Raw genomic sequence first — 41,061 nt, forward strand, 5'->3', positions numbered from 1 at the left:
ACAAGTGCTTCTGACCTAAAGTCAATTTCAAAACTCAATGAAGAAATAAGCGCCAAATCGAAATCTATTTCTGAACTTGAAGCAAAAAATAAAGAATTAGAAAATAATATGAAAGAAATTTTTGCCACAAACCGTGAACAGGCATCGAAAATTTCATCGCTTCAGAATGAAGTTAAGGGAAAAAGTAAAACTATTGGGGAAATGGAAATTAACAATTATGAATTGAGCCAAAATATAAAAACACGCGAAATAAATGAAAGGAATTTAAAGGATACAATAGAATTGCTGGCCGCTGCAAATGACAACTTCAAAGTTCTCCTAGAAAAATACCGTTTTCTGGTTGAAAACAATATAACATTAAAGAAACGCACATTATCCACAAAAAAATCAACTAAAGCAAAGAAAAGTGAACCATAGGCTGATATTGAGAAATTATAAAAATAATCTATCTAATTATTATTATTTACTTATTTATAATTATTTAACAAGTCTTATTGTTTTTGCCCATGGAAGAGATAGTTTAAGCTCGCCATTTGCATTTGAAAGCACAGTAACATTATTAACTATAATATTTACATCTGTGCCTGGATACATTCCCAGATCTGCTAGCTGTTTAAGTATTCCACTATTTTCGTATACAATTCTATTGATCCTATATTTTCCCGGTGTTGCTACCCTCGCATTTACATCTTTTACCTCTCCATTCAAGTAAATCATATTCCCATGCGGGCATTTAACTGGATTGCCAAGGTTTCTAGCAAATGTTTCAAAATATTTATCATCTATTGTATGTTCGATATCCATCACTGCCGAATGTGAGTATTCCCATGGCACTTCAAGCATCTTAACTGCAAAAACTTCAGAAATTCTGTGTTTTTTTATAATTGGAATGGCCATGATATAGCCCTGTGGTGTCAGGCAGATATTTCTGTTATTCCTGGTTATTATATTTCTCTTTTCCAGTTTAGAAAGGTATTCAGAAGCAGTGGCCATTGATACATTTAAGTCCTTGCTTATTTGATTTTCATTAGCTGAAGAGAACGCCTCGCATAATGAGTAAATTGTTTTAACATAATCTTCTTCATTATTTTTGAAATTCATAGATATAAATTCCATATAACTAATTAAATTTTCTGTCAATTATCTATATTGTGTGGCTATAATTTTATTAAAAAGAAGGCAGCATTCAAATGAAGTTATGCATAATATTATGATAAAATGCCATGGTAATTTCACAGTTACTGCATTATTTAATTTTAAATAGCCTTTTCCTGATATATGAAATTATTGGCTGCATTATGTTTTTATTTATACCTTGCTTAAAAGGATTAAATTAATATAAGATATAATTATCCAATATTGATAAAAATGTTACAGATAGGAGATTTAGCACCTGAATTTGAAACGGATACATACTTTCCGGAAAAGAAAGAAATAAAAAAGATTAAGCTGTCAGATTATAAAGGAAAATGGGTTATATTGACATTTTATCCAGGGGATTTTACCTTCGTCTGCGCAACAGATATTGAGGCATTAATGGGTTCCTATGATAAATTCCTCAAGGAAGGCGCTCAGATTTTTGGAGTCAGTGAGGATTCTGTATTCTCACATAAGGCATGGTGTGATACATCCCCAAGAGTAAGCAAGAGCAAGATACCTCTGGTAGATGATTATACAAAGGAAATAGCAAAGAACTATGGATTCCTGGATTCAAAGGGATATCAGGCACAGAGAGGCGTTGTTATAATAGACCCTGAAGGAAAAATCCAGTATGAAGCAATGTTTAACAATGGACTTGGAAAGGATGTCAGGCATATCTATGGCGCATTTATGGGATTAAAAGTACTTCATGACACACCAGAAGGGGCAGGTCATATGTGTGCAATTCCGGCAGATTGGACTCCCGGAGAAAAACCACTGGATATAAACATAGTAAGAGATATAGGAAAATTATAATTTTTTATTTTACAATATAAATATTTATTTATGTTATTACAATAATCATATATGAATGGTGACGAATTATTTGATAAACTGTCTAAATTTGGGCTTTCTCCATATGAGATTAAAGTCTATAAAACGCTACTGTTAAACGGTCCTCAGACCTCTACATCAATAGTATCGACTGCCGGCGTGCCACAACCTAGAGTTTACGACCTTTTCAATAATCTTTTAAAAAAAGGATTAATAGAAATAAGCCCTGGAAAGAAGAAAATTTATAGAGCCGTACCTCCTGATATTGGGCTTAACAGAATAATAAATGAGATGGCATCATATAAAGATAATTTAACAGAATTTGTTAAAACATCTGAGCCTGAGAATACAAAATATAATCCATATCTCTGGTACATGGATAATGTAAACCTGATCAGGGAGCAGATGAAAAATATAATTATCAATGCAGAAACAGAAATTATTGTATCACTCAGATTGCCTCTTTTGAAATATCTTGATAAGTATATAATTGAAGCAGCAGAACGCGGAGTTTCAGTCATATTAACGGTATTTCCGGATTCGGACGGGTATGATATTACAGACATGGTAAATACAGCAGTCATCAAGAGAAGACCAGGCATATCTCCAGAAATAATAATTAAAGACAGGGCCGAGGCAATAGTTTACGTAGATAATATAAGCACTAAAACAAAATACGCCATAGATTTTCAGGAAGAGGAAATGATACACATCATTAATTATTATTATTACAACATTATATGGAAACCATCTATTTATATTTCAAAGTTTCAGATTAAAGATAACTGGGAATTTAAGACATCATGGATATCCTGCGAGGCAATAAATGTTTTTATGAATAATGGGTATAAATTAACAGGCCGAGTTACTGGGGAAACTCAGAACGGTGAAATTGATATAAATGGTGCGGTAAAGGGCACGGATGTAATACCAGGTTACAAAAATTCGTTTTTGATTGAAACCGATGAAAGAGTCTTCACCGTTGGCGGCAGGTTGACAAGAATCGAGGACATAAGGCTGGAAACATTCCAGTTAAAAGCAGAAAAAGTACAGAATAAATAAAACTTAATTTTAATTAAGATGTTGTAAAATACAAATATTTTAAATTAAATAACTTATTACAGTTAATATGCAGTATAATGCTTCTGTTGTTATTCCGGCACTAAATGAGAAAAATAATCTTAGCAGACTTATTCCAGCTCTGGAGAAAAATAATATTGCGTCAATATACATTATTGATGATAAATCCACGGATGGCACATCTGAACTGGTACAAAACTTTAATAACGCTCATTTTCTTCTCAGAAATGGAAGGCTTGGGCTTATCAGTGCTGAAATAGACGGCATGAGATTGAGCGGCACGGATTATGTTGTTGTAATGGATGCTGACTTTTCTCACAATCCTGACGATGTCCCAGGAATGATCAGGCAGGCAATAGACACTTCTTCTGATCTTGTTATAGGATCTCGCTATACAGACAACGGAATAACAAATGATGAATTTATCCGTAAAATAATAAGCAGAATTGCAAATATAATTTTCAGACTTTCTTTTGATATTGACCTTTATGACTGCACCTCCGGGTTTCGGGTATACAGCCGAAAGGCCTGTGATTTTATAGGCAAGCAGGTTGATATTGAAAACGGATATGTTGGCCAGGTCGACATCGTGAACCGTCTTGCACATAATGGATTCAAAATCACTGAGTATCCGGTTGTTTTTGTTAAAAGAACAGAGGGAAAATCAAAATTGAAAATGCGTGAAATTGTAAATTTCTTTCTTTTTGTTATTTATAACAAAAAAATATTCAGGCCCATAATAAGCATGTCCGCACTTGTTATACTAATAATAGTCATCTCATTTTTTATTATCCGTTTTGTCTAATCCAATGCTTGCAGACACTATTATCGGATCCCAAACAGGCCCATATTCCGGTTCATATCCCAGGTCATCATACATTAAATCATACAATTTCATATGCGCCGATATTGCAGTGGCAATTACATTAAGCCTCCACGCGGCATTGTCCTTTCCTATAATCTGCCCTCCTATAATTTCTTCTGTTTCTTTTCTATAAATTAGTTTCAAGAATATATCAGAACCATGCAGATAGTTGGATTTGCTCTTTGCTTTTATAAAGATGCTTCCATAATCAATTCTTGATTTGATTGCATCAGCTTCATTTACACCGGTGTACCCAACCTGATATTCAAGTACATTAATTATAGTTGTCCCAAGGGCACCTGGAAAAATTCTTTTGTTTCCAAAAAGGTTAATTCCAATTGTCCTTCCCATCTTATTGGCAATCTGGGCAAGTGGAAAATATCCATAATTTCCGGTAACAATATTTTTAGTTGCCACATTATCCCCTGCTGCATAAATGTCCGGGTCTGAAGTTTGCAGATAATCATTTACTTTTATCAGTTTATCTGCAGTAAGACCTATTCCTGCCTTTTCAGCCAGTTCTACTGATGGCATGATTCCAGCCGCAAAAATTATAGCTTCCGTATTAAACGTTCCTTTCCCTGTTGTTACAGAATAATTTCCATAATTTCCTGATATTGAAAGTGGCACAGAATTATATTCTATATCCTTTTGATTATCACTTAATATTGTAGTCAAAACATTTCCCATATCCTTATCCAGATGCGGTAATACATATTCGTGTTTTGAAATCAGTTTTACACTGTATTTATTTCCGAGCAATGAAAATAGTTCAGTTCCAAGTACTCCTGCACCTGCTATTGTTATATTTTTTAAATCAGAAATTCTCTGTTTAATTATTCTTACGTCATCCATGTTTCTCAACGTAAGGACATGACCTTTCAATATTTCAGGGACACGCGGGCTCGCACCTGTAGTAATTACAAGTTTATCGTAATAATATGTTTTATCACCTGCCACCACATATTTTTTATTTCGGTCTATTAATGTAACACTGGTTCTGGTAATAACATTAATATTCCTATTTTCTGTGAATTCACTTAAAGGATAATGAAGCAGATCTTCCATATTATCAAAATAGCCTGAAAGATAATATGGCATTCCACATTCGGCATATGAAACAAATTCCGTTTTTTCAAATACTGTTATGCTGGCATTTTTATCCATTCTTCTTGCCTTTGATGCTGCAGACATGCCGGCAGCGCCACCTCCAATAACTATTATGTTCATATCTAACAATATTAATTGTTTATTTAAAATTAATCAAAATATCCATTAATTATAAAAATTGATAATAATGCAATTAAATTTCAAAAGCAGATACTTTCATGCATTATTATTCATCGTCTTCATCATCATCATCATCGTCGTCTTCTTCATCATCCATTATAAAATTAGCCATTGAAGCACCTCCAGAAACTAAATAAATATAACAGTTAATAAACCTTTTGTTTTGTTACATTCGCATTTCTATACATAAAAATTGTTACGCGAAAATATATATAAGCCAGAAAACATAAACTATTATGTACAATATTGTAGAGGATAAGATTAAGGCACAATCCCTTCATGGGAATCCACTTGGCGATGCATGGGAACGAGAAATAATAAGAATAGAAAATAATGTTGATTCCAATACTCCGGTATTTATTGGCCTACCAGGATTTTTTGGGTCTGGAAACAGTTTCATGAATAAAAGTTACACATCCTTTGATTTCAGGGATGTACTCGAAAAGCTCGGTCAGGAATATGAATATATAATTATTTTACCAGACACAATGACAAAGTTTGGCGGAAATCAGTTTGTTGATTCAACTGCTATAGGCAATTATAAAACCTATATAGCTGAAGATATTGTAAATTTTATACATAAATTATACGGTAAGAGGGACATTTACCTTTTTGGCAAATCATCTGGAGGTTTTGGCTCAATATCCCTTACTATGGATTATCCTGATTTGTTCAAAGGCTTTATTGATATTTCCGGCGACTCATATTTTCAGTATTCTTATATGCAGGATTTTCCAACTGCATACAAAACGATTAAGGCAAGCACTCTAAAAGATTTTATCGAAACATACAGAAAATCATTTACGCATAGTCAGGACGAACTTACTGCGTACAATGTAATTGCAATGGCAGCTTCATATTCACCAGATGGCCTTAATATAAATTTACCATTCTCACTTGATACTGGAGAAATTATTAATGAAATCTGGGAAAAATGGTTGGAATTTGATCCGGTTAACAGATTAAAAACGGAAATTAATAAACTCAGGAATAAAATCATAGTGCTCCAGACCGGAAATAAAGATGAATTTAGAATAGATATAGGGATGAATATGATCCATAAAATATTGGAAGAAAATAAAATAAAGCATTATTACAGGGAATATGCTGCCGGACATTTCAACATTAATTATTTCTATCTGGACTCATTCCCAGAAATTCTAAAAATTTATAAATAAAAAATTATATTATATCTTTATCCTTTCCATATTCCGACACCAAGGCCAACAAGGAAAAGAACAAGAACAAGCGTAACTGAACCTACATGCCCAAGGCTTAATAATCCCGGAGCTTTGCTTATATTCGCATAAAAGAATTTAGATGCGTCGCTAAATGCTGTGCTTGCAGAAATATGTGGTATGAACGATAGTCCCGCATATGTAGCCAGAACAAAGGCAATAATAAGCAATATGGCCGATGTAATTCCTTTTTTAATCGCAAGTCCAAACAATAAACCATCAATCAAAGCGATAATAAGTATAACGTAACCAGATATATCCATAATACTTAAAACGAATTTCCATATATAAATGTTTGGATATTAAATTTCGTACCTGTTTTTCCGGTACTGTAACAAAAATATAATATTAATGTAAATATAAACCTTTTAATGAATAAATGGCTTAAGATTACACGTCCAGTAAACGGGTTTATGGGATTCTTTTCTATATATATAGTTGGATTCATAGCCGTAAATATACATATTTCTAAATTTATAGTGCCACTCACTCTGGGAGCCATAAGTGTATTTCTCGTAACTGCCGGTGGGAATATAATAAATGATATCAGTGATATTGAAACAGATAAATATAATCATCCTGACAGGCCATTACCATCAGGAAAAATAACAAAAAACTCTGCAAGAGAGCTTGCAATAGGTTTTTTTGCTGCAGCGTTCATAATATCTATTTTTATATCAATATTGATCAGCCTTGTTGTTATAATGGCAGAGGCACTTCTTGTCAGTTATGAATTTAAAACCAAAAAAATTGGGCTTCCAGGGAATTTAACAATTAGCCTTCTGATAGGCATGATATTTCTTTACGGAGGTTTTATAACTAGCACTATTCCTGAAATGATTCTCCTGTTCCTGCTGGCATTTTTCTCAAATATGTCCAGAGAAATAATGAAGGATATTGAAGACATCAAGGGTGATTTTGATAGAGTTACGTTTCCCAAAAAATATGGAATCAAAAATGCGAAAATTGTATCAGCAGTATTTATACTCATAACAATATCCATCTCATTTCTACCATATTATTTTCACATACTATCTATATATTATCTATATGCAGTATTAATTGATGACTTCCTTTTTACCATTACATTGCTGTATTTGAATAAAAATATATCAAAAGGCGAAAAAATTTCTAAAATTGCAATGATATCGGGCATGTTTTGCTTTCTGCTCGGTGGAATTTAATTTATCATTTATATTATAAAATTTGGGAAAATAGAAAAAATATAAATTATAACGCGGGGAATGGGATTTGAACCCATGCTCTCATTTCGAGAAACAGCTTAGCAGGCTGCCGCCGTACCACTGGGCCATCCCCGCATCTTATGCTGGATACCTGTCCTGCAGATCATTGGCAATTTCTTCCAATATCTCTTCAAAGTTTTCATTTTCCATACTAACAACCTCACCACTTGGCAGGGTCATACGAACATAGTAAATTTCACCATCTTTTGATATTTCTATATCAGCAAGGCTTTCTCCCATATACCTGTAATTATTAAGCATATATTATGTTTTTTAATATAATCTTTCTATTATAATATTTGAAATTATACATATATAGTTTTTGCGTTAGTGCCATTGAATCTATCCTACAATATCCTGAACAATTAAAATATTTTTAATATTGAATTAATTTAGCCTAAATCATGTATTATTAAAGCAGATGCCCCATCTTTTCTTTTTTAGTATCAAGATAGAATTTATCAAACTCAGTCGGTGCGATTATAACCGGTATTCTTTTGCTGATTTTTATACCATTTTCTGTTAAATAGTTTATTTTTTCTGGATTATTTGTCATCAAATCGACTGATTTAATATTGAAATATTTTATTACATCAACGGCAAAATTATAATGCCTGTTATCTGCTGGCAACCCCTGTTCTATATTTGCCTCAACAGTGTCCTTGCCATTATCTTCAAGGTTGTATGCCCTTATTTTGTTTAGTAGGCCTATTCCACGCCCCTCCTGCCGTAAATATATCAATATTCCATTTTCCTGGCTTGCTATATACTTCATGGATGTGAGCAACTGATCTCTGCAATCACATCTCATTGAACCAAAAACATCACCGGTAAGGCATTCAGAATGTATTCTTACCGGAACATTTTCTTTTTCTTCTACATCTCCATGTACGAGTACTGCATGATCCTTATTATCATCATTTTTGAAAACGTATATTTGAAATGAGCCAAATCGTGTAGGCAATTTAGCTTTAGCATAGAACTCTATCATAGTAATCAAAAGAAATTACTAAATTCTATAAAAAGATATTTAAAAAATTTTTTATACAAATTTGATTGAATTTATTTAATTTATCGTAAAATCTTAACTTATTTCTTCTGACAGAATATATGTATTTCCTGCCTTAAATACATATATATTTTTTACACCGGTTAATTCTTTTTCAAATAAATTTTTGTATCGATACGTTTCATCTGGTGCCATAGAATATCTAAAAAATATTTTACCTGCATTAATCCTTTGCAGTAATGGCAAAAAATCAAGATTAGATGAAATGCCAAGTACTGCATACTGCTTGCCAGGAAATAACTTTTCGTATGAATTACCAGAAAATATAACCCTCCTCTGATCTATATATATAGCTACCCATTCTGGTTTAATTACCATGTGAAGAAGTTTTGCATATAATAAAGTGATATCAGGAACATATATGAAATTGCCAACTTGTGGATTATTTGATATTTCATATCTGATTTCTTCAGGCTCACCACTTACTATTATATTTTCAGGAAGTATAACGGCAGTATTTTTATTTTCAGAAATTGTATGCGAATATAATGTTAATCTGTTTAATACACCTTTATAAGAAATATATTCTTTTTCTCCCTTTAATGGTATATTGCTCCACTCAATATGTGGGGGAAGGTCTATAGCATAACCTAAAATTTCAGGCCTGTGGATAATTATATTATACGGGTCAGGTGAAAGTTGAGAAAAAGTTTTTTCTTGTGAATTAGCAGGCCTTAAAGGATCTGAAAATAGAATGGCTCCAGAAAAATCGGCATTTAATGCATAAAAATCACTGTTAATAAAATTTGCCTGGGAATTATATGGAATTCTGTTCAGGCATGCCATGAGATAGCGGGTTTTATCCACTTCTACGCCAGTTACTTTACTGTACTGGGAAAACATTATATCCTGCATCCCTGCACCACTTCCAGCATCTATAATATTATTCCCTGCAAGTTTTTTAGATCTGTATTTTCCTATTATCTCTGGTGTAGAATACATGGCAGAATAATGGTCCATGAAAAGATGATTGGCCTGTGAAAATTTTTCAGAAATTTTTATTCTTGTTTTTGCAAATTCAAATAAAAATTCAAAATCCATTTTATGGAATTTTTTTATGTAATCTTTTGAATAGCCATGGTGGATTAAATCAACAATTTCATTAATTTCACTATCCACTCTTTCATAGTATCTTACCGAATCATTGAGCCTTTTCAAAAAGTTGTAAAGGTTCATTTAGTTTCAAATTGATTTATTGCATCCAGGAGGCTATTCATTTCCATCAATGCCTGTGAGCCATACATCAGGACAGTTACATAACCAACTTCCATGAGTTCCTTTCTTGTTGCCCCGGCTTTTATCGCACTGTTAACGTGGTAAGAAATGCACCATTCACATCTGGCCGCTATGCCAAGAGCAAGTGCAATTAACTCCTTGGTTTTTGCATCAAGTGCCCCTGGCTTCATTGTTTCCCCCATAAATCTCATGAAAGCGTCTGCAAAATCATTGTTATCCTTTCCAGCCTCTTTCATTATCCTGTTCACTTCTTCAAGCTTTTTATTGGCATCCATTTTTATCTTTTAATTATTGCTGATTTGTATTTTAATATTGCTTTAAATCATTATGTGTTAAATTATTTCTTACTGAAATATTTCTTTTATCCTTCGTGCGGGAGGATCAATTTAAATGATATTGTAGAAAGGAAAGAATAATAACACATTCTGTTACTTCATAAATGATGTTAAGAACATTAAGCTCAAGCTTTTCTATGAATCCCTTATCCTGAGGGAGATACAGTTCAGGGAAGTATGCTGGTTCGCCATGGAACAGGATTTTACGGAAAACACAATTAACAAATTCAAACTGAATAAAACAAAATACAGGCAAATAAGAAAATGGCTCCTGATGTTGCTATCTACACCGATTCTAGCAACAGGAGATCAGGATAGGAATTACCGAACTGAACAAAGCCAAAAAAATACATAGGAAATCTATAACTGTAAGATATAACAGGAGAACGTTCAAATTTTATTCTGATTCACGTATAGTATCTCTTACCACAGCTGCAGGGAGTATTGCCTTCTCTTTAGCGTATTCTCCGCTTATTGATAAATGCAGGGAAAAATACATAAATGCACTGCTTACCGTAGATTAGAAATATCAAAAACATTCAGGATGGTTCAGGCTAAATTGTGAGGTCAGGAAGTAAAAAATAAGGCCGAATCAGAACAGCAGGAATAGACAGAGGAATAAATAACATAGCCGGCTCTTTAACAATTTGTTCTTCAATTTTAAAGAAATCTTAAAAATAAGAAAAAGATTCTAACATAACAATGCAAGGCTACAGCACGCAAGCACTCATTTCACTCACAAAAAACTGAGAGAATTAAGTGAAAGAGAGATGGGTCGAGCTAAACACAAATCATGCAATATCAAAATCGATGGAGACTCTTTCCTTCAATATCATCACACTTGAAGAATTGGAATCAGCAGAGATAAGAAAGAAATCAAAGGGAAAAGCATTTAACAGGAGGCCTGGTTCATGGCTACCATATCAGTTGGCGTAGTTTATGGAATACAGGATACAGAAAATTAGTAAGTTCGTTATATATTTTGAATCAAATATAATTCCAATAAATGTTCAAAGTGTGTCTATATCAACAAGAACAAGAGGAAAGTATCAGTATTTCATTGCCTTAACTGCAATTTTGAACTCAACACCAATTTGTATACATCAAGAAACATCGAAGTACTCGGTAAGTCTCCGTATTTCAGCCCATTGTCAATCACCTAATAGTTGCGTTCCAATGAGGCTTCTCCTATAGCTATGGCATGGAACAGTAACAGGACCCTATACATCAGAGTTTGGTAGTTGACCTTGACCTGAACCTGTTAGCATCGTTAACCATAAGAAAATAATTCATCAATATATTCCAGAATTAAAATGATCGTTATAAAATGTTATCAAATTTTAATATTTATTTCTGGCTCTTCCACCTTCCTATTTGGCTTTAAAAGAATATAAAGAATAAAGCACAATATTATTTAATATTATATACAATGAACTTTTTTCATCGAAATCGATATATTGATTTAATGCTATATATTACATAACTATGACAAGAATTTCAGCACTGGTAACATCGGCACCAGCAGGAGGGATATCTTATAAAAATATAGATTTGCAAGTAAACAATGAGGCAAAGGCTAAACTAAAACCTGTTTACACAGGCCTGTGTGGTACTGATCGAATGATGATTTCTGGCAATCTTCCATTCACATATAATCCAAAAGGGCAGGATTACATTGTAATAGGCCATGAAGCAGTATGCCAGGTACTGGACATTGAAGATAACAAATTTAATATAAAATCAGGAGACTACGTTGTTCCAGTGGTTCGCCGTCCGGGTTCATGCGTAAATTGCAGAATTGGGAGGCCCGATAACTGTTCGGATGCAGATCATGATGTCATTGAAGCGGGGGTTCGAGGGCTTAATGGGTTTAATTCAGAATATTTTTATGATTTTCCTCAAAACTTATTGAAAATCAACGATAAAACAAATATTCTTATCAACGTTCTAACAGAACCGACAAAGAACGTTATGAAGGCATTTGAAATTTTTGACAAAGTATCAGAAAGATCAATTTTTACTGGTTCTGATTCTACATACATGCAAAAAAATTGCGTCATAATCGGTACTGGGAGTGAAGCATTTTTATACGCATTTATGGCAAAAGAATATACTATGAATGTTTTCATGACCAACAGGCATTCAATGCCTGAGGATAAGATGAAAATTATCGATGGGATTAACGCATCATTTTTTAATTATAAAAACGAAACTATGCCAGATTACATTGATCTCCTTATTGATACAAGCGGCGATCCCGAAACAATCATGCGTTTTATCAGAAAGTTAAATTATAATGGCGTTTGCATACTGTTTGGAACCAATGGAGCTGCACCTGGAACAGATTATACAGGAATTGATATAAGTTATATTGTTGAACATAATATTGTGATTGCAGGGTCCGTTGATGGTTCAAAAAAACATTATCTTGATGCTATAAAATATCTGAATAAATGGAAATATATGCCTGGCAGTGCAGTAAAATACCTTATAACCGGAATATTTAGCCCTGATGAAACAGAAATATTCATGAAAAAACCAATAGAAGAAATTAAATCTGTAATAAAGTGGTAAAAATGATACTTGATGGTAAAATAATAGCAAATGAAAAAATGGAAAAATTAAGAGAAGAATTTGACAATATATCAGATAAATATAAAATCACGCCAGAATTAAAATTAGTACAGGTTGGAAACGATCCTGCAAGCACTATATACGCTAATTCCAAAATCAAAAGAGGCATAAAGTTGGGTATTACCGTTACACTGGAAAAATTTGTTGATATAACCCAGAATAAATTGATAAATTATATTATAGGGTATAATAATAAAAAAGAAATCAATGGCATTATGATTGAATCGCCATTGCCTACTGGCTTTAATTTTCAGGATGCAGTAAATAATATAAGTTTTTACAAGGATTCAGATGGAATGACATCATATAATCAGGGAAATTTATACACAAAAAATGAAATGATAGCGCCTGCTACAGCAAGAGCAGTTGTTGACATATTAGAATATTATAAAATTCCAGAAGGCAATGCATGTATTATAAACCGATCTGCAGTTGTAGGGCGTCCACTTGCCATGCTTCTCCTGAATCGTGATTATACTGTAACATTATGCCATAGTAAGACTGTTTGCATTAAGAAAATTGCCAGGGAAAATGATATCCTGATTGCTGCCGTTGGAAAAGCAAATTTTATTGATAGCAGCTATGTAACTGGGAAATCAACAGTAATAGATGTTGGAATAAACTATTCAGGTATTAAAATATACGGCGACGTAAATTTTGATTCTGTCTATAGAGTCGCAAAAAATATCAGTCCTGTACCAGGCGGAGTTGGAATAGTAACTGCAACAGACATATTTGAAAATTTTCTGAACGGACTTAAATATCAGTTAAATCACCATCTTACATAGTTTCATTTTATATAGAAACATTTATAGATGACCATATATTACTATTTTAATGTTTGATATTGAGATTTATCTGGATAAATATATTTATTCCAGATTTAAAAATAGCAATATTAAAACATTTGTATTGAATGGGTTTTATGACATTTCAGTAAATGATAATTTATATTTTAGCGTAAATATGCTATCCATAGAGGATAACAATTTGCATATATACAGAATGAGCACACGCATTTTTTCTATAGAATTACAAGAAATCACTCATTTCCTAATTAATTATCATTATAGAAAATTAAATTTCAAGATTATTCCACACTTTTAATGCCTGTTTCCTCTAAAAGTTTTGTATCTCTCATTTATATTTCTGCCGGTAGAGCTTTTAAAATTTTTATGGCTAATTATTTGCATTCCGGGTCTGATTTCTAAAAGCAATTTTCCTGCTATATCTGAGGCTATTGCCACACTTTCCAATACTGGAAACAGTGACCATTCATTTTCTCCATGTGCCAGTAGATTTCTTACATTTAATGAAAGCCTTAATGCAAGCCCAGTTGGCCTATCAACAAATTTTGTGGCCCAGGTCAGCAGAGAATTTTCAGATCCGGGAAATGGCTCTCCGTTGACATTTATGTCTGTTCTGCCAAGTCTATTTAACCTTATATATAGTTTTAGCTTTCTATAGTCATATCCTGTCAAAACAATATCCTTCATTCCGATCTTTGATATTGCTATTCTGTTTCCAAGCCATTTTGAATATGCACACCTCATTGCCATTTCAAGGAGAAGATAAAGGTCAAGCGTTGCGACCTCATTGAATTTTTCAAGTTTTATAAGTTCCTCTGTATCCAATCTTAATTTTTTCAGTTTCTGAGGTAATTCATACTTTTTATTATCCAGAGTGCTAAACATTAACGGTATATTAGCAAGGAAAAATCCAAGGGCATTTTCCTTATTGCATACAAAATCAGTTTTAAGTTCCATTCCATTAAAAATAATCTTTTTCCCGGAACAATCAAGTTTTTGCAATGCTGTATCGATCATCGTTTTATCATAATATTCAGGATATTGAAAAAAGTCAAAAACTTGATCTGATATGTATTGCAAATATTCATTATTCATAATTCTTTATGCTTTATTCTTATAAAAATAATATGAAAATATTCATTTTAAAGATATTATAAGGAGTTTAAAGGATACAGTAAAACTCTAATTTCCCTAAATAGATTTTCCCGGCATCTACCAATAAAACTCCCAGATCTTGTTTTATTGTAAATATCATCCTTTTAAGATCTGTAATTTAGATTTATATTTTAAATAAAAATTAAAGGAAAGCCAAATTTGGCAATGAATATCAAATGATTTTCTTTTATAAAGATTTGAGTACATATAACAGTTAAGAATTAATACCATGCAGAACCAGAATAATCTTATTCCAGCAAATGTGAAGAATACAGGAAGTGAACTGGTTAAATCTATATACCTGTATTATTTATACACAGTATATCACTGTGAAAAATATATTATTCTTGAACCCTCAAAATCAAAATCAAAGTTTATTTCACGGAGCCCCAGGTTTTTAAGTTTATCCTTATTTTCTTTGTCTATGATAAAAATCAAAAAGCCACCTCCACCGGCACCGATAAGATTACCGCCATATGCACCGTTGCTAAGGGCTTTGGAATAATAATCATCAATATTTTTATTAGAAATATTTTCATAAAGTGCTTTTTTGCAATTCCAGTTATTGTTCAGAAGCTCGCCGAGTCTCTTAATATCCATGTCATATAATGCATGATAAAAATCCAATGTATATTCTTTCATATTTGCATAATCATCCAGGTGCATGGATATTTCCTTTCTGATATTACCGTGCAGTTCTCCGGAATTATGGCCTATACCGGTATATAGCAATGCCATATTATCTTTTAAGGTCTCCAGTTTTTCATAATTAAGTGTTACTGGATTAACATATACAGAATCATTTTCATTGAATTTAAGCATATTTATGCCACCAAACGATGCCATATACTGGTCCTGGTATCCTCCCGGCTCCCTCAATATATTCCGTTCTATTTTTATTGCTTCTCTGGCCAATTGCTCTCTGCTTGCAAATTCCGATTTATATGCATGTAAAGCATTGAGAAGGCCTACAAGGAATGTCGAGCTTGATCCAAGTCCAGTACCGCCCGACGGTATATCTGAAACGCTAAGAATTTCTATACCTCCATCTATATTTAAAAGTTTCATAGCCTCTCTGACAGTAGGATGTTTTATCTGGTCTACTGTATCTACTATTTCTGTTGTGGAATATGAAACCCTTATTTTATAGTCAAATTTTTTATTCACAATAATGTAAATATATTTATTAATAGCAGCAGAAAGCAGTAAACCACCATAATTTCTAAAATATTCCGGGGTATCTGTACTTCCGCCAACAAGGCCGATTCTTAAAGGTGTTTTAGTTATAATCATAAAGGTTCAGTGATAATATTTATAAAAAATTATCTAAATATCAGTAATTATCCTCTATTTCGGCGCATATCATATGTATTGCAGTTATATGCATCTCCTGAATTATTGATGTTAAATTGCTGTCAGCTTTAAATAATTCTTTACATATGCCTGCCATGTTACCACCTGTTTTTCCGGTAAAGCCAAGCGTATAAGCACCTATTAAGTTTGCTTCCCCTATTGCCTTTATAACATTTTTTGAATTTCCTGATGTGCTAATTCCAACTACATAGTCTTCTTTTTTGCAGAGAGCCTGTATCTGCCTTGAAAATACATCCTCATATGAATAATCATTTCCAATTGCTGTCAGGGCCGATGTATTTGTTGTAAGTGCCAGTGCAGGAAGGGCAATTCTTTCTTTCATAAAATGGCCAGTGAGTTCTGCAACAAAATGCTGGGCATCGGCTGCGGATCCGCCATTTCCAAAAACAATTAATTTTCCACTATTTTTAAATGACTTTACTATCTGTTTAGCTATATTTTTAATTTGCAAAACATCAATATTTTTCCGTGCAGCTATTCCCTGATTTTTATAATCTTCCAGATCCATGATCAAGAAATTACAGAGCATAAATAAACATATTGGTTATAGAAAATAATGCTAAAATAAATTATGCCAGCCCAATCTACAATTTCGGCCTTTGAACAAATTTTTGGATATACACACTATTTTCTGTAGAAAAAACTTAATTGTATGAAGCAATAACTATTGTAATGTCTTATATAATGTTCCCAAAAAACATTCAGATTAAGGATCATAACGTATATATAGACAGAGAGACAGTAAGGAATGAAGAATCGTTTGCACTTCTGGTACCAGAAAATAAATCGGATATGATAATACACTATTTGAAAAGTCACAGGGGTTTCTCGAATGCAAATCCAAGTTTTGACCACGGTGAAGATTACGGCATTTCTAAAATCATAAAGCCACCATGGGAGCTTCATATTCGACTATATGTCGATTCATACTTTTATGGATATTCTAAAATGCTGGCACATATTGAAATCGCAAGAAAATATCTGCAGCATTTAAATTTTAAATATGTACAGCCAGTCATATACGAACCATTCAGATATTATAAATCTGTATTTGATGAATTTATGCTTGCATACAGCTCCAGATTCATGGTTGAAAGTATAGTCGATAATTACTGGTTTCGCCTTATAAACCCGGAATCATTAATTCCATGGTCTCCTGTAGCGCTTGCCAAAACATCAATTAATATTATTTCGGACAAACTTAAAAAATATTTTGGAAATTCGGAAGACCAATCTGAATAATTTATATAATTTTCACGGCAGTGTTAAATCTTGTTCTGAATTAACAAATATATTTATGGCTCAAATTCTTATCATAGATAATCAGGAATAATAATGAAACCAATCAATTAAAAAATATCTGAATCCAGCATAAAACACATTTTAATTTACCTCAAATTATACTGCTGGTAAAATTTAGCACACGTTTATATATACATATTTTATATGGAATATCAATATGCCTGATTATGCCTGCCATTCCGCTCCCAAAACCTTTTTATTCAAATTAAAGCAACAAATATGGAGGCTGAAACTTGAATCTTAAATTATCATCACTTCCATATTTCCAGCGCTGGTTTATTGTAGGTTCTCTGATTGGCGTTGTTGCAGGCATGGGATCACTTGCATTTTATTTTGCCATCAGGCTCTTTGAAACTATTTTCTTTACTTATATTGTTGGAATGACTATACCACACCCTCTGGGTGAAGGGGGATCCCTTGTTTATCATTTTTATGCAATGCGTTATTATCTAATTCCTGTTGTGGTCGCCACTGGTGGCTTGATTACCGGTTTAATAGTTTATACATTTGATCCATCATCTGAAGGGCATGGAACCGATGCTGCTATAAGGTCTTTTCATTATAATCATGGGAAAATAAAAAGAAGAACGCCTTTAGTAAAAACTATTGCCTCAGCAATTACTATAGGTTCCGGGGGCAGTGCAGGCAGAGAAGGCCCAACCGCTTTAATAGCTGCGGGAATTGGATCATTTCTTGCCGATATTCTTGGGTTAAGCCCTAAAGACAGAAGAATTGCTGTGGCGGTTGGAATAGGGGCAGGAATAGGAACAATATTTAAAGCACCAATTGGGGGTTCTGTACTTGGAGCCGAAATACTGTACAGAAGAGATTTTGAATCTGAAGTTATCTTTCCATCACTTGTTGCGTCTTCAATAGGTTATTCAATTTTTGCATCTGTTGTTGGTTTTGAGCCCATATTCGGTTATTATCTAGCATCGTTCAATGTATTTAGACTACCATTTTACGCTGTACTTGGTCTTGTCGCAGGATTATTTTCAATACTGTATGTACGGACATTTTATGGCATCAGAGCCATGTTTACAAAATTTCACATACCAAAGCATTTCAAACCTATGATTGGTGGAGCCGTTGTAGGCATCATTGCACTTCTATTTCCAGAAATACTCGGAACCGGTTATGGCTGGGTCGAACTGCTGGAATATGGGAAATTCAATGAGCTCATAACCTTTGGAATACCGGTACTTATTATTCTTCTTCTCCTTCCATTTGTAAAAATAATCGCCACATCATTTACAGTTTCATCCGGCGGAAGCGGTGGTGTATTTGCACCAGGCATATTCATAGGGGCATCATTAGGTGCTCTTTTCGGCGTTCTATTTCATATGATATCTCCTTCCATAGTTCCTGTGGTAGCTCCTTTTGTGATAATAGGCATGTTATCGTTTTTTGGTGCAGCGGGGAAGGTCCCTCTGGCCGTTATACTTATGGTGGTTGAAATGACAGGCAGCCTGCAGCTGCTTCCTGGAGCCATGCTGGCTGTATCAATTGCATATATAACATCAGGAACAAAATATTCTATATACGAATTCCAGGTTGAGCAGCGGCGCGATTCACCGGCAAATATGGGAGAATACCATACTCCTATGTTGATGGAAATGAAAGTATCATCGCTGAAATTAATCACTGACGTAAATGCCGACCTTTATTATACAATATACCGTGCAGATAACATAATGAAGGATAATGATCTGCTATCGCTGCCTGTAGTTTACCATGAAAAACTTATGGGTGCTATTTATCTTTATGATATTGTTAATAGGCCTTATGGCTATGTTAAGGATTATTATAAGCCAGGCATTTCTTACATTAAACCTGATAATAGTGCAGAGAATGCATGGGAATTGATGATGAAAAATAGAACAAAATGGTGTGCTGTTGTTGACAATGGGAAGTTTCTTGGCATAATTACACTTGAATCAATTCTTGATAAATATGAAGATAATGTTAAAACAATGAATTTAGAGGATCAAAATTAAAAAACAATTATCAAGCAGTTTCAAATAAAATATAAATAATATGATTGAGATAACGAATATATGACTTTAAAAATGCCAAAGCTCAGAAGAATATTTCTCATATCATTTCTAGTAGAACTTATAGGCTTTGCTGTAATATCCTCATTGCCGATACATGACCTGGCGCTTTATAGGTCTTTTAAATCCACTGACAGTGCCATAGTTTCACAGCCATTCTTCCCCATGTGGCTTAGCATATTTCCGCACAATCTCGAAATTGCATCAATAGAATTCATACCTGTAGTAGGAATTTTAATGTTTGGTTTTTCAATAGGGGCAACTGCCAGCGTAATAGCAATAGAGGGAACAGCCACTAATATTAATGGATTTGCAATATTCGCAAGCCTGATGCTGCTTCCCCATTCCTGGCTGGAATTGCCTGCATATGCTGTCGCAGCCAGCACAAGCATATATATACTTTATTATTTGATAACTAAAAAATTAAAAGCAAATTATATGAAAATTGTATATATGTATTTGTTTGTTGTCATTGAACTTGCATTTGCAGGTGCAATAGAAACTTCTGAAATACTCCTCGAAGAATCTCCACATCCATTCTATGCATTTTATATGTGGATTCCGGCAATACCAATTATAATATTTCTTATATGGCTGTACAGGCACCTTGATGCAAATGAATATAAACCCAAAAAGGAGAAAGAATATGATGAATACGATTTCAACCAGTTTTAAATATATAAACAGTATTACTATTTATTGAAAATAGGATATTTTGGTGACCCGGGAGCATACAGCAATATTGCAGCAACTCATATGGCTCAAGGAGAATTTGTTCCATTAGATTCTGTAAGGTCGGTTTTTAATTCTTTACAAAGCGGAGACATTGGCCTTGGAGTGGTACCAATTGAAAATTCTATAGAGGGTGCAGTAAATCAGACATACGATTTCCTTTTTAAAATGGATGCATATATAATTAAGGAATACTATCTCAGAATAAATCATTGCCTTATTGGTTTTCCAGATGCATCACTGAAAGAAATCAAATATGTGCATTCTCACCCTCAGGCTCTTGCCCAGTGTTCAGATTATTTATACTCTCACGGGATGAAGCCTGTAAGTGAATATGATACAGCCGGAAGTGTAAAAATAATAAAGGAACAAGAAACTAAAAACCATGCAGCCATAGCCAGTGAAATAGCTGCCAAATTAAATCAAATGGAAATACTTGAAAGGGACATAGAAAATAATAAATATAATTATACAAGATTCTTTTTACTATCTAGAGAACCCTCAAAGCTCGAATTGCCATCCAAAACATCACTTGTCTTTTCAACGGAAAACAAACCCGGTTCTTTATTTAAGATTTTAAAAATATTTGATCAATATAAAATAAATATGACAAAGATAGAATCGAGGCCTGTTCAGTATAACCCTTTTACCTATTTATTTTTCATAGATATAGAAAATAATGAGAATTCTGAAATTGCCATAAAAGAAATAGAAGGAATTACTTCTCCATTTAAAGTACTGGGAAACTATAAGATTGCATCAATAACAAAGAATTAATTTTATTAAAATTTTTTATATTATTTACAGTGGTTTCTACTATTTTGTAGAAAATTAAAACATTATTAATTAAGTCTATTCTTACTATGCCCCTTCCGCAAATGTTACTGCGTAAAGATTTATTTATAATGTAAACATATTATCTTATGTTAGCATTTGAAGACTCTTTTGATGTAGAAACAACACCAGAAAAAGCGTACAGCTATATTGTCAATCAGGAAACTATGGTAAAGCTTGTACCTGATCTTTTGAAATACGAAAAAGTCAATGATGACGAAATGAAAATCACTGCAAAAGCTGGCGTTTCTTTTATTAAGGGAAAATTTGATCTAGTTCTCGATATTAAAGATAAAACAGAAAATAAACATATAACATTAATCGGCCAGGGAAATGGTTCCGGAGCTTCCGTTGATTTTACTGTAAATTTTGACTTTTCATTCAGCAATAGCGAAACCATAGTTAACTGGAAAGCCGAAATTAACATAGTTGGAACAGCGGCAAGCATGGGTGCAAGGATGATAAAAAGTGCATCACAGAAATACATCATAAAACTTGTGGGAAATTATAAAAAAGCACTTGAAGATGAACAGGAAACTGAGGTGAAATAATATGCCTATAAATATCAACGATTATAAAGCTTCTGGGACAAATAAAATAAGGCAAACTATTGTGGATTTCCTTGAAAAGAATCGGGAAAATGCGTATACTTTAAAGGAGCTCAAAGAAAATATTGCAAAGGACCATGATGACTGGATGATTCATATGGAATTAACTTCCCTAATCTGGTCGGATATTGTAGAATACAGGGATATATACGACAGTAAAGGCAGGCTGGTCCGTTATTTCAAAATTAATGAAAAAAAGGAAAATTAATATTTTATGAATAATAAACAAATTTAAATCTTTATCTATATTTACGTTATATGATCTATGAATTTGAGGGGAGAGTTCCCGCAATAAGCAAAAGCGCATATGTTTTTGAAAGTGCTACAATCATAGGAAATGTTCACATAGGTGATAATGTGTGGATTGGACCCGGTGCAGTTCTAAGAGGAGACTATGGAGAAATATCCGTGGGTTCTTATTCAGCTATTGAAGACAACTGTGTTATACATGCAAGGCCCGGTGAGAAAACGTCAATTGGTGAACATGTTACAGTCGGCCATCTTTCTGTAATTCATACAGGAACGATAAAGGATTATGCAGTTATAGGAATGAATTCAACAGTTTCGGATTTCGCCACTGTTGGTAAGTGGGCTGCCATTGGAGAGGGTGCAGTTGTTAAAAATGGTTCTGTTATACCGGACAAGGGAATAGCAGTAGGAGTACCTGCCAAGGTTATTGGAGAAGTTTCAATAGAATATATCAATGTCTGGACAAAGTATAAGGAAAACTATAACACATTTTGCAAAAGATATCTGGAAAATTTAAAGCCACTAAAAAATTAATAATAATTGTACGAATATGTCCATTCAATTAAATTTTGAAACTACTTCTTCAATCTTTTTGTAATCCGGCTCCTTTCCTGGATCTTCGCTGATCCACTTATATGCAACTTTCCCATCTTTTCCTATGACAAAAACGGATCTCTTTGATGCTGTCAATTTATTTATATTAAGGAAATTTTTATACAAAACACCATATTTTTCTGAAATTTCACGATTTCCATCACTTAGAAGTTCAAACTGCAGATTATTCTTTGCGGCAAATTCCTTAAGTGAAAACGGTGCATCAACACTGATGCCTACGACTTTAGCATTTAAGCTGTTAAAATTGGCCATCGAATCCCTGAATGTGCACATCTCTTTTGTGCATACTGATGTAAATGCTCCGGGGAAGAAGGCAAGTACTGTAACATTACCTTTATAATCAGACAATTTCTTGCTTTTTAACTCTGTATTCAAAGCCTCAAAATCAGGGGCCATATCGCCTTCGTTTACCATGTTTATCATAATTGCATTGGAAATTAATATAAAAACATGATGTGGCAGAATTTATAAAATTTAGTTTAATTATTCCATCACTTAATAGAATTTATTTTCCATTTTAAAAATCCATTGAGCTGTAAGCCATTTAATTACTCCACCAACACCATATCAAAATTTTTGGCAGCATTGTTACTTTTCAAGGGCATACCAATGCATCAATACGTTATATATGCCTGCAATAATAATATTTGTGCATATTATTTATTAAAGAAAGTTCTGCTGCTCTCTGAAATATTATTCCACGAATCCATATACATTTTTATATCCATTTCTGTTTTTGAATCGCTTCCCATTTTTTTGATAATATCATATGGAACAGAAATAGCTCCAGCTCCCATCTTCCCGGCCTTTGTTATATGTTCCGCATTTATAATATTTGTAATAAGGAGTTTAGAATCGAATTTGCTATTCTTGAATGTTTCATTTACTTTACAGGCAAGATCCATTCCATTTATATCTGTACCATCGATGTTGCCAGTTCCTATTGAAACGTATTCAGCATAATTCTGTGCAGCCATTATTGCCTGCATTGCATTATATACATTCGATGCTGAACATTTTATCTTTTTATCATACAGTTTCAACATTGCTTTCATTCCAATCGGAGTTGCAGGTATTTTTACGATAACATTCATTCCCAGTGAATGAATTTTCAAAGCCTGGGAGATTACAGTATCGTAATCCGGTGAAACGACCTGTATATGAACTTCACCATTAACTGCTTTAATAATTTCTGCAATAACATTCTCGGTGGTCGATCCTTTCAATACCTCTTTGGCAATTGAAGCAGGGGTTGTCGTAACGCCATCAATAAAGCCATAATCAGATATCTCTTTTATCTCATTTATATCTGCACTGTCCAGAAAAAATTTCATATTGATCACATTATAATTATTTCAGTATATATAATAATATTGTATTAATTCATAGAAAATAGTTCCGTTTAAAATATATATAAAAGAATATATATTAGAAATAATTATTAACGCAATACGAATAAGCTTTTATGAGCATTGAAAAAATAAAAGATGTTAAACTTATTGCAGAAAATAATATTAAAGATATGTATGACGATACTATAACAAATTTTACAGTTAACAGCATAGTTAACAACAGTGACAGGTATGATGTATCAACTGAGTTTGATTATATTGGTTATCATTATACAGTGTATTTGAGTATTGATACTGATGGAAATATAACAAAATTTAGCCAGATAGCAAAAACGAAGATAGAATAGTTAATTATAAACTATTCAATAAAGCCTCAGGATATTGATGAACATGAATGTGATAGATAACGCGTGGAAAATTCCACTGTCAACGGGTGGGATATACAGAATTGTTATAAATGAAGATAGTCTGGAACTGTATAGAATTTTCTCAGGCAAATATATACAGAATAAACTTCAGCTCAGAAAGGATATAGATTACATCGATTCACTTATCGTACCTGGAGCTACTGATCCTGTTGAGCCCGCAGACTTATATTCAAAAATAAAACATACAGTGGAAATAATAACCGATAACTATGAAAAAGATTTAGCTGAAAAAACTAAAACAATAAATGAAAACAAAGATCCTGATGATTACGAGAAACTAAGATTTTCAGATATAACCAGGATAAAATTTCAGGAAGGCAAAGAGAAATTTCCAGAGTTAACCCTTAATAATCAAAAATTTATTCTGCCATCAAGGAACTTTATTGAACTTAATAGCAGTGATAAGAAAAAATACGCAGAATACAATTCATTTGTTCAGGAAATAAAAAACAAAATTGACTTGAAGTAATCAGCATACTCCAGAATCTATAATTGCTTTATTTATTATGCCAGCAAACTCTTCAGGTTTATTTATGAATGGTGTATGCCCGGTCCCTTTTACTAGAATTAGCTGGCTTTGAGGTATTTTATCATTAATTATATGAGCATATGATACCGGTATTGTATTATCGTTCTCGCCCCATATTATTGTTGTCGGGCACTTTATTTTCAGGAATTCACCATCATTTATTTTTTCCTCTGGCCTCTTATTGTTTTCCATAATTTTTACAAGCGCATCTCTATTTTTATAATTTCTAACCTTCAATATAGAATTTATTATTTCATTCATTTCTTCAATGCTCCCTTCACTTATAGCAGGTGAAATCCCCGCACTGTCAATTAGGAACAGCATATCCGGCTCTATCATTCCTGATGCAAGTTTTAATGAGATCCAGCCCCCATAAGAATTTCCTGCAATGGAAAATTTTTTCAGGCCAAGTTCATTAATAATATCCATTATTGACTCAGCCTGCTGTTCTATAGTGTATACTATTTCCGGTTTATCAGAATGGCCATGCCCAAGAAGGTCTATAAATATTGGGCGAATACACCGATCCATGTAAGGTTCAGATTTTAACCATGTATTTCCGGTTCCGCCAAATCCATGCAAAAAAATTAAAGGATATCCACCGTTTCCATCAAGGTACGATATTTTTCCATATCTGGTTAGTCCATACTTCCTCTCCATATCTATTCCCTTGACCTTGCAGCAATTTTCATTGCCTCATCTATATTTTCAAGTTCCATTGCAATATCTGATACAGAATCATAAAGATATCCCACGGATTCCTTAAATTCCTTTTTATCCTTCTTTGTTTTTAAAGTATTCATTATGGAATCAATTTTATCAAGCCCACTTTTGCCAAGTTCAAATGCTGCATTAATATCACTATCCCTAAGTATATTTAATTTTCCATACAGTGCTTCGAAATAGTTTTCCCAGTCCTCAGTTTTTTCTGATAATTCCAGGACATTATCATATATTTTCATTGCTTCCGGCTGTTTTGATTTTAAGCTTGAAAGAGCTTCGGCTCTGGCATTATTTGTCAATGCAAAGAGCTGCGCATCTTTTATGCTGTCGGCTCTTGCAATTGCATCTTCAAAGTATGATAAGGCATCATCCCTTTTTCCGCTATCCAGATATATGTAACCTATATTCAGCATGTCCATTATTTCCAGGTCAGTATTTTCAAGTTTCCTGTGTATTTCAAGAGATATGTTAGCATATTTAAGTGGGTCTTCAATATTCTTGTGGTCAAGGGAAAAATAACACTGAGAAAGCTTGTAGGCAATTTCAGCTTTATCATCTTCAACTGTAATTATATCATAAGCTTTAACAAATTCCCTTATTGCATCCATAAATTTTTCCTTTTTTACAAACGAATCTCCATTTTTTATAAATTCTTCATAATCTTCCATGTTTATTCACCCGTGAATTTTTTAACCAGTTCGAGAGCATAAGTATAGCTGATGCTCTGTTTAGAAATCATTTCGGAAGCCACCGTATCTATAAGTTTACCACTGGCACCTGCTGCAATAGCTATATTCCTGGCATGCAACTTCATATGCCCTTGCTGTATCCCTTCTGCTGCCAGAGCCCTTAATGCAGCAAAATTCTGCGCAAGGCCTACACACGCAAGAATATTTGAAAATTCGCTTGAATTATCTATACCCATTATTTTCATTGCCAGCATTGCTTTTTTTGATGTTTTCGTTGCTCCGCCAACAGTTCCAACAGCTACAGGAACCTTAATTGAACCAATTAGATTTCCCTCTTTATCTTTCTGGTAATCCGTTAATGGTTTATATCCACCAATGGACGCATAGGCATGAGAGTTTGCTTCCTGTGCCCTGAAATCATTCATCGTTGCAAGGAGAACAGCGTCAATTCCATTCATAATTCCCTTATTATGGGTAGTGGCACGATATATATCATTCTTTGCAAATTCACTGGCCCTTACAATTCTGTCAACAGTTTCGGGCCCAAGCATTTTGCCATCAAATTTTGCATATGCATATGTGATTCTTTCAGTGGTTAAATTACTCATAATCCTCAAATTGGCTCTGGAATCTGTTAATTCCTCAATATACCCAGAAACATATTCAAGCATTGTGTTTATTATATTTGCACCCATGGCATCGGCAACATCAATTATTATATTGATTATCAATTCATTATTTACAAAGTGTATTTCTATAGATTTTGCTCCCTTCTCCATGCTGGACAGTGTTTTTGATCTCGTATTTGCCATTTCAAGTATTTTCTCTTTATTTTGCATAATTTTTATTATTGCTTTATTCGGATCTGGAACGTCGTAAAGCTCAATTTCTCCACGCATAAACGAACCTGTGCTGTAAGCTATAAAGCCATCTGGCCGTGCATATCTTGCGCCGTTTGAGCATGCAGCGATAACCGATGGTTCTTCAATGCTCATCGGTATCATATACTCCTTTCCATTAACTCTAAAGTTGGTAGCGATGCCAACGGGGTAATCCATGATAGTGTATACATTTTCTATCATATTGCTTGCTGTATCCAGATCCATCCTGTAATCCATAACTTTCATATCCTCTACTGATAAGTTTGAAAATTCCCTTATTATCTCTCTTCTTTCTTCAACACTCATTTTGTGAAAGTTATGTATTATTGAATCCATACCATGTAATTATTAATAGATTATTAATTTTTATTGTAATTTAAAAATTTATTTTTTAAAAAAATGATTTAACTTATGTAGATATACATAATATAATGACCAAAAAAAATTACAAAAAGTATTTAAGTACGTTTGATGGACAGTCAATACTTGATTATCTAGGAAATAATGTAATAATAAACGAAAATTATGAATCTGTTGCACTTGAAATAATGGAAACAACAGTAAATAAAATAAAAACTAATTTTTCCTGTAAAATAAAGGAAAGTGCAATAAACGCTTTGAAACAGGCATACCATGCAGCAAAGAACGGCATGGCAAGTGCTGCATTTGAAAATACAAGATTCTTTCTGGAAAGAATTGCGCTCATAAAAATAATTTCATTGATGAAAATGGAGAATAATCCATATGAGCTTGCCCTTGAGCTTATTGAATGGCATAAACTGGTGGATAAAAAATTCATAATATACGGATTGCAGCAATTTACAGGAAGAATATGGCATTATACAGAGAAGAAAACTATACCTGAAGGAATATTAATTTTTCTCAGTGGTGTGCCACTGTGTGGGAACCATTCAAAAGCGTACGCAAAATATTCAAGGACAATAAATGAAATAGAGTCTGAAACAGGATTGAATATAAAAGAACAGTGTGCCAAATGTGGAAAAGAAGCTGTAAGATTTACAATTTCATTGCCCAAGGCTGGTGCTATACTTGGCCTGCTCGGCTTTTATACCGGGCGAGAAATTTCTGACCTTGGAAAATATTATGCAGATTACTCAAGAGTTCTTCATCCATATGGATTTTACAGTTATCCCTCAAATTATCTTATAAATTTATGGAGCATAGATTTTATCCGCCTTGCATTAAAGCTGGATAAAATAATATTTTAAACATTCTGACCGTCAAAATAAGTATGCCTTTTAGTAGCTTTTCCCTTTGAAAATGTATATACATCAACAAATGTTGTGTGAGATTTTTTTCCATCCTTTAAAATGCCATTGAATTCCCCTTCAACAATCACATATGGATCTTTTACCACGATATTAGATAATGTATGGTGCCCTTCCTTTATAACTCTGTTGCTTTTGTAAAATTCCTGAAATTTCTCCATACCAACAAGTGGTTCATAGCCAGGGCGCTTATAAACTATATCATCAGCAAACACAGAAAACAGTGTTTCAAGATCTCCCGCATCAACAGCAGCATAATACTTTTTTACCAGTTCTTCAAGATTTACCATTATCTAATATTCATTTAACTTATAAATTTTTTTCCCGGAAATATTCCAGTGTATATGTAACAGTGTACTTCATGCAATTATGGTTTAGCATTAATGCATTAGTTATAACTAAAATATACAATATACAAAAAACTTAATGATACTGTTAATAATCACTGTCATAATGTTAAAAAACAGAAGCATTATTTCAATTTCTGATTTAAGCGATGAGGAGATTAATGAGATTTTTTCGCAGGCAGATAAAATGCTTGAAAATCTGGAAACTGGACGGAAAATGAATATTATGTCATCCAAAATACTTGCAACACTTTTTTTCGAGCCAAGCACAAGGACAAGGCTTTCATTTGAATCTTCCATGGAAAGGTTGGGTGGTTCGGTAATAAGCATGGCCGATTCAAAAACATCCTCAGCATCAAAGGGAGAAACACTGGCCGATACAATAAGAATTGTGGAATCATATTCTGATATTATAGTAATCAGGCATCCTCTGGAAGGAGCAGCTCTCCTGGCATCAAGATTCTCATCAAAGCCAGTAATAAATGCAGGAGACGGCTCGGGCGAGCATCCAACTCAAACTTTGATAGACCTTTATACGATTAAAAAAGAATTGGGAGAAATAAACGGAAAAACTATAACTATAGTAGGGGACCTTAAGTATGGAAGGACGGTGCATTCCCTTCTTTCAGCACTTTCAAGATATAACGTTAAAGTCAATCTTGTTTCTCCAGAAAATCTCTCGTTGCCAAGGCATGTGTACAGTGAAGTAAAGGGGAAACTTGATCTCAATACAACAACTGACATTACAAAATATCTTTCTGATACCGATATCCTTTATGTTACAAGAATACAGAAAGAAAGATTTACTGATAAGAATGAATATGCAAAGCTTATTGGTTCATACAGAATAAGTTTAAATGACGTTGAGAAGCTAAAATCAGGAGCAATTATTTTGCATCCACTTCCAAGAGTAGATGAAATATCACCGGAAGTTGACAATACAAAGACGGCAAAATACTTTAAGCAGGCTTATTACGGAGTCCCTATTAGAATGGCCCTTATATCAATGATAGCAGGTGATTAAAATGGATACAACATTGAAAATTTCAAAAATAAAGGATGGAACAGTTATAGACCATATACCAAGTGGAAAGGCACTGAAAGTTCTGGCTATTCTCGGCATAGATAATTCAAATTCAATAAGCATTGGCATACATGTTATGAGTGGAAAACTGAAATTTAAGGATGTAATAAAAATAGAAAATAAGTACCTTGAAAAGCTCGAACTGGACAAAATTGCACTGATAGCTCATGAGGCCACAATCAGCATAATCAAAAACTATGAAATAATAGAGAAATTTACTCTCGATATGCCTGACAAATTTAAAGGAATTGTTAAATGCGCAAATCAGAACTGCATCACAAATTCAGGCGAGCCCATTAAATCTGAATTCAAAACAGTGAGCGTAGAGCCACTGACAATTAAATGCATATATTGCAGGAAAGAAATGGAAGGGGAAGAAATAATAAACAATATATAAAATTCAAAAAATCTTTTTATATGTCAATAATCAGGTAGCCTCCAGAGTTTTTCCATATTTTTTTCTTTTTAAGATTGTTTAATTCAATATTTTCAAGGCCATAGACAAAAGTTTCATATTCTCCACCTTCCCCTGCAATGTTTATCCCATTTATCAGGTTCAAAGCCTTTAAATGTTTTAAATAATTTTCATCAATTGTGGCTCCAAGGTCTTCTTCTGTAAATCCTTCGGCCGAAACAGAAACAATCATTGCCTTTATATTTCTAAGTAGAAGCTGATTTATTACGCATTCCTGTTTTTTTCTCCACAGTGGTGAATATACTATTGTATCTGTGCTGTAGCATATTTTTTCTATTCTGGTTTTCTGATAATCAGAGGCTATAGCTCCCGTAACTATTGCGTCAATGCCGTTTCTGCATAGATTCGATAAATAGAGTTTGTAATCATTTTCATTTATATACTTTATACCAAAGCCAAGAAGTGAAGCTGCGTATTCGGATATTTTTGAATTCGGATAATGAAACATCATAGAATACTCCTCCGGAACAACTGTAATTCCGTATAACATTTCATATCCCTGCTCCATTGCTATCATGGCCGATAAAAACGAATCCTTCCCACCTGAAAATAGTGCAACAGCTTTCATTTTATTCAATGGTCAAGGGTTACTCTGACATTAAGCTCATTTCCATCCTGAAGATGCAGATCTCTACGGAGAAATTTGTCCGAAATTATTTCAACTATATCTGTATAGCTGCTTCTTTCTGGGAATATAAGCCACGCATTTGTTCCATCTATTCTGCCCGAGAAACATTTCACACCGCCAAATGTCCTTTCCTTATCTTTAAAGCCTTCTATATGAATTCCTTCTGCACTTCTTATTCTCCTAAGTATATTTTCATATTCCGGTAATACTTTTATATTCAACGTGCCTGGATATGGAGAAATTCCAAGTTTGTTTAAAAACTGATCCATATAGCCTTTCTGCGAAATGTAATATTTCCCTTCCCCAAGGCCACTTTTTATCTCACCTTTCAGGTTAAATTCCTGGCGCATTTCAAGTATTGAGTTTAACTGATTTAATTCCGAATATAATAAATCAAGTGCAGGTTCAAGCAGAATAACCTTCTGCTTTCGGTTCTGCAACGTTCTCTCTATATATTTTTTATCTGAAAGTTCTATTATAAATCTAGATGCTGTTTGCTGGCTTACATTTAACGCTTTAGCAAGCTCTCCGGATGAAATATAAACTGTATTTCCAGACCCTGCCATTTTTTTAATGATCTTTACAGTATTGTATAAGTTATAGTCCATGAACAGTATATCTATATTATATAAATAATATTTTTAAAATAAGCATAAAATCAATAAAATTTGAGGCCGTGCCTGCCAGTTATAGTAACACATGATACGCCTTTATTCTTTAATATTTTCAGGAATTTTCTATCATTAGTAAGAACCCCTGCATTAAGGGCTCTGGCCGTCATCATTATACAAAAATCCCCTTCACCTCTGGAATCCACATGATCAAATCTTTCACTGTATTGAAGTGCTGCTTTTGCATACCATTTTGTCTTTCCAAGCCCTTTGAGTTCTACGGTAACGCAATCGGGCACCGCTGGTTTTACTCCTGGTAAAATATACTTTATTTCTTCTTCCAGGTTTATTCTGTTTTGTATTGCATATATTAAAGAATTGGTATCAAGAAGAATGATTTCCATTATTTTACTACTTCTCCAATGGCAATGTTTTTTCTTATTTTCTTAACGAGAATTTTTACATGTTCTCCTCTCTTTGTTCCAGGAATATATATTGTATAATCTCCAAAAAATGCATGCCCCTCGCCTGACCTGCCCAACTCATTTATGACAACATCATAAGTCTTGCCCTCAGTCAGCTCATCTTCATTTTCTTTAATTTCCCTTGAGGCCTTTATAGGATGTTCTGCACCGCATGCCTTGCACACAAGAAGGTATGTACGTCCTACTTTTTCAATTGTTGTGTCTGGCGATGAGCACTCATAGCAGAGTACATATGTAGCCATATATGCATTGATCTTATCCTTTATTTCTTCTTCTTTAAGTTTTCTGTTTATAATCAAGCGCCTACCTGAAATAGTGGCTCCAATTCCAAATTCCTTTGTAAGATATTTAACAAGGTCTTCTGGATTTCTGTTAAGCATATCTGTAATATCAATAAAATTCCGAATAATTGTTGCCTTTCCTTCGTAAATTATTTCCGGCTCTGGCACTTTTAATCTTTCTTCAGTTCTGTTTTTAGACGATAGAACTCCAGACGCATCATCAAGCAATTTATTATAATCAAATTCCATGTTATAGGATTCCAAACTTGTTAATTAATATTGTTTTATTATTATTTATTAAAATTAAATGTACATAATAAAAATATGAAATTTATTAAGAATTTCAAATAATAAAAAATTCTATAAAAGCCGTGTTTTAATATAAAATAAATTATGTACATTATTTGATTTATAATATTAAAACGTACAAATTGTATAAAATGTATGTACAATACATAAATTTAAATACTTCTATCTGTTAACTTTAATAATGAATGAAAAGAACGGGAAACTTACAATACGCATTTCCGATGATGAACTTGATGAAATAGATTCTTTTCTTTCATCCAATAACACTTATGCCAGCAGATCTGAATTTATCAGAATGGCCGTACTGGAATATATTTCTATTAAGAGAGTGGGCATAATAACTAAAAACAATAGCATACATCCAGATCCATTAATAGAAAAGGCGATCAGTAAAATGGTTGCAGCTGGATATTATAAAAGCATTGACAGTGCATATGAAGATATTATAAAAGAGGCATGGAATCATAATATAGTTTCAGAAATGTTGAAAAGTGAAGATAGTGAGTATAGCAAAATAGAAAAAATACTGGGAGGAGAAAAAGAATATGATAAACTATGATGAACTTGAAGGAATGATGGCCAATGTGGATTTTAAGTATTTTACATTCATATCCGACAATCGTGAAATATTTAAAGGTTTAAGCAGCAAGATGAAGGAAACAAGTAACTTTTTTGCAATGCAAAAGCTTGTAAATAAAATATCTGTTGATGAATATACAAACAGATCTTTGCAGAAAGTTGAACAGGATGGAAACGTTGTAATAGAAAGAGAAATTGAAACGCCAAAATACAAATTTATTAGAAACGGCATATTTAATTCAATAGATCAGGCCATGCCGCTTCTGACTGATGGCTCCATCATATCAGTGCTGATTGATTCATCAAATACATTCTCGTCTTTATGCAATGACCTTTCTTCCAAAGGAATTCTTTTCCTGCATGTAAAATACAGCAATGGAAAATTTCATATTAATGGTAGAGACTTCATTTCATTCAGTAAGTTTAGAAAATTCCTTATGGAAAATTATTATCCTTAATTTTCCCATTAATAACTGATACATATATTTCCTCCAGATTATCAAATTTCTCAACATAATCTATTTTAAGCCCACTTTTTATTAAGCCACTGATTATATCACTGTTGCTTATTGCTGGCTCTTTTTCTATTATAATTGTATTTCCATCCCTGGAATAATTTTTTATACCTTCTCCTGTAATCTCCATATTATTTTCTGCTGTAATTTTTATAAGGCTCTTCTCTGGATATACAACAGAATCATATTCTATTTTCCCACTGTTTATTATTATTGTCCTATCGCACAATTCGCGTGCTTCCGAAATAAGATGTGTGCTGAGTAGCACAAGATGGTCTCTTGATAGCCCTTTTATAATATTCCTTATATCGACCATTCCCTTCGGGTCAAGCCCAAAAGTTGGTTCATCAAGAATTATTATTTCTGGGTTTCCAAGCATTGCAACTGAAAGCGCAAGTCTTTGCTTCATGCCGCGGGAATAGTCACCGGTTTTCCTTTCCATAAATTTATTTAATTCTGTTAATTCACCGAGGCGCTTTATATCATCCCTGAAGTCATTCCTGCTCATCCCCTTGATTTTTGAGGTGAATTCCATTATCTCATATCCTGTCAGATAACTGTAAAATTCCGGCTGTTCAATAAGTGCACCAACAGATGCCAGTGCCTTCTCCGGATATATAGCAACGTTTACACCATTGAGTTCTACTTTCCCTTTTGAAGGCTTTATTATGTTGGTAGCAAGTTTTAGTATTGTGGTTTTGCCTGCACCGTTTGGGCCAAGCAAGCCAGTGCATCCATGCCCTTCTATTTTGAGGTTGATTGAATTAAGTGCTCGAATTTTCCCATAATTTTTTGTTAATTCTTCCATATTTATTTCCATTATGAAACCTCCTTCTTCTCGAATAAAAGCATACCTACTACCAGTGCTACAACACCGTATATTATCATAATAAGTGCAGAAAGCATTATATCAGAAAATGGGGCTGGATTTATATCTATATGGCTTACAAAGGCATTTCCAGGATTTATATTAATATAAACTCTTTCAATTATGCTAGCAGCATCATTCAGGAAATATACTGGTGTATATTTGTATAACAGTTCTATTATAAATGAACCTGCTTCAAAAAATATGTAATATATAACAAAAACAGTGATATACGCATACGTATTTTTATTGAAAATTGCGCTTATGAGGAAAGTTACTGCCATTATGCTAAATATAAATAGTAAAATCATTACAAAAGATTCCAGAAAATAAGTTACAGGAATTTGATGAAGCAGCAAAGATAAAGTGAACACCTCAAATATAAGATATATGCCTATAATAAATAGTGTAACGGTAAATGCAGCAAAATATTTTCCAAAAAATAATTTATATCTGTTTATTGGTAGTGGAAATATATAATATGCAGTTTTGTTTTCTATTTCACTGGATATTGCTGGTGAGCCAAAGAACACGGAAGCGAATACCGGCACATAGAGAAGTACGAGAGTCCACAGGTAATAAAATAGTTCTACTTTTAAAGATACCGGAAATACAGTACTGCCCAAAAATTTAGGCAGGTCATTTACGTACTTAAAGGAGAAATAAGACATCATGGACCCAATTAAAATTATAAGGAAAAGCATAAGAAAAAAACTTCTTGACCTGTAATAATTCTTAACATACTGTATATAAATGGTTAATGACTTTATCATATTAATCTAATGAAACTCCCTTATTTAATGTTTTAAGTAATGCTGACAAACTTGTATAGCCCTTATCAATGTTTAAATGGATCATGCCATTAGAAGCTGATAAAGTACCATTTCCTATTATGTTATTCACATTTGGGTTTGAAATAAGCCCTGAAATCAATATTTCATCCACTTTAAGGTCATCTTTACTTGCAGGCATTATATTTATGTATGATTTATTTGCTGTTGAATCTATGGTAATGTAGCTTATTGTGGGAATAGTATTATTAACTCTGTAATATGCTGAAACATTATAACTCTGGTTTAGGTAGCCTTGAAGCTGGACAGCATCCTGTGAGCTCAGGCGATCTTTAATTGATTCATTTATTGCATTTTGCTCTCCCATTACGACATAATTGCCTGATGTTTCATATGCAAATATGTTTACAGTAGTATTCAGGTTTTTGCCGGTATAGTTGGCAAGTTTTACCAGCAATCCAGAAATATTAACATTCTGAAGTTCGTAAACAGTAACACCGTCATATGTACTTGTTTTTACATTTGATCCGGAAAACGGATTTCCATTATTGCTGGATGTAATGGCCGCGCTATTTGAGGAGGTAAAATTAGAATCGAGAATAGATGTGGATGAAGTATTCGCAACCACTCCAAAGCTGCCGCCATCAAGGTATACAAAATATTCGCTTCCATTATTATGAACCGCAGAAATCATGGTAGAATTTCCAGGTATATAATCAAAAGGCTGAGATGATGTTGATATATTTGATTCTAAATAATATTCATATGCAAAATATGCTGAAGGTGCTATTATTGCAGCCGCAATTATGATTACAATAATTTTTGTAGTTTGAGGTTTCACATATACACATATAAATCTAATTGAAAAACCTTTTGAAATTAATAAACATTAATATATTAATCATTTTGAATTAATTAACATTGTTTGTATTATTTTTAAGTATATTTGAAGAAGGGCTACAACATTTAAAATTCGTTCTGAATACATTCTTGCATAATTGCAAGTTTACAGTATTTCAAAATTGGTGCGCTTATAATGCGATTAAATGAATATATTAAATAGAAAAAAGTAATAATGATAGCGAGCTCCGGTAGTGTAGCCAGGCCAAGCATTAGGGACTCTCAATCCCCCGACTCGGGTCCAAATCCCGGCCGGAGCAACCCGTATTTTGTTTTAATATATTGAAATCGCAATTATTATATTCTTTTTATACATAAATATGGTATGTTTGAATCTTCCCGTTCTTACTTTCTAAAAATGAACCACATAATCGTCCCGATGTTCAGGGGCACCAATTCCAGCAAAATTCTAAAACTTTCCTATGATATAGCCAGAAATTTCAATTCCGAAATAACCGCAATAACAATTCGGGAGAGATCATCCATTGGGAATAATTCTGCAAGGCTCAGCCTCGTAACCGATGCTTATAATGAAGGAAAAAAGGCTGGAATTAAAGTGATCCCCAAGATACAAACATTCGATAATGCAAGGGATGGAATAATTACTGAAACAACAGGGCATAACTATGATATTATTTTCATTTCAACAAGAAAAAGGTCAATGCTCTCCAGTTCCATTTTTGGAAATATCGGAGATTATATACTGAAGAATTCTACAATACCGGCCGCAATACTGAGTTCAGGTGACCGGGAATACCCATATGCAAATATTTTATTGCCCATATCGGAATCCATAAACACGCGGGCGGCAGTTTATTTTGCAATACAGCTGGCCAAATTAAATAAATCACACATAACTTTGCTTGATTTAAGAAAATATGATAGGGGCACAGTTCATCAGTTTAAGACTCTTATAGACAATCCAGCAGCTCTTTCTGATAGCATGATTGATATTAGAATTATAAGAGCCGGCGGTTTAACAGGAATTAAAGAAGAAGTAGGAAGCTATATAAAATCGGATAATCCAGATTGCATAATAGTTGGAACGAAAAAAACAAATAACTACAGAATGACATCTGACATCAAATTTATAATTAAGGAGCCAGATATTGATACTATACTGGTAAAAAAATAACAAAAAAATGTTTTATACGTAATGGCAATTATTCAAAATGCTTTATGAAAATGAAAGAAATATTGTTTTAAATGCATGCCGGGAAATGGTAAAAAGCAATTTAACAGTGGGTTCCTGGGGAAATATTAGCATGAGAACTTCAGATGGCAATGTGGTAATAACACCAAGCGGCACAAATTATTCTAAAAGTACTGCAGAGGATATGGTAGTAACAGATTTAAATGGAAAAATAATTGATGGAGACCTTAAGCCATCAAGCGAGCGGCTGATGCATTATGAAATATATAGGAACAGGAAGGATGTTATGGCAATAGTGCACACGCATTCAATATACTCTTCTGTACTTTCTGTAACAGATGATAGAATTCCACCAGTAACCGAGGACACTGCAATGCTGCTTGGCAATGGAGTTAACGTTTCTAAATATGCACTTACCGGTACATTAGAACTGGCGAAATATGTTGTTGAGGGATTATCTTCCAATAATGCTACAATAATGAAAAATCATGGTGCTGTCTCGGTAGGAAAAGACATGGAAAGAGCAATAGTAGCATCGCAGGTTTTAGAAAAATCAGCAAAGATATTCATCACTGCGAAACTTCTGGGAACTGTTAATGTGCTTCCAGATCAGGATGTAACAGAACTTATGAAAATGTCGGATAATTACCTGAACCAGTGGAAGAACTGGAAATAATTAAAATAATTCCTTTGCCATGTACGGTCCAAGCCTTTCATAACCGTATTTTCTAAAATAATTTCTAACACCTATTCCGGAAATAATTATAATGCGTTTTTTATCATATTCTTCTTTAGATATGCGTTCAGCCTCATCCAGAAGTTTTTTACCAAATCCATGATGCTGCCAGTTTTCACTTGATTCCGAACCTATCGGCACGATATTTCCCATAACTTTTATTTCCCGAATGACAGATGAAAATAAAACTTCCTTTCTGTGTGCATTATCAGATGGCATTCTTAATCTTAAATAGCCTATAATATCATTTTTTGAGTTCTCAAAGGAAAGGAATATTTCATCACCGCCTGCTGCCCTGTAATTTCTCCTTACAAGTTTATAGTCCTCCGAGAACGAATCCTTAACTATTCCTACTTCTCTGGTTCTGATTTCCATGGTTTTTATATTCATATTTTTCATTTCCATGTCTACAAGGTTATGCAAATCACTTCTTTTTACTCCAGCCTCAATAAAATTTACAGGTATATCTCTCTGCATCCTCATGACCCTGACCCATGGAGGCATGTTTTTCATGAAATATGTTACCATCCTGACAACTTTTTCAGTATCATATGGAACATATTGCCCTTTTTTCCAGTAAGTGTAAAGAGCAGTATTTTTGACAACAAGGGTTGGATATATTTTTAGCATGTCGGGCTTAAAATTATCATCAGACATTGCAATATCAAAACTTTTAATATCCTCTTTATAAGAAGAACCATACATACCCGGCATTAAATGATAAAGTATTTTTAATCCCGCATCCCTTGCCATTTGTGTTGACCTTATGATTTCCTCAATTCCGTGCCCTCTTCTGTTAATGCGAAGTATCTGATCATTAAGCACCTGAATGCCAAGTTCTACCTTTGTAGTTCCATAATGCAAAGCCTCATCGATTTCATTTTCGTTAAACCAGTCCGGCTTTGTTTCTATGGTCATACCCACACAGCGCCTCTGTTCGAATTCATTTTCCAGAATGGCTTCGTCAAGTGATTTTGATATTATTTTATTCATTCCATCAATGCAGCCCTTGACAAATTCTTCCTGATATGTCTTTGTTCTTGCAGTAAATGTGCCTCCCATAATAATAAGGTCTACTTTGCTTGTGTCGTGGCCTATAGTTTCAAGCTGCTTTAATCTGTTAAATACAATATTGTAAGAATCGTAATAATTGTTTTTACCTCTAAGTGCAGATGGCTCATAGCCTGTATATGACTGTGGAGAATTACTGTCAACGCCACCTGGGCAGAATATGCATTTTCCATGCGGGCATGCCTCAGGTGACGTCATTGCTGCAACAACAGCAACACCCGAAACAGTTCTTGTGGGTTTTTTCCTCAATAACTGAATGAACCTCCTGTTATTCCTATAATTCAATATTTCAACATCACTGGGAACCACATCAAGGTAGAATTTTTTGGATAATAATAATTTCTCCTTCTGAAGCTGTTCCTTATCTTTTATTTTTCCGTTTATTATTTCAGAAGTTATTTCATCATAAAAGTCCATAATAAATGATAATTGTGTATGGTTATAAATTTTTATTCATTCCAGTATCATCATCATCATTATTATTATTCTGTTGCTGTTCCCTGTATTTCTTTCGACCCATTGATCTTATCATAAAAGATAATGCTATAACAATAATCAGGATAAGAAAGTCATAATCCGCAGGTATGCCAAGAAAGTTTGAAAGCAGTATAATAACAATTGCTACAAGGAAAACTACATTGGATAAAATTGCATAAATGCGTGGCATTCTATACATGTTCGCCCTTTTAGCCTGTGCATTATTTGGATTATTATAAGTGGTTTTGACATAAGGTGACATTACGCTCATATATACAACAGCAGGCACTTCATCATTCATATAATCATACGTTCCAGTAAGCACTCCTGCACCGAATGTCAGTGTTCCAATTTTTGTTCCATCCGATAACATATCCATTTTCCTGGTATTATTATCTGCATATGGCTTTGATAGTGAGTATGTTCTTCCATTATAATTCATAATAAGATTTCTGGAAATACTGCCCATATCCATAGATCCCTGGCTGATCTTATAACCTCCTGGAGCCTTATCAATATCAATACTCTGTAATCCTGATGCATTAGTTATCTCTATTGATTTTGCTCCTAAGCTGGAAGAATTGGATTTTATCGCATATACAACATTATCGTCCTGATATATATTTCCGTCTTTATATGTATATTCCACACTTATCAATTAAAACATATTATATTATTCTTTCTATAATTTATTTTTTAAAAGTTTAATCATAAGTTTAATCATTAAAATATAATTATTATAATTGATTGATATTGAACAGGTAAAATTAAAAGGGCTTTAGCAGTTAAAGGAAAATATTAAATATTATTGGGGAACATTGATATAATATATGGAGAAACTTTACACACTCAGAGATGCCTGCAGGCTCTTGCAGATCCATCCCACAACATTAAGAATGTGGGACAGGGAAGGAAAGATAAAATGCGTGAGAATGCAGAATAATTTCAGGAGAATACCTGAAAGTGAGATTAACAGAATTCTTGGAATACAGAACGGAAGAGTTACTTACATCTATGCAAGGGTTTCCTCAATAGAGCAGAAGGAAGACCTTGAAAGACAGATCACCAGACTGAAATTAATTTCCCCAGGATGTAAAGTATTTTCAGACATAAACAGTGGCATGAGATTCAACAGGAAAGGATTCATGGATCTTCTTGATCTG

General features: G+C 33.5%; 51 protein-coding genes and 2 tRNA genes. 27 read left to right on the forward strand and 26 right to left on the reverse strand.

All coding sequences use genetic code 11. The annotated features are described in order from the left end of the window. Window positions 1-417 (forward strand): hypothetical protein (locus tag WKI77_RS01720; protein ID WP_337860108.1); only part of this gene is annotated, 417 nt, incomplete at its 5' end. 60 nt (window positions 418-477) lie between these two features. Here WKI77_RS01720 and WKI77_RS01725 read toward each other — a convergent pair. After that, a complete protein-coding gene (locus tag WKI77_RS01725; RefSeq protein ID WP_337860109.1) occupies window positions 478-1,101 on the reverse strand; it encodes a metal-dependent transcriptional regulator in 624 nt (207 codons plus the stop codon). 267 nt (window positions 1,102-1,368) lie between these two features. On the opposite strand from WKI77_RS01725, the gene WKI77_RS01730 reads away from it, so the two are divergent. From WKI77_RS01730 to WKI77_RS01740, 3 genes are all read left to right on the forward strand, one after another. Further along, entirely contained in the window at window positions 1,369-1,956 is a 588-nt protein-coding gene (locus tag WKI77_RS01730; protein ID WP_337860110.1) for a peroxiredoxin, read from the forward strand. A gap of 51 nt (window positions 1,957-2,007) precedes the next feature. Next, window positions 2,008-3,036, forward strand: coding sequence for a TrmB family transcriptional regulator (locus tag WKI77_RS01735; RefSeq protein WP_337860111.1), 1,029 nt, complete (start codon window positions 2,008-2,010; stop codon window positions 3,034-3,036). 67 nt (window positions 3,037-3,103) lie between these two features. Then, window positions 3,104-3,859, forward strand: a complete 756-nt coding sequence (locus WKI77_RS01740; protein ID WP_337860112.1) for a polyprenol monophosphomannose synthase — start codon at window positions 3,104-3,106, stop codon at window positions 3,857-3,859. On the opposite strand, the gene WKI77_RS01745 is transcribed toward WKI77_RS01740, so the two are convergent. Next, on the reverse strand, window positions 3,833-5,149 hold the full coding sequence (locus tag WKI77_RS01745; protein ID WP_337860113.1) for an FAD-dependent oxidoreductase: 1,317 nt from the start codon (window positions 5,147-5,149) through the stop codon (window positions 3,833-3,835). The two genes, WKI77_RS01740 and WKI77_RS01745, sit on opposite strands and share 27 nt — an antisense overlap. A gap of 296 nt (window positions 5,150-5,445) precedes the next feature. Here WKI77_RS01745 and WKI77_RS01750 point away from each other — a divergent pair, with 296 nt between their 5' ends. Next, window positions 5,446-6,387, forward strand: coding sequence for an alpha/beta fold hydrolase (locus WKI77_RS01750; protein ID WP_337860114.1), 942 nt, complete (start codon window positions 5,446-5,448; stop codon window positions 6,385-6,387). Window positions 6,388-6,404: 17 nt separating this feature from the next. On the opposite strand, the gene WKI77_RS01755 is transcribed toward WKI77_RS01750, so the two are convergent. Then, window positions 6,405-6,710, reverse strand: coding sequence for a hypothetical protein (locus tag WKI77_RS01755; RefSeq protein WP_337860115.1), 306 nt, complete (start codon window positions 6,708-6,710; stop codon window positions 6,405-6,407). Window positions 6,711-6,818: 108 nt separating this feature from the next. Between WKI77_RS01755 and WKI77_RS01760 the strand changes: the two genes are divergently transcribed. Continuing rightward, on the forward strand, window positions 6,819-7,631 hold the full coding sequence (locus tag WKI77_RS01760) for a UbiA family prenyltransferase (protein WP_337860116.1): 813 nt from the start codon (window positions 6,819-6,821) through the stop codon (window positions 7,629-7,631). A gap of 52 nt (window positions 7,632-7,683) precedes the next feature. On the opposite strand, the gene WKI77_RS01765 is transcribed toward WKI77_RS01760, so the two are convergent. The 5 genes from WKI77_RS01765 to WKI77_RS01785 form a co-directional block, all read right to left on the reverse strand. Continuing rightward, window positions 7,684-7,766: transfer RNA gene (locus WKI77_RS01765), tRNA-Ser, on the reverse strand. A gap of 3 nt (window positions 7,767-7,769) precedes the next feature. Beyond that, window positions 7,770-7,931 (reverse strand): hypothetical protein, encoded by a 162-nt coding sequence (locus tag WKI77_RS01770; RefSeq protein WP_009886324.1) that lies wholly within the window; start codon window positions 7,929-7,931, stop codon window positions 7,770-7,772. Between the two features lie 172 nt (window positions 7,932-8,103). Beyond that, on the reverse strand, window positions 8,104-8,682 hold the full coding sequence (ribA, locus tag WKI77_RS01775; protein WP_337860117.1) for a GTP cyclohydrolase II: 579 nt from the start codon (window positions 8,680-8,682) through the stop codon (window positions 8,104-8,106). Between the two features lie 93 nt (window positions 8,683-8,775). Further along, window positions 8,776-9,936, reverse strand: a complete 1,161-nt coding sequence (locus WKI77_RS01780) for a hypothetical protein (RefSeq protein WP_337860118.1) — start codon at window positions 9,934-9,936, stop codon at window positions 8,776-8,778. Beyond that, window positions 9,933-10,271, reverse strand: coding sequence for a carboxymuconolactone decarboxylase family protein (locus tag WKI77_RS01785; RefSeq protein ID WP_337860119.1), 339 nt, complete (start codon window positions 10,269-10,271; stop codon window positions 9,933-9,935). Before WKI77_RS01785 ends, WKI77_RS01780 begins: the two co-directional genes overlap by 4 nt. An 819-nt stretch (window positions 10,272-11,090) precedes the next feature. Between WKI77_RS01785 and WKI77_RS01790 the strand changes: the two genes are divergently transcribed. The 3 genes from WKI77_RS01790 to WKI77_RS01800 all read left to right on the forward strand — a co-directional run bounded on the left by WKI77_RS01790 (window position 11,091) and on the right by WKI77_RS01800 (window position 13,753). Next, window positions 11,091-11,267: a hypothetical protein gene (locus WKI77_RS01790; RefSeq protein WP_337860120.1), complete on the forward strand. Its 177-nt coding sequence runs from the start codon at window positions 11,091-11,093 to the stop codon at window positions 11,265-11,267. 549 nt (window positions 11,268-11,816) lie between these two features. Then, window positions 11,817-12,905 carry an alcohol dehydrogenase catalytic domain-containing protein gene (locus WKI77_RS01795; RefSeq protein ID WP_337860121.1) on the forward strand — a complete coding sequence of 363 codons (1,089 nt, stop codon included), beginning with the start codon at window positions 11,817-11,819 and terminating at the stop codon, window positions 12,903-12,905. 2 nt (window positions 12,906-12,907) lie between these two features. Further along, window positions 12,908-13,753: a bifunctional 5,10-methylenetetrahydrofolate dehydrogenase/5,10-methenyltetrahydrofolate cyclohydrolase gene (locus tag WKI77_RS01800; protein WP_337860122.1), complete on the forward strand. Its 846-nt coding sequence runs from the start codon at window positions 12,908-12,910 to the stop codon at window positions 13,751-13,753. Between the two features lie 315 nt (window positions 13,754-14,068). Here WKI77_RS01800 and WKI77_RS01805 read toward each other — a convergent pair whose 3' ends face one another. The 3 genes from WKI77_RS01805 to WKI77_RS01815 all read right to left on the reverse strand — a co-directional run bounded on the left by WKI77_RS01805 (window position 14,069) and on the right by WKI77_RS01815 (window position 16,811). Then, window positions 14,069-14,869 carry a hypothetical protein gene (locus WKI77_RS01805; protein ID WP_337860123.1) on the reverse strand — a complete coding sequence of 267 codons (801 nt, stop codon included), beginning with the start codon at window positions 14,867-14,869 and terminating at the stop codon, window positions 14,069-14,071. A 384-nt stretch (window positions 14,870-15,253) separates the two neighbouring features. Continuing rightward, complete coding sequence (locus WKI77_RS01810; RefSeq protein WP_337860124.1) at window positions 15,254-16,222, reverse strand: kinase; 969 nt, start codon at window positions 16,220-16,222, stop codon at window positions 15,254-15,256. A 40-nt stretch (window positions 16,223-16,262) separates the two neighbouring features. Continuing rightward, complete coding sequence (locus WKI77_RS01815) at window positions 16,263-16,811, reverse strand: D-sedoheptulose 7-phosphate isomerase (protein WP_337860125.1); 549 nt, start codon at window positions 16,809-16,811, stop codon at window positions 16,263-16,265. 164 nt (window positions 16,812-16,975) lie between these two features. Between WKI77_RS01815 and WKI77_RS01820 the strand changes: the two genes are divergently transcribed. The 7 genes from WKI77_RS01820 to WKI77_RS01850 all read left to right on the forward strand — a co-directional run bounded on the left by WKI77_RS01820 (window position 16,976) and on the right by WKI77_RS01850 (window position 22,616). Beyond that, entirely contained in the window at window positions 16,976-17,545 is a 570-nt protein-coding gene (locus WKI77_RS01820) for a hypothetical protein (RefSeq protein ID WP_337860126.1), read from the forward strand. Window positions 17,546-17,838: 293 nt separating this feature from the next. Then, the gene (locus WKI77_RS01825; protein ID WP_337860127.1) at window positions 17,839-19,602 is read left to right on the forward strand and encodes a chloride channel protein; all 1,764 of its coding nucleotides are present in this window, start codon (window positions 17,839-17,841) and stop codon (window positions 19,600-19,602) included. A gap of 60 nt (window positions 19,603-19,662) precedes the next feature. Then, window positions 19,663-20,334, forward strand: a complete 672-nt coding sequence (locus WKI77_RS01830; RefSeq protein ID WP_337860128.1) for a stage II sporulation protein M — start codon at window positions 19,663-19,665, stop codon at window positions 20,332-20,334. A 24-nt stretch (window positions 20,335-20,358) separates the two neighbouring features. Beyond that, window positions 20,359-21,168, forward strand: coding sequence for a prephenate dehydratase (pheA, locus tag WKI77_RS01835; protein ID WP_337860129.1), 810 nt, complete (start codon window positions 20,359-20,361; stop codon window positions 21,166-21,168). A 146-nt stretch (window positions 21,169-21,314) separates the two neighbouring features. Next, entirely contained in the window at window positions 21,315-21,776 is a 462-nt protein-coding gene (locus tag WKI77_RS01840) for a carbon monoxide dehydrogenase subunit G (protein ID WP_337860130.1), read from the forward strand. 1 nt (window position 21,777) lies between these two features. Continuing rightward, complete coding sequence (locus tag WKI77_RS01845; RefSeq protein ID WP_337860131.1) at window positions 21,778-22,041, forward strand: hypothetical protein; 264 nt, start codon at window positions 21,778-21,780, stop codon at window positions 22,039-22,041. Between the two features lie 50 nt (window positions 22,042-22,091). Next, window positions 22,092-22,616 (forward strand): gamma carbonic anhydrase family protein, encoded by a 525-nt coding sequence (locus WKI77_RS01850; RefSeq protein WP_337860132.1) that lies wholly within the window; start codon window positions 22,092-22,094, stop codon window positions 22,614-22,616. Window positions 22,617-22,640: 24 nt separating this feature from the next. Here WKI77_RS01850 and WKI77_RS01855 read toward each other — a convergent pair whose 3' ends face one another. Both WKI77_RS01855 and WKI77_RS01860 read right to left on the reverse strand, forming a co-directional pair. Beyond that, window positions 22,641-23,120 carry a peroxiredoxin gene (locus WKI77_RS01855; protein ID WP_337860133.1) on the reverse strand — a complete coding sequence of 160 codons (480 nt, stop codon included), beginning with the start codon at window positions 23,118-23,120 and terminating at the stop codon, window positions 22,641-22,643. A gap of 233 nt (window positions 23,121-23,353) precedes the next feature. Beyond that, window positions 23,354-24,031, reverse strand: coding sequence for a transaldolase family protein (locus WKI77_RS01860; protein WP_337860157.1), 678 nt, complete (start codon window positions 24,029-24,031; stop codon window positions 23,354-23,356). Between the two features lie 131 nt (window positions 24,032-24,162). Between WKI77_RS01860 and WKI77_RS01865 the strand changes: the two genes are divergently transcribed. Both WKI77_RS01865 and WKI77_RS01870 read left to right on the forward strand, forming a co-directional pair. Then, window positions 24,163-24,396, forward strand: coding sequence for a hypothetical protein (locus WKI77_RS01865; RefSeq protein WP_337860134.1), 234 nt, complete (start codon window positions 24,163-24,165; stop codon window positions 24,394-24,396). Between the two features lie 43 nt (window positions 24,397-24,439). Further along, a complete protein-coding gene (locus tag WKI77_RS01870; RefSeq protein WP_337860135.1) occupies window positions 24,440-24,946 on the forward strand; it encodes a hypothetical protein in 507 nt (168 codons plus the stop codon). Here WKI77_RS01870 and WKI77_RS01875 read toward each other — a convergent pair whose 3' ends face one another. Genes WKI77_RS01875 through WKI77_RS01885 form a run of 3 tightly spaced genes read right to left on the reverse strand, consistent with a single transcriptional unit; the run spans window position 24,947 to window position 27,635 of the window. Continuing rightward, a complete protein-coding gene (locus tag WKI77_RS01875) occupies window positions 24,947-25,666 on the reverse strand; it encodes an alpha/beta hydrolase (protein ID WP_337860136.1) in 720 nt (239 codons plus the stop codon). Window positions 25,667-25,668: 2 nt separating this feature from the next. Continuing rightward, entirely contained in the window at window positions 25,669-26,397 is a 729-nt protein-coding gene (locus WKI77_RS01880) for a tetratricopeptide repeat protein (RefSeq protein ID WP_337860137.1), read from the reverse strand. Window positions 26,398-26,399: 2 nt separating this feature from the next. Continuing rightward, on the reverse strand, window positions 26,400-27,635 hold the full coding sequence (locus tag WKI77_RS01885; protein WP_337860138.1) for a hydroxymethylglutaryl-CoA reductase, degradative: 1,236 nt from the start codon (window positions 27,633-27,635) through the stop codon (window positions 26,400-26,402). A gap of 95 nt (window positions 27,636-27,730) precedes the next feature. On the opposite strand from WKI77_RS01885, the gene WKI77_RS01890 reads away from it, so the two are divergent. Beyond that, window positions 27,731-28,528, forward strand: a complete 798-nt coding sequence (locus WKI77_RS01890; protein WP_337860139.1) for a hypothetical protein — start codon at window positions 27,731-27,733, stop codon at window positions 28,526-28,528. Here WKI77_RS01890 and WKI77_RS01895 read toward each other — a convergent pair. Then, window positions 28,525-28,878, reverse strand: a complete 354-nt coding sequence (locus WKI77_RS01895) for a nuclear transport factor 2 family protein (protein WP_337860140.1) — start codon at window positions 28,876-28,878, stop codon at window positions 28,525-28,527. The two genes, WKI77_RS01890 and WKI77_RS01895, sit on opposite strands and share 4 nt — an antisense overlap. A gap of 136 nt (window positions 28,879-29,014) precedes the next feature. Between WKI77_RS01895 and pyrB the strand changes: the two genes are divergently transcribed. After that, the gene (pyrB, locus tag WKI77_RS01900) at window positions 29,015-29,959 is read left to right on the forward strand and encodes an aspartate carbamoyltransferase (protein WP_337860141.1); all 945 of its coding nucleotides are present in this window, start codon (window positions 29,015-29,017) and stop codon (window positions 29,957-29,959) included. A 1-nt stretch (window position 29,960) separates the two neighbouring features. After that, complete coding sequence (gene pyrI / locus WKI77_RS01905; protein ID WP_337860142.1) at window positions 29,961-30,416, forward strand: aspartate carbamoyltransferase regulatory subunit; 456 nt, start codon at window positions 29,961-29,963, stop codon at window positions 30,414-30,416. 16 nt (window positions 30,417-30,432) lie between these two features. Here pyrI and WKI77_RS01910 read toward each other — a convergent pair whose 3' ends face one another. From WKI77_RS01910 to WKI77_RS01925, 4 genes are read right to left on the reverse strand one after another with little or no spacing between them, the layout of a single operon-like run. After that, entirely contained in the window at window positions 30,433-31,062 is a 630-nt protein-coding gene (locus WKI77_RS01910) for a diphthine--ammonia ligase (RefSeq protein WP_337860143.1), read from the reverse strand. Window positions 31,063-31,067: 5 nt separating this feature from the next. Next, window positions 31,068-31,730, reverse strand: a complete 663-nt coding sequence (locus tag WKI77_RS01915) for a DUF120 domain-containing protein (protein ID WP_337860144.1) — start codon at window positions 31,728-31,730, stop codon at window positions 31,068-31,070. A 50-nt stretch (window positions 31,731-31,780) separates the two neighbouring features. Next, window positions 31,781-32,137 carry a PIN domain-containing protein gene (locus WKI77_RS01920; RefSeq protein WP_337860145.1) on the reverse strand — a complete coding sequence of 119 codons (357 nt, stop codon included), beginning with the start codon at window positions 32,135-32,137 and terminating at the stop codon, window positions 31,781-31,783. After that, window positions 32,137-32,748 carry a translation initiation factor IF-2 subunit beta gene (locus WKI77_RS01925; protein WP_337860146.1) on the reverse strand — a complete coding sequence of 204 codons (612 nt, stop codon included), beginning with the start codon at window positions 32,746-32,748 and terminating at the stop codon, window positions 32,137-32,139. The genes WKI77_RS01920 and WKI77_RS01925 overlap by 1 nt, the downstream gene beginning before the upstream one ends. Window positions 32,749-32,989: 241 nt before the next feature. Here WKI77_RS01925 and WKI77_RS01930 point away from each other — a divergent pair, with 241 nt between their 5' ends. Both WKI77_RS01930 and WKI77_RS01935 read left to right on the forward strand, forming a co-directional pair. Then, a complete protein-coding gene (locus WKI77_RS01930) occupies window positions 32,990-33,367 on the forward strand; it encodes a ribbon-helix-helix domain-containing protein (RefSeq protein WP_337860147.1) in 378 nt (125 codons plus the stop codon). Next, complete coding sequence (locus WKI77_RS01935; protein WP_337860148.1) at window positions 33,354-33,845, forward strand: hypothetical protein; 492 nt, start codon at window positions 33,354-33,356, stop codon at window positions 33,843-33,845. The genes WKI77_RS01930 and WKI77_RS01935 overlap by 14 nt, the downstream gene beginning before the upstream one ends. On the opposite strand, the gene WKI77_RS01940 is transcribed toward WKI77_RS01935, so the two are convergent. The 3 genes from WKI77_RS01940 to WKI77_RS01950 are packed head-to-tail and all read right to left on the reverse strand — an operon-like array spanning window position 33,823 to window position 36,402. Further along, complete coding sequence (locus WKI77_RS01940) at window positions 33,823-34,722, reverse strand: ABC transporter ATP-binding protein (protein WP_337860149.1); 900 nt, start codon at window positions 34,720-34,722, stop codon at window positions 33,823-33,825. The two genes, WKI77_RS01935 and WKI77_RS01940, sit on opposite strands and share 23 nt — an antisense overlap. Next, entirely contained in the window at window positions 34,722-35,543 is an 822-nt protein-coding gene (locus tag WKI77_RS01945) for an ABC transporter permease (protein ID WP_337860150.1), read from the reverse strand. Before WKI77_RS01945 ends, WKI77_RS01940 begins: the two co-directional genes overlap by 1 nt. 1 nt (window position 35,544) lies before the next feature. After that, a complete protein-coding gene (locus WKI77_RS01950) occupies window positions 35,545-36,402 on the reverse strand; it encodes a hypothetical protein (protein ID WP_337860151.1) in 858 nt (285 codons plus the stop codon). A 244-nt stretch (window positions 36,403-36,646) separates the two neighbouring features. Between WKI77_RS01950 and WKI77_RS01955 the strand changes: the two genes are divergently transcribed. The 3 genes from WKI77_RS01955 to WKI77_RS01965 all read left to right on the forward strand — a co-directional run bounded on the left by WKI77_RS01955 (window position 36,647) and on the right by WKI77_RS01965 (window position 38,290). Next, window positions 36,647-36,721 (forward strand) — tRNA-Glu (locus WKI77_RS01955). A gap of 65 nt (window positions 36,722-36,786) precedes the next feature. Then, window positions 36,787-37,596 carry a universal stress protein gene (locus WKI77_RS01960; RefSeq protein WP_337860152.1) on the forward strand — a complete coding sequence of 270 codons (810 nt, stop codon included), beginning with the start codon at window positions 36,787-36,789 and terminating at the stop codon, window positions 37,594-37,596. Window positions 37,597-37,633: 37 nt separating this feature from the next. Then, complete coding sequence (locus WKI77_RS01965) at window positions 37,634-38,290, forward strand: class II aldolase/adducin family protein (protein WP_337860153.1); 657 nt, start codon at window positions 37,634-37,636, stop codon at window positions 38,288-38,290. Here the strand turns inward: WKI77_RS01965 and WKI77_RS01970 are convergent, their stop codons facing one another. After that, entirely contained in the window at window positions 38,291-39,838 is a 1,548-nt protein-coding gene (locus WKI77_RS01970; protein ID WP_337860154.1) for a tRNA uridine(34) 5-carboxymethylaminomethyl modification radical SAM/GNAT enzyme Elp3, read from the reverse strand. It lies immediately after the preceding gene. Window positions 39,839-39,860: 22 nt separating this feature from the next. Beyond that, window positions 39,861-40,547 (reverse strand): hypothetical protein, encoded by a 687-nt coding sequence (locus WKI77_RS01975; protein WP_337860155.1) that lies wholly within the window; start codon window positions 40,545-40,547, stop codon window positions 39,861-39,863. A gap of 181 nt (window positions 40,548-40,728) precedes the next feature. Between WKI77_RS01975 and WKI77_RS01980 the strand changes: the two genes are divergently transcribed. Then, window positions 40,729-41,061 (forward strand): helix-turn-helix domain-containing protein (locus tag WKI77_RS01980; RefSeq protein WP_337860156.1); only part of this gene is annotated, 333 nt, incomplete at its 3' end.

The sequence above is a fragment of the Ferroplasma sp. genome (assembly GCF_037442045.1).
GTDB lineage: Archaea > Thermoplasmatota > Thermoplasmata > Thermoplasmatales > Thermoplasmataceae > Ferroplasma.

What these genes read in the sequence shown, in the direction of transcription:
- WKI77_RS01725 (WP_337860109.1), bottom strand. Translation starts at nt 1,101, where the DNA reads ATGAATTTCAAAAATAATGAAGAAGATTATGTTAAAACAATTTACTCA.
- WKI77_RS01730 (WP_337860110.1), top strand. Translation starts at nt 1,369, where the DNA reads ATGTTACAGATAGGAGATTTAGCACCTGAATTTGAAACGGATACATAC.
- WKI77_RS01735 (WP_337860111.1), top strand. Translation starts at nt 2,008, where the DNA reads ATGAATGGTGACGAATTATTTGATAAACTGTCTAAATTTGGGCTTTCT.
- WKI77_RS01740 (WP_337860112.1), top strand. Translation starts at nt 3,104, where the DNA reads ATGCAGTATAATGCTTCTGTTGTTATTCCGGCACTAAATGAGAAAAAT.
- WKI77_RS01745 (WP_337860113.1), bottom strand. Translation starts at nt 5,149, where the DNA reads ATGAACATAATAGTTATTGGAGGTGGCGCTGCCGGCATGTCTGCAGCA.
- WKI77_RS01750 (WP_337860114.1), top strand. Translation starts at nt 5,446, where the DNA reads ATGTACAATATTGTAGAGGATAAGATTAAGGCACAATCCCTTCATGGG.
- WKI77_RS01755 (WP_337860115.1), bottom strand. Translation starts at nt 6,710, where the DNA reads ATGGATATATCTGGTTACGTTATACTTATTATCGCTTTGATTGATGGT.
- WKI77_RS01760 (WP_337860116.1), top strand. Translation starts at nt 6,819, where the DNA reads ATGAATAAATGGCTTAAGATTACACGTCCAGTAAACGGGTTTATGGGA.
- WKI77_RS01770 (WP_009886324.1), bottom strand. Translation starts at nt 7,931, where the DNA reads ATGGGAGAAAGCCTTGCTGATATAGAAATATCAAAAGATGGTGAAATT.
- ribA (WP_337860117.1), bottom strand. Translation starts at nt 8,682, where the DNA reads ATGATAGAGTTCTATGCTAAAGCTAAATTGCCTACACGATTTGGCTCA.
- WKI77_RS01780 (WP_337860118.1), bottom strand. Translation starts at nt 9,936, where the DNA reads ATGAACCTTTACAACTTTTTGAAAAGGCTCAATGATTCGGTAAGATAC.
- WKI77_RS01785 (WP_337860119.1), bottom strand. Translation starts at nt 10,271, where the DNA reads ATGGATGCCAATAAAAAGCTTGAAGAAGTGAACAGGATAATGAAAGAG.
- WKI77_RS01795 (WP_337860121.1), top strand. Translation starts at nt 11,817, where the DNA reads ATGACAAGAATTTCAGCACTGGTAACATCGGCACCAGCAGGAGGGATA.
- WKI77_RS01800 (WP_337860122.1), top strand. Translation starts at nt 12,908, where the DNA reads ATGATACTTGATGGTAAAATAATAGCAAATGAAAAAATGGAAAAATTA.
- WKI77_RS01805 (WP_337860123.1), bottom strand. Translation starts at nt 14,869, where the DNA reads ATGAATAATGAATATTTGCAATACATATCAGATCAAGTTTTTGACTTT.
- WKI77_RS01810 (WP_337860124.1), bottom strand. Translation starts at nt 16,222, where the DNA reads ATGATTATAACTAAAACACCTTTAAGAATCGGCCTTGTTGGCGGAAGT.
- WKI77_RS01815 (WP_337860125.1), bottom strand. Translation starts at nt 16,811, where the DNA reads ATGGATCTGGAAGATTATAAAAATCAGGGAATAGCTGCACGGAAAAAT.
- WKI77_RS01820 (WP_337860126.1), top strand. Translation starts at nt 16,976, where the DNA reads ATGTCTTATATAATGTTCCCAAAAAACATTCAGATTAAGGATCATAAC.
- WKI77_RS01830 (WP_337860128.1), top strand. Translation starts at nt 19,663, where the DNA reads ATGACTTTAAAAATGCCAAAGCTCAGAAGAATATTTCTCATATCATTT.
- WKI77_RS01840 (WP_337860130.1), top strand. Translation starts at nt 21,315, where the DNA reads ATGTTAGCATTTGAAGACTCTTTTGATGTAGAAACAACACCAGAAAAA.
- WKI77_RS01845 (WP_337860131.1), top strand. Translation starts at nt 21,778, where the DNA reads ATGCCTATAAATATCAACGATTATAAAGCTTCTGGGACAAATAAAATA.
- WKI77_RS01850 (WP_337860132.1), top strand. Translation starts at nt 22,092, where the DNA reads ATGATCTATGAATTTGAGGGGAGAGTTCCCGCAATAAGCAAAAGCGCA.
- WKI77_RS01855 (WP_337860133.1), bottom strand. Translation starts at nt 23,120, where the DNA reads ATGATAAACATGGTAAACGAAGGCGATATGGCCCCTGATTTTGAGGCT.
- WKI77_RS01860 (WP_337860157.1), bottom strand. Translation starts at nt 24,031, where the DNA reads ATGAAATTTTTTCTGGACAGTGCAGATATAAATGAGATAAAAGAGATA.
- WKI77_RS01865 (WP_337860134.1), top strand. Translation starts at nt 24,163, where the DNA reads ATGAGCATTGAAAAAATAAAAGATGTTAAACTTATTGCAGAAAATAAT.
- WKI77_RS01870 (WP_337860135.1), top strand. Translation starts at nt 24,440, where the DNA reads ATGAATGTGATAGATAACGCGTGGAAAATTCCACTGTCAACGGGTGGG.
- WKI77_RS01875 (WP_337860136.1), bottom strand. Translation starts at nt 25,666, where the DNA reads ATGGAGAGGAAGTATGGACTAACCAGATATGGAAAAATATCGTACCTT.
- WKI77_RS01880 (WP_337860137.1), bottom strand. Translation starts at nt 26,397, where the DNA reads ATGGAAGATTATGAAGAATTTATAAAAAATGGAGATTCGTTTGTAAAA.
- WKI77_RS01885 (WP_337860138.1), bottom strand. Translation starts at nt 27,635, where the DNA reads ATGGATTCAATAATACATAACTTTCACAAAATGAGTGTTGAAGAAAGA.
- WKI77_RS01890 (WP_337860139.1), top strand. Translation starts at nt 27,731, where the DNA reads ATGACCAAAAAAAATTACAAAAAGTATTTAAGTACGTTTGATGGACAG.
- WKI77_RS01895 (WP_337860140.1), bottom strand. Translation starts at nt 28,878, where the DNA reads ATGGTAAATCTTGAAGAACTGGTAAAAAAGTATTATGCTGCTGTTGAT.
- pyrB (WP_337860141.1), top strand. Translation starts at nt 29,015, where the DNA reads ATGATACTGTTAATAATCACTGTCATAATGTTAAAAAACAGAAGCATT.
- pyrI (WP_337860142.1), top strand. Translation starts at nt 29,961, where the DNA reads ATGGATACAACATTGAAAATTTCAAAAATAAAGGATGGAACAGTTATA.
- WKI77_RS01910 (WP_337860143.1), bottom strand. Translation starts at nt 31,062, where the DNA reads ATGAAAGCTGTTGCACTATTTTCAGGTGGGAAGGATTCGTTTTTATCG.
- WKI77_RS01915 (WP_337860144.1), bottom strand. Translation starts at nt 31,730, where the DNA reads ATGGACTATAACTTATACAATACTGTAAAGATCATTAAAAAAATGGCA.
- WKI77_RS01920 (WP_337860145.1), bottom strand. Translation starts at nt 32,137, where the DNA reads ATGGAAATCATTCTTCTTGATACCAATTCTTTAATATATGCAATACAA.
- WKI77_RS01925 (WP_337860146.1), bottom strand. Translation starts at nt 32,748, where the DNA reads ATGGAATTTGATTATAATAAATTGCTTGATGATGCGTCTGGAGTTCTA.
- WKI77_RS01930 (WP_337860147.1), top strand. Translation starts at nt 32,990, where the DNA reads ATGAATGAAAAGAACGGGAAACTTACAATACGCATTTCCGATGATGAA.
- WKI77_RS01935 (WP_337860148.1), top strand. Translation starts at nt 33,354, where the DNA reads ATGATAAACTATGATGAACTTGAAGGAATGATGGCCAATGTGGATTTT.
- WKI77_RS01940 (WP_337860149.1), bottom strand. Translation starts at nt 34,722, where the DNA reads ATGGAAATAAATATGGAAGAATTAACAAAAAATTATGGGAAAATTCGA.
- WKI77_RS01945 (WP_337860150.1), bottom strand. Translation starts at nt 35,543, where the DNA reads ATGATAAAGTCATTAACCATTTATATACAGTATGTTAAGAATTATTAC.
- WKI77_RS01960 (WP_337860152.1), top strand. Translation starts at nt 36,787, where the DNA reads ATGTTTGAATCTTCCCGTTCTTACTTTCTAAAAATGAACCACATAATC.
- WKI77_RS01965 (WP_337860153.1), top strand. Translation starts at nt 37,634, where the DNA reads ATGCTTTATGAAAATGAAAGAAATATTGTTTTAAATGCATGCCGGGAA.
- WKI77_RS01970 (WP_337860154.1), bottom strand. Translation starts at nt 39,838, where the DNA reads ATGGACTTTTATGATGAAATAACTTCTGAAATAATAAACGGAAAAATA.